The organism is Bacillus sp. FSL L8-0152, from assembly GCF_038006365.1.
Taxonomy (GTDB): Bacteria; Bacillota; Bacilli; order Bacillales; family Bacillaceae_G; genus Bacillus_A; species Bacillus_A cereus.
On the sequence record NZ_JBBOVB010000006.1, the window covers coordinates 1 to 46111 of the forward strand.

The following is a 46111-nucleotide window of genomic DNA, read 5'->3' on the forward strand; positions in this document are numbered from 1 at the left end:
AGAAGCAGCGAAAACACTCGCTGAAAAGGTACAAGAGAATATTAAAAACAATACTGTTGAAATTATAGAAGCTAAGAATCCACCAACAACAGGACTTAAACCTTATAAAACACTTTGGCGTGATATTAGTAATGGAAAGCCTGGTATTTTGAAAATATGGACAGGCGCAGCTTGGGAATCGGTTGTTCCTGATGTGGAATCAGTTAAGAAAGAAACATTGGATCAGGTGAATAAAGATATTGAGTCTACGAAAACGGAGTTAAATCAAAAGGTTAAAGAAGCACAGAATCAAGCTACAGGACAATTCAACGAAGTGCAGGAAGGTTTACAAGGTGTCAGCCGTACAATTACTAATATCGAAAATAAACAAGGTGAGATCAATAAGAAAGTAACTCAGTTTGAACAGGATTCTAATGGATTTAAAATTTCTATTGAATCGTTAACGAAAAAAGATACTGATATTAGTAATAAAGTGAATACGGTTGAATCAACTGTGGAAGGCACCAAAAAGACAATTTCCGAGGTGCAGCAAACAACAAACGATTTAACAAAAACAACAAATGAAATAAAGAATACGGCCACTTCAAATAAACAGACTATTGAACAATTACAAACTGATATGAGTAATCTTTCTGTAGGTTCAATCAATCTAGCAAGTGATTCAGAATCAGGATTAAACAAACAGAACATAGCTGGAACCTGGTCAGATAGTAAACAAATGACTCTTTCTAATAAGATTAATTACAGAAATAAGACGTTTACTATTTCTTTTTTATTCACTGGGAAAATGACTAAACTTAATACAAATCCTTGGTTCGGTGTAGAAACAGCGATAACGTATACGGATGGAGAGCAAGAGTATAGGTCTATAAGAACAGACTCGAAATTAAAGGTTAATGTGGATTATAAAGATGAACCATTATCATCTACATTCAAGACCAAAGACAAGGACGTAACCCAAATTAGATTTTACTATTCCGGGCGCAATATTGATGGGAATTTAAATTCTCACCATGCAAAATTTGAAGAAGGTAATATACGAACTACATGGCAACTAGCTAATGATGAAGTTACTTCTAAAGAAACATTCACGAAAAAAACAACTGAAATTGAGCAAAATGTGGAGGGTGTTAAAACCACAGTAAAAAGCGTTCAAAATAACCAGGCTGGATATGAACAACGTATGAGTGATGTGGAACAAACTGCAAGCGGACTATCTTCTAAAGTTAGTAATTTAAATAATGTAGTATCAGATCAAGGTAAGAAACTTACTGAAGCAAATTCAAAACTCGAACAACAGGCAACAGCAATCGGTGCGAAAGTCGAGCTTAAACAAGTAGAGGATTATGTTGCTGGATTTAAGATACCTGAGTTGAAGCAAACAGTTGATAAAAATAAACAAGATTTGTTGGGCGAACTAGCTAACAAACTTGCAACTGAGCAATTTAATCAGAAAATGACTTTGATTGATAACCGCTTTACTATCAATGAACAGGGTATCAATGCTTCAGCAAAAAAGACAGAGGTATATACAAAAGAGCAAGCAAATGGGCAATTTGCCACATCATCTTATGTAAGAGATATGGAAACCCGTCTTCAGTTAACTGAAAAAGGCGTTAGTATATCTGTAAAAGAAAATGATGTAATCGCAGCATTCAATATGAGTAAAGAAAACATTACTTTGAATGCGAACAGAATTAACTTAGTAGGTTTTATTACCGCAAATCATATCAAAGGAAAAGTTTTAGAAGGAGTAACACTTAAAACGAGTGGAAACAGATTTGTTGAAATAAATAAACAAGACATGAAGATTTTTGATTTAGATAAGCCACGTGGTTATATAGGATTTATGGAGACAAATGATGGAAGTATTCAACCTTCATTAGTCCTTGGTTCTGATAATAGAAAATACGCTGGTACAGGATCGTTTTATATTTATCAAGTCATGCCGCGAATTAATGGAGTCGATCAACCTTCTAAAGCGTATGCAAAATTTGGGGTTTCTAAAGGAGAAAATGCTGAAGGAACTAATATTTGGTCAAATTATATTCAAATGCAGAATGACGGCGGACATCTTAGCGTATATTCAGATGGACAATTTCGTTTTCAAAACTTGAATGATATTATTTTTGAATCTGAAGGATGGGCTCCAGGATATGGTTACTTCTCTGTAACTACAACTGAACCACATATTTTTACAAATAACGCGGGGCAGTTTACTTTCAAAAGAAAAGGCAGTGACTATAAAATACATTTCGTAAACGGCGCCACCGATCATGATTTAATTATGGGTAATGCAATGATAAGGTCCAGTTTTGTACAAGGTTATAACAATGGCTTGCAGATTAAAGATATGATGGGTCAGGGATGGAAAGATATAGAATTAAGAACACTACGAGCTAAAGAAAATATATCTGCTACAGGGCGTATGTGGGCGCAAGAATTTATCCCTAATTCTTCTCGTACGCTTAAAACGGACATAGAAGACCTTCCATTCTCTGCTTTAGATAAAATCAACTCTGTAAACATCAAACAGTATCACTTTATAAGAGATGTTGAACGCTTCGAGTCAGGGGAGTCTATTATACTTCCAATTAATTACGGTATGATTGCGGAGGAATCTGACGATGTATTCACCACACCACAGAAAGATGCTGTAACACTTTATAGCTCGGTTTCAATTTCTATTCAAGCAATACAAGAAGTTGACTTTAAAGTTAAAAATCTTCAATTTGACCACGGTATGTTGAAGCAGGAAGTTGACACTCTTAAAGAACAACTTGAAGCAGAAAAACTTGAGAAAGTTTCAATGAAAGCTGAAATTGATGAATTAAAGGTATTAGTGCAACAATTAATAAATGAGAAACCAGAGCAGCCATAAGCTGTTTTTTATTTTGCGCAAAGTACGGCTTTGAATAAATTCAAATCATAGATCAAGAGGGGCGATATCGCTTCTCTTTATTTTGAGGAGATGATTAGTGTGAAACGAATAGTAGACCAAGCAATTTACGAAAAGCATGTTAGCCAAGAAAACAAAAACCTAGTCAAAGATTTTCTAATCGAAAAGAAAGCACAAGGAAAAGCGGCAAGCACTTTAAAGCAATATGGTTGGGATTTACGAATTATTTTGTTTCTAATACATCAACACTTCGGAAATAAAAATCTTATTGATTTAACGCGTAAAGATATTCGAAATTTATCTATTATTTTTCAAGATATGGGGATGTCTAATGCTCGTGTGAACGGATTAATGAGTGCATTAAGATCCGCGTTAGAGTTTTGTGCGGATGATGATGACTATGATTATGAATTTAATGTAGGTTCTCGAGTACGTGGTTTACCTAAGAATCCAGTTAGAGAAATCACTTTTATAACAGAAGAACAAATTGAGTGGTTAATCGATGAGCTAATAGCACAAGAAAGATATATGTTAGCAACGTATTTAGCACTTTCTTATTACAGTGCAGCTAGAAAAAATGAAGTTTACCAGGTTCAAAAAGAAGGGCTGACAGAAAAATATTATACAAATGTGGTCCGAGGTAAACGCGGTAAAAAGTTTAGATTATATTACAATCACCGGGTGCAGAAATGCATTCGTTTATATATAAATCAGCGAGGCAAGGATACTATTCCAGATTTGTTTGTGCGTGTTTATAAGAATGGTGCGAGAAAAAGATTGAACAAGAGTGTATTTAATTATTGGTGCGACATATTTGCTAAGATGCTGAACGAAAAGGAAGGGAAGGAATTTAAAATGAATCCGCACTGTTTCCGTCACAGCAGATTAGACAATTTAAAAGTACAGGGAGTACCGCTAGAAAAATTAAAATCACTCGCTAATCATTCTGATATTTCTACAACTGAATCTTATTTGAAAGATAGAAGTGAGGAAGATATTGCAGAAATATTTGGAATGGACCCAAGTTATTTTGCAGCTTAAAAAGGAGAGGAAAAGATGGAACGCATTGATGTACTAATGAAAGCATTTATAGCTACGTTTGGTGGCTTCTGTGGGTATTTCTTGGGAGGATGGGATGCAACATTGAAAATCTTAGTGACGATGGCAGTTATTGATTATTTAACTGGCATGATTGCAGCAGGATATAACGGAGAATTAAAAAGTAAAGTTGGTTTCAAAGGCATCGCCAAAAAGGTGGTGCTTTTTCTTTTGGTCGGAGCGGCCGCTCAACTAGATTCAGCATTGGGAAGTAACAGCGCAATTCGTGAAGCGACTATTTTCTTCTTCATGGGCAATGAGTTACTTTCGCTTTTAGAAAACGCTGGTCGTATGGGAATTCCCTTACCTTCAGCGTTAACAAATGCAGTTGAAATTTTAGGTGGAAAACAAAAACAAGAAGAGAAAAAGGGAGATGTTCAATAATGGAAATCAGAAAAAAATTAGTTGACCCAAGTAAATATAGTACAAAGTGTCCGTATACAATGAATCCAGAATTCATTACAGTCCACAATACTTACAACGATGCTACAGCAGAAAATGAAGTATCTTATATGATTCGCAATGATAACCAAGTATCGTTTCATATTGCCGTAGATGATAAAGAAGCTGTACAAGGAATTCCTTTAGAGCGTAACGCTTGGCATTGTGGTGATGGTGGCGGTAACGGAAATCGGAAATCTATTGGAGTTGAAATCTGTTACTCTCTAAGTGGTGGAGATCGATATTATAAAGCGGAAGATAATGCAACTATTGTTGTAGCGCAATTAATGAAACAGTATGATATTCCAATTCATAAAGTTCGTACACATCAATCATGGAGTGGAAAGTATTGTCCTCATCGTATGTTAGCAGAAGGACGTTGGAATAGTTTTATTGAAAGAGTCCAAAATGCATATAACGGTGGAGGTAGTCCAGTAATGCCAACTCCTATTCCACCTTCAAACGATGGTACAAAAGTTGCTTACATTAATGGCGATAACGTGAATTTACGAAAAGGACCTGGAACTGGATATGCAGTTATTCGTAAGTTAGGTAAAGGAGAATGCTACCAAGTATGGGATGAGTCAAATGGGTGGCTAAACTTGGGTGGCGATCAGTGGGTATATAATGATTCATCATATATTCGCTATACAGGAGAAAATGCACCAGCACCTTCTAAACCTTCAATTGATGGCATTGGTGTAGTGACTATTACAGCTGATGTATTACGCGTTCGTACGGGTCCAGGAACTAACTATGGTGTCGTAAAAAATGTGTACCAAAGTGAAAGATATCAGTCTTGGGGATATAGAGACGGTTGGTATAATGTTGGCGGCGACCAATGGGTTTCTGGTGAATATGTGAAGTTTGAAAAATAAAACATACTATGTAACAGCAAATGAAGCCTATGTGTATGTAAAGTAAGTTAAAACAAATGGTGGCGTAAGCCCATTAGTAGTTCATGGAGCATTTATTTTATTCCAAGCTGGAATGGCAGCTAGTATCTATGAACAAGAAAAATATAGAAAAAATAAATAAGGGTACGTTAATCCAATAACGTATCCTTTTTATTATAAAATACGAGGTATGTATAGCAATGACCCAATACAATACTTAAATATGTTCCTTTTTTGTGAGTGACCCCCAAAAAAGGAAGCGTTGCCGTACTCCTTTAAAATATACCATTTCCGTCATAATCTCCTGTGATTTCCAATTCTGCTTCATGTACAGCTTGATCATCTTCAGGATTTTCTTCATCTACATACTTTCTACACTTTGCGTATAACCAAATATTCATAGGACGGTTATTTACAACCTCAAGTTCATCAAAATCAAAGTCCCCATGCCTATCTAAATAATCTTCAATGATTTTCTGTAAATCTTCTTCGTTAATCTCTATTTTTCGTTCTACAAATCCTTCTTTGCTATAATATTTAACCGGATATACATCACGCATCTTTTATCTCCTCCTAATTTATCTTTATACAAAGGCGGAGCACACCTTATGAGTAGTAAAGATGTGCGGTTTAGACAACTCTACTTGGCTTGTTGAACAAATAAGAACCGCAAATTCATCATAACATACAGTAGGAAAACGAACATTCCCTTTTTTTGGGGAGACTTTTGTTAGGCCATCCTAACAAAAATAAAGAGATGAATTATATTAATTATGATAGTAAAATATGTACGCTGAAGTTGGGGTCCAAACCCTTACTTTTTTGCTTATTTATAACCTGTATTTAAGGGGTTTTAATTTTTAAAAATTTGTTAGGACGGACTGACACTTTTACCCTAACATTTTTTTATAGTAAAAAAATGCCCAAAAACACAATAAGTACTCCTAATAATAAATAGCCCCGTTTTTAACGGAGCTACATCCAAAAGTCATCATAATGTACATCTTTGTTAGTTAATTTCTTCAATGCTTTTATAATCTTTTGTGCATTTTTCATGGTTGGCGAAAATTTATCTCCTTGGCATACACGACTAATAGTCGATTTACTTACTCCGCTTTTTTCCGCTAATTCCTGTTGAGTAATTTTGTTTTTCTCCAGAAAATTGGAGAGCTTCGACTTTCTCCCTTTACCAGAAATAAGCCATCCCATTTTATCACTCCTGTTTTAAATTCTTAGTACAAGAGTGGTCAAAGATTTCATTTTTTAAACATCCCGAAAATAGGAAATTTAAACACTATGAAAATCTTCGCTTCAACAAAGATAGTTTCTTCCCTGGTTCTTCAGCATAAAACCGCATGTAGTCACACATCAGAATATTGATTAATTTTTCAGCTGTAAAACCGTGCATAGGGAAACTATGAGCCATATCCGAAAAAAATACTTCAATTCGTCTTAATATCCGTCTATCAATTTTTACAGAAAGTGTACCGTACCGGTCGTCATTTTCATTAAACTCCAAATTAAAATCCGTATAGTGTTTTTTGCTCTCTAGGATTTGATACAGCTGCTCCATACTATTTTTAGAGCGTATATGTTCAAGAAAGTCCTCAACAAGTATCTCAGCTAGATCACTAGCATTACACTCGTAATCTTCCTCTTCCATATCTTCGATAATAATATTCATTCGAAATAAGTATATTTTGAGCATCTTCACTTCAAAACGGTACTTCTCTTTTAGCTTCCATTCAATTTTCGTTCGCTCCCACCAATTATTAGCACTCATAAGCTGTATTTCTTTCGTCATAACGTCGTATTTACTATACATGTGGTCACTCCTTACATGGTGCGTAATGCAAAGCATAAAATACGTGTTGCAGCTGCTCTTTGCGATACTCCCCATTCAATCGCTAATTGGACAAGCTTAGAGTGCGCTCCTTGTTCCAATTTCGCGTGAATGTACTTTTTGGTGTCTTTATATTCATACGCATGAACTTGGCTTATATAATCGATTTTGAGATGTTCTGTGAGTAATTTGGACATATATTGTGTAGTAGTTATTCCTTGTTGAAATGCCGAGGTTCTTATTAGTTGTCTTTGTATTTCATTTACGGGGATTTTTACGTGTTTCTTCTTGTCTGAACGAGTTTTACGAGGTTTTGAGTTTGTTATTGTAGTAGATTTTTTTATAGAGTTAAACATAGGATTAACATTGCTCATGCTGCTCCCCTCTTTCAAAAAATCTCCTCCTCTCTCTCGTTTATGTCAGTGACACTTTTCCATAATTCCAATATTCCATGAAAAAATGGTTAAAAGAGAGGAGGGAGGTTATATTTTTCTTAAATAACTATCGATTTATGTTATTCGTAATTAATCATACCTGCGAAATCATCGATATTAATTTCTTCTTTGACTTCTTTTACAGGTACATCTTCCGCACCTATCAAAGATTTAACGAATGCTTCAAGAGCTTTAACAGCCATTGGATTAAGTAATTGTTCTTTTTCCTCTGCTGTTAATGAAAAACTTAAAGGAATAGTGACTTCTTTATGGTTCTCTTTCTTAGCTTCCTTGTCTAATATCCAATAAACAAGTTTATTTCTTGAAATATCTCTGTGTTTATTCAAAAAATCTAAGGTTTTTTGATCTGCATCAACTGGAACTTTTACAGTAAAAGTTTTACCAGGCTGAACATCTTTAATTTTTTTCATGTATACCACCCACTAATTAAGGCTTAATTCCTTTTGTTTGGCGATAATCAGTAATAACTTATAGTAAGCTTTAGCAATACTCCAAATGCTTTCTTCTGTATCTAAGAAATGCATCTCGAATTGATTTTCATTTTTGTTGATATCTTCTAAAAATGATTTAACAATTGCTGCTGAACCGCCAACATTATGAATACTATGTAAATCCCCGACTTCTTTCCATTTATCTACTAGATCACCGTATTCTCTTACAGCAAATTCTTTTAAATGTCTCTCTGCTATTTCATAATAAGAAACAGGTTTACCATGTGGCCTAATAATATAAGCTTCATGTTTTGCAGTCATATTTTCAACGAGCTGTCTTCTTGATTTGAATACATCTACACGGTAAGTACTGAATACTTCTTTGCGTATTGCGTCTAAATACTCACCAATACCTAAAGGAGAACCACTTGAGTATTCGTTGTCAATTTGCCCCATACGAATTACTGCTTTATCAGTAGTATTACCACCCATATCATTAATTAAGATGTTCTTTTGTCTTAGCTCTGAATTTTGAGTTTTTAAATCTTCGCTGATTGTTAAATTAATCATTGCTGCGAATCCTTCAACGTTTACAAAAATATCTTTAAACGAGATACGTACTTTTTTACCTTCTAAATGAGGTGTTTTCTTAAACTCAACAACATGAGTGCCATCTAAAAGTTTTTTCTTAAATCCAGCGCGTTTATCCTCTTTAACTTCATCAACTGGAAGGCCAGTAGATAATAAGAATTCTGCATCAATTACTTCTTTGTCGCTATTAGAAGCTGCTTCATAAGCTAATGCAGTCAACATTAAGATAGTTGTTTGATCCGATTGGCTTTTTAAATCAGTAGCAGGAATTTGAGCACTTTGTTTTTCCTTAGCAGCAAGAGTACCTACTGCATATGTTGCTGATTTTTTTAATGCTGACGATGTGATATGTACATGTAATTCTTTTAGTGGATCGTCACCTAATTCAATTACTTGTCTATCTTCCATTTCTTTAACTACGTTAGGAATGTATAATTTGTTTTCAAAACCATTAAACAAAGCTTTTAAAGCATCGTTTCCGGCATCAATAGCGGCTGTTATTAACATTTTCATCTCTCCCTTTATTAATTAATACTCTTAAATAGTAACACTAGGGTGTTACCTTTTCAATACATGATATTACCAAGGTGACACCTTTATGATTAATAACTTGAAAAACAATCTATTTTATTGATTTTAAAATTATTTATACGAGCGATTCCCTGGTCTTCGCAAAGGCTTCGCTAAATCTATAAAAACGCGTGTAGAAATGTAGGGAAGACAAGGCTTGTCCTCCCTAAGATTCCTTAAAACCACCTATATACTGAGTTTTAAAAGATATAAAAATGGTACGGTGTGTGAAATTTTATTGTGTCACTACTTCTTGATAGCCTAAATTAAACGAATTGAATTTGTCTAATGCTTCTTTTGCTCCTGTGTATTGTAAAATAGCAGGGATATCTTTCTTTGATTGATAGTAAATAGTCTTTGCCCGTTGTACTTTCCCATCCGTTTGTAACTTCTTAGGCTTAATATTTAAATCTTGATGTAATACTCTACATATATTTTGCAACACATCTACAGAACCATGAAGCCTTAATCGTGGTCGTATTAGAATGCCATTTTCAGTTTTTTCTCTCATGACTCCAACATCATGGCGTAATAAGATATATGTCTTTACAAAAGTAGATTTGTTAAATTTTCCTGTTGGAAATAACCTTTCTTGCTGTAACCTTGGCGTCCATCCCATTTTTTGAGCTTCTATTAGAAAAGGATGGGAACAATCTATGTGACTTTCCCATTCAATAAAGCCTTTACCTTTTCTAAAATAAGATCGCGGCTCAGACGCTCCAAAAATCAATTCAGAAAACCTGGATACGACATGACTAGATCTATGAGATAATTCAAATCTATTATCTCCCATGTGTATATGGCCAAATCTCCAAATCATCCCCAAAGCTTCTGAAAACTCATCTGTTTTTATAAATTGACTAAACCATTCTTGTTCTCTAGTCATGTTATACCTCCTTTGATGTTTTGTATTAATCACGTTTATATTTTTTTAACACTTCCTCTAAACGTTTACGTTCATCTTCTAAATTATTTTCAGCTTGTCTATCATCTCCAGTAGACGTTGAAGAATCTTCTTTTAACCAATCCGGAGCAAGTTCCTTTCTAACGGTTTTTTTCTTATGTTTAGCCTTAGGTAATATATCTAATAAACTTTTTTCTCGATCTCTACGTATCTCTAAATCTTGTATTTTATTTTCAATTGCTGTAATCAAATAATTCTCAAAGTGGGGTACAGTCCCTTTTTGATAATTATTGATACATTTTTTAAGTACAGAATCAAATGAGCGTTTTTGTATTTTACCTTTATAAATATCACTTACCATATCAGCAATCCATAAAATATCATCCTTTGATAAAGTAGGAGTATGTAAGTCTTGTTTTTCTTCTAAGATGATATTTGAATTTGGATGAATGATTTCATCCGAAAGCGAAGCGTTCGGTATATCATCATCATCTTTTTTATTTGTTATTTGTATATTGTTATTTGTAGTAGGTTCATTTGGACCTGTCCCACCGGTGCATTCGGACCTGTCCGTAGAATTGGATAGGTTCATTTGGACCTGTCTATCGTTCCGGGATTTCCGAACCATTCTTTTTCCCTCTGAAATATCGTTTTTTTCTTCATTAACGCAGAATATTTCACGAATTTTTTGTAAGCAAGGCGATAGATCATACACGTTCTTTGTCTTTTGATTATAGTTATTGTAAGTATTGTAGATTACTAAACAACCTTTCTTCTCTAATCCATCTAAATACTTTCGAACGGCTCTATCTTTTACATTTAGGCATTCTGCTAAAGTAGCTTGGCTAGGGAAACATTTATCTTTATCTGCACCTGCATAGCTAAATAACATAGTTAGACATGCGTACTCTCCTGCAGATAAATCAAAAACTTTCATAGCGTTACGCATTACATAATTGTAGGCAACAAAGTATCCGCCTTTTTCAAGTGGTTCCCCCGTGGTCACTTCATTCATTAACAAGTCTTCGTTGTTATTTGTTGTTTTTGACATAATAAAAAATCCTCCAATTTCCACCCCGCCCAAAAATGGGTATAGGAAAATAGAGGATTGTAGTTCACATTTTTTAAAGTATATGCTATCATAGACGTAGCGATACAACTTTAAATATGTTAATACAAACCTCGCGTTCCAATTTCCATCGGTTTTGTAGGCGGCCAAACTTACGTGAACCTTTGAAAATTTTGTCGGGGTTTTTCTATTTATTTTTTATTTATATGAAAAATTTACATTTGCAATTTATATATCTACCACTTTATGATAGCAGAACTTTGTAGAAAAAAGAAGAGCAAAAGAGAAGACCGTCAGATAAATGACGGTCTTTTTTGTGGATAAGTGCAGTTATCCACAAGTTGATTTTATTATTTCACACCTAAAAGTATTGATTTGAGTCTTATATTGTAATGATGCATTATAATTTTCATAAAGAAAAGACACCCTAAGGTGCCTTCCTTCGACTTGATAACCACTTTAATTTTAATAACAAGAGAGTTAATAGAATACTACCCAACTCCTATTTTACCATATTTATCTATATTATTCATTGAGAAAAAATTAAAAGCACTCTTTCGAGTGCTCATGTTATGCAGATACAGTAGCTTTATCTTTACGGAAGATACCCATCAATCCGCCGATTAATAATAATACTCCTGGTAATAAGTAAATCAGAGAAATACAAATAAATCCGCCAATTGCAGCGACAGTCATCATGATGCCACCAGCTTTAGCTTTACTTCTCACCATAACAGAACCAACGATTCCTAATACAGATAGAGCTACAGCTCCCCATCCTAAGCCAATAACAGTGTTTGCTCCATCAGCTTCTAAAGCAGATCCTAGCCCACCGATAAATAATGCGATAAATGCACATAGAATTCCAAAAATCCCACCAATAAGTCCTAATACAAATTCAGCTGTTCTTTTCATTTTAATTTCTCCTTATTTAGCTACGTCAAATTCAAATTTCACAGATTTTTCATCGAATGTAAATGTTGGTTTGAATGTACCAACGAATTTATCGCCCTCTGGAACATCGAATAACATTTTGTTAGTGATTTGGTTTCCTGGCGCAATATTTTCGTTTATGAATGTATCTCCGCCACCAAAGTATTCTTTAAATTGATTACCGTTAGCATCAGCGATTTTTAGTTCAGAAGTTCCGAAATATACATCTTTCTTGCCGTTATTCTTAGCATTGAACGAAATTTCTAAAACTTTTCCTTTTTCGGGCTTACTGTATTCGCTAGGCTCAACGAATTTAGCTGAACTGAAAGTCAGTTGCAGACCGTTAACTTCAACTGTGTCTCCGACTTTATAAACTTTGTTTTCAGCAGTTTCTTTTTTGTCTTTCTTTTCTTCTTGTTTAGGTGCGTCGTTTTTACTTACTTCTTTAACTTCCGTTTCTGCACATGCAGATAAGCTAAAAGCAAGCGCTCCTGTTAAAGCGATTGTACCTAGTTTCTTATACATGTTTTTTCCTCCAATTATGTAAAATGTAAGATTTCCGAGCTTATCATAGCAAACAATCTATCATAATATTGTCACATTCTGTCGAAAGGAAATAAAAAAGCCCCTAACAAATTGTTAAGGGTTACGGAATAGTACCGCAATCTAGGGAGTCTGCCCTAGCTGTGGATGATTAACTGCAAACGTTAGCAATGGCATGGGCTTTCGTAGCAGTTAGTCAAAGCGGATTATAGCACTGATTAGTGCTGATTAATATAATCAAAACATGGATTATATTACAGTTAATGGATATGCAATATTGCATATTATATATGGACACCGTAAATACAGTATAAATAGTCTGTTTTTCACTAATTTCTAACTTTATAAGAATATTTTACCGCTATTATTGGAAAAAGACGGGATGTAAAATATAGTCAAACGGAGCTGGTAAGCGTTTTAGTTACAGGTTTTCTGTAAAAAAAGAGAGCTAAATTAGCTCCCTTGATTAGAACGTTTCGGGGTTATCTCTAATCATCTGAATTATTAATAACAACTGATTACAAAACCTTTCTTTTTGAGCATCATCTAGCGTCCCATACGTTGACCTAGCTTCAGAAATGACTTGTTGTATTGGTTCATCTTGAAAGTTGTTAGAGAAACCTACAAGAACGTCTAAAGAGACATTAAAAAAGGAGGCGATACTTGCTAAAGTTTCGATATCCGGTTGGAATCGACCAGTTTCCCAATTTTTAATTTGACTCTGACTTAAATTTAGAGCTTCAGCTAACTCAGTTTGTGTTAAATCATGTGAATTTCTTAAATGTTTTAAAGTTTTTCCAAAGAGTATCATAATAAGTAAAGTATAAATATTGTGCTATCACACTACTATAATAAGGTGTTTTATTAACTATTAATTATATTATAGTTGTTTTACAACTAATAAATAAAATAAAAACAGAACAAAAGTTCGTGTTTTTGTGGTAAAATATTCATATAGGTTGAAAAACGTTGAAATGTAAAATTGCATATTTTGTTCTGTGTATTGTCGTAAACACTGATACACAGGGGTTTTCCAACTTTCTCAATAGTTTTCAGACTATTATCCGACAGAATATTGGAAAATTTGTGGTATTATAAAAACAATAAAAAACGGACGCAAAAAAAGACCCACGGTGCAAGTAGTGCTAGGAACACTCTTACACTGCCCCCTACCACCTTAGGGAACATTGTCGCGGATCTCACATAATTATAACACATCTTAGATTAATAGTGGCGCGTTTTCCTTTATATGTAACTGGGGTTTACGTGTCTTTTTGTCCATAAGGAGGACAAATGAAATGAAAGATTTTCTGAATGTTTTAAAGAAAGAATTGTACTCTGCTGGAATTAATAACACGCAACTTGCCTTGTCATGGGGGATTTCTCCAAGTGGTGTTACAGCGATTTTTAAAGGTAAAAGAAAAATGCGTTTTTCTTACCTCACTAAATCGTTATCATTATTAAATCGAGGTACTAAAACAGAACAGAAATTTGTATGTGAGTATATGAGAGCTGCTGATCCTAAACCTAAAAGCAAACGTGAAATTATGGAGTATTTAACTTTAAAGGGTGATTTTGACACGTTAAAAATTCTAGTGGATGAAGAGAAAAATTCTAGTACATCCCTTAATAGAGAATTTTCAATGATCTATGAACTTATTCATCAAAGGTTTACTAAAGATATAAAATTATTAAAATTTTATAATCTAATGAGAGAGAAAAATAAAAAAACAACATGTACAGAAATGAAAACATTAGTAGATTTAATACTTTGTCAGACATTATATCAATCAGGAAATCATGAATTAATTGCTGAGAAAATGCATGAAATTGATTCGAGTATTTTTACAATTACCAATAACTTTTTCCAAATTACACTTGGTGTAAGATACAAAGAAGCTCAAGCTGTATTGAATCTTCGTAATAATAAAATTGAAAAAGCACGTAAGCTATGTTATGACATATTAGATGAATGTGAAAAAAATTTATTTTTTATTTTGCCTAAAGCTATTGCTTACTTTAAATTAGGAGAATCATATATATTGGATTCTAATAATTATGACATATCTAAACAGTATCTTCTTAAGGCTTATGAGACTCTAAAGGGTTTAGGTGATTTTCACGGTATTAAAGAGAAAAGAGAAATGATTCTTCAAAATTTAGCATTTTTGAAGATTTATAACATGAAAGAGTTATATTCCATTGTTGAAATAGATGAAGCTGAAATTGCTTTTTTAAAGATAAAACAAGGTTATAAACAAGAAGGTAAAGCAATGTTAATTAAGTTAAAAGAAAAAAACGGTTTTTTATCTGGAATACAAACTGTCTATTTAGCGTTAGCGCAAGATAATGAAGATGACAGAATTTCATTAATGAAAGAAGCATTAGATATCATGATTTCTAAAGGTGATAAATTTTATGCTCAAATCCCAAAAGATTACTTGGGTATTCTTTGAATAAATGGTATAATTATCTTATCTGGTGTGAGGCAGGTGATGATTTTATGAAAAAGATTTTATCTATTATTCCTGTATTGATGGTATTAGGTGGGTTTTTAGTAAGTCATTCTGACTTAGCTAAAGAACAGCCTAAACAAGAAGCGTCTGCCCATGTATATACATATATGTCTGATCCTGGTGGATGGTAAAGTAAGTAACTATATATAAATTAGTTGGTAATGCGATCGTCTAATATAAGACGGTCGCATTTGTACGTTTAAAGACCGTTCTGTTTTTAAACATTTTATTAAAAAGAGAAAAAAATCCATTTTATTACAAAAAAACAAAGGGATTTTAGGGGGAATAGTAATGAATGTAGCAGTAGTAAATAGCGAAAAAAGTGTAGTAACAACTAATTCAAAAGAAGGATTAGCGAATAGGTTGTGGGATTTATTAGTGCTGGGGGAAATAAATGAGGATGAAAATGTGAAAAAACAATTTGTTGCTGTAGAAGCTGCAATTAAGAAAAATAAAAAACACGATTGTTAGTGTCTACTAACAATCGTGTTTTTTATTTCTTCTCGATACCAAGAGCTGCTTCAAACATTCTTAAATACATTTCTTGTTCATGTTCGGGTTTGTCTTGAAGTTCTTGAAATAGTTCATCGAATTTCTTTCTTAATTGTGTATGTTGATTACTATCTAATCGAGGATCATCTGAGAAACCTAGAAGGTAGTCAGCTGTACATCCTAGAACTTCAGCAAATTTAGATATAGATTTTTCACCACGATTACGCTTGTTATTTTCAATTCCGGAAATGGTAGCTTTTTTTAATCCTACAGCTGCTCCAAGCTCATCTTGTGTCCAACCTTTCATTTTCCTTAATGCTTTTACCCTTTCTCCACGCATAATCAATTCACCCTTTTATATAAAATAAAATTAATATTTTTCATTAGAAAGTAAACAAGTTTATTCACCTCATTTTATTACAAAAGTTCAGTTTTAGCAAACTTTTGTAATATTTTACCTTTGTATAATTAAAAAAATGAAAAAAACACAAACAAAAAGTTCACATTTTACAAACTATATGTTAAGATTGGATTTGTAAGAGATAAGTGAGGTGAAGCATTTATGAAATTTGATAACGGTAAATTGTCATCTTTTCTTAGGGAAAAAAATATGAAACAAATAGAATTTGCACACGCTATAAATCGTGCTCCTTCTACAGTTTCTTCGTATATAAGTGGCAAAGGAGAGCCAGGAAGAAAGGCGTTGATTGCAATGTCCGAAGTTCTTGATCTGCCAATGCATGAATTACTAAAAGCAGAAGACTAATTATGGTAGTGTTAACATAAATCGAACTTTATCGATTTATTTTTTTAAAATGAAAGTTCGCATTTTACGAACTTTAGTATAAAGAGGAGGTTTAATACTATGAATCATTTGGTTTTTGTGGAAGGGAATAAAGTGGTTACTGATAGTTTAACAGTCGCAAATGTATTTGGTAAACGTCACGCCGATGTGATACGTAACATTGAAAATCTAGAATGTAGCGTGGAATTCACTCAACGAAATTTTGCGTTGAGTGAATATAAAGACAATAGCGGAAAGCGAAATAAGAAATATTTAATAAGACAAGATGGATTAGTGTTCTTAGTTACAGGGTTTACAGGTAGCAAAGCTGCTGAATTTAAGGAGGAATTTATAAACGAGTTTAACCGAATGGAGGAACAAATAAAAAAGCAACAAACAAATCTTCCTTCTTCGCGTGAACAGTACATAGCGACTATGAAGTTAGCGCTTGCTCATGAAGAAGACTTGTCTCAAATAAAAACAAAGATAGAAAAGATTGAATTAGATATCAATCAGCGAATGACTGTTGATTACAGCCAGCAAACAGCTATTAGAAACGCTGTTAATCGTAGGGTGTGCTGTCTCTGGGATGAAGGAACAATTAATGAAGCAGTGCACGATAGTAAGAAAAAACTATTCTCAGCAGCATGGAAAGATGTGAAAGCTGCATTTGCTGTAAATAGTTACTGCAATATTCGTCAGAAAGACTTTGATGAAGCTATTTCTTACATTAAAGCATGGCGACCAAGATTAGTTTAACAAGGGGGAAGAAAGATGATTGACTTAAATAGTTTTGCAGATGGGGCCTTATTTGAAAGAGTAAATATTGAATTAAAGAAGGTTTTGGAGAACATTGCAGACCCAAATACCGACCCTAAAAAGGTAAGGAAAATTAATATTACGATTGCAGTAGCAGGTGATCAGCAACGAGATGTACTGAATTGTAAGGTACAAGCTAAAACAACGTTAGTTCCTGCAACAGAAGTTGAATCTAAAATTGTTATGGATTATGACAATGAAGGTAATTTAGTAGGTCAAGAACTTGTTTCTGGTGTAATTGGACAAACCTTTTACGATCCAGGCGAGGAAGTTATAAAAAATGATGTAGGCGATAAAGTTGTAGATTTACGCCAACAATCAACTAACTAAAAAATGAAAAGGGGAAATGAAAAATGATTAAAGCAGCAATTGAATATGTAGTTGGATTGGGAAATACACGTATTGAGGAGATCAATGGACAAAAATTATCAACACAACCTATGCATGTTATTAAGAAACCAACAGCAAAAACACTCACTGTAAATAATCTTTCTGGTCTAGTAGCCTATATTAAATCGCAATTTGATGGTGATCATCCATTAATGGTTCATATTGAAAGTCCAACAAGTGTTTCTTGCTTCACACAAATTAATAATGACTATAACCGTAGTAATTTTATTCAAGTAGAAGCACTGTTACCGCGTTTTTCATTTGAAAGATACCATGATGTAGAGAATTTTAATATTAGTTTACAGTCCGCATTTGTACTGAATGCAGATCGCGATTTAATGCTCAAGGTTGTTGGAAATATCAAAGAAGAGGCTGTAAATACAGTTGGTGACGATGGCGTTTCTCAAAGTGTCGTAGCAAAAATGGGCGTTGCTACTGTAGGGAATGTAAAAGTACCTAATCCGGTTCTATTAAAACCATATAGAACATTTGTTGAAGTTGAACAACCAGAAAGTAATTTTATATTCCGAATGCGTAAAGGTCCAGAATGTGCATTGTTTGAGGCTGATGGTGGCGCATGGAAACTAGAAGCAATTGATAACATCAAAGAGTATTTAACTGCTGCATTAGCAGAGGAAATTCAATCTAAAAAGGTATTTATCATAGCGTAATGGATATTGTCTTAGTTGAGAGTACCAATGCCGTTTGTATCTTTGGTTTAGGACTTGGATTACTAGCATTAGCAGCATACAAAGGCGGTAGCTTCATCGAGCGAAAACTCGATGAAGATGACCGTAAACAAGAACGGGAAGTGAATGTAATTGGGAATAAGAGACAGAGTGCTTCCTGAGCATGTGCAAAGAGCTGAACTTTTAGAGGGAAAGCTTCGAGAATATATGATGAATCGTAAGTTATTACTCTCTCAATGCGAAAGAGCAATGAATTCTGGTGAGTTTACAGCTGCTCAAGAATTAAAAACACTATGTGACAAGCAATCTAGTGAAGCAGTTGCGATTGAATCGGAACTTATGGATCTGTACATGCAAAAGCAGAAGAGCGATCAACAAAATAAAAGTAAAGAAAGAAATGAAGTTTTGAAGGTTGCTAAGCATCTAGAAAAGGTTAGTGGAAGTTCGAAGATAGTAGAAAAAATCAAAAAAAGTATATAAAAAACTACCCATTTGCGAGATGGGTAGTTAAGAAAGAATTTACATTTGCAATTATAACACATTAGTACACATAAACGCACTAGCGGCCATGCAATAAGTGCGTTAAATATAAACGATAAAAAATTAAAGGTTGGGAGATGAAATTTATGTTCAGTGCGTTGTTTGACAATAGCGAATGGTGCGATATTTGCGGTGATGTAATACCAGAATCCGATGTAACAAATATGCATATTGAGGGATGCGAAAAAACGTTATGTAAATCTTGCCGTGGTGAGATGGAAACAAAATTAAAAGTGGTAGATGTCAATGTTTTAGTAGATATGTTAAAAGCGTTAATTACCAAATATGGACGTGATAAGGTTCGTCAGTTTGATCTAATTAAGGCGGAACAATATGTGAAAGAAAATAACATTATTTTAAACATAGAAAAGCGTGGTGGGCAATTTAACCAAGAAAAATTAGGCGAATTTGTCTCACTATCTACAAAAGAAATACTAACGATTATAACACTTTTGCAAAGGAAGATTGGAACGCATCTATGGATGAATGCAGTTATTGGATCAGTATTAGAACGCGGATTCACTGCAACACTGCAAATGCAGTTAGAAGGTGAGCACCATGACGGAACAACTGGCACTGATATTAAATGATTCTGCTAAACAACCAGATATAGTACAAAGTGCTCCTTTTGATATAAAGAAGGCGCATGTAAAACAAAGGCGAGGATTGTCGAGCTTTGTAGATGTCATGGCTATTATTCCATGCGATGTCTGGAGCGCGGACGAGCTACTGCCGCGCTCTACAAAACAGGATAATCACTTTGATATGTTCATGGATTATGTCACAGCTATATGGCGTTTTAAACGAAGTGAAGACAAAGGTTTTCATTGGGATTCAGCAGAGAGGATTTGCTGCGCGGCAAGGGAATCGCAAGAGCCACAGCAGCTAAGAATCTATTTAGATAGTGGATTTAGACCGCAATATGTAACTAAATATCTTAAATAACGAAAGGATGTTAATTACTATGGAAGCTGATTTTATTGGTGCGTTAGATGCAATGAGAGCTATTAAGAATGGATTGAAAACAATGCAAGATTGGGATGATATATACCTCGTAATTAATGAAGAAGATAGTATTTATGCAATTTGTGATGATCCAGCTAAGTTTGTCGAAGGTCGTTGGGACAGTTGGGGAGCAGGACATGATCCGGTTGTATATGCAAATGAATTTAAAATATATCAATATCAACATGCTAACAGAGCATCTGATGTTAGTAAAAACGGGTTCTATAAACCAGTCAAGTTTAAAAATGGAAAAACGACTTATGCAAGAAAAGAAATTCAAATGAACGGAGCATACATCGTTAATTTTTGGGTTTAGTACAAATTAAGGAGGAATTAAATATGAAAATGACTGTAGTGAATATTAATATGACGGAAATCATTGCACCGTTTATTGAAAAAGGGGAATGGGTAGCGTTTGAAGGCAAAGATTACACAATGTTTGCAGCGGTAGAAGATATTGCTTTTATCGATCAGAATGGAGGTATTGCATTCTATGGAACGTGGGGTAATGAATCGGTTATGAGTGTAGGAGATAAGGGATGGCAATTTGCTGATGAGTGTCGCAGAGCAACAGAGGATGAGCAGTATTGGGAAGAGCGTCGTAGAATATTTGCTGCTAGGGGTAGAAGAAACAACGAATTCCATCCTGGTGACTTCGTTAGTAACGATAAACGGGTTTTAACTGTACAACATCAAGATTCAGAAACGGGACTTGTGGCCGTACTAGTTAACAATTCAGACGAGAGGTTCCAAATAGATCCTAAAGAACTAGAAATCTACTTTTTCGCAGAAGATATGGCGGGTTAATCCATTATGGATAAGGATACATCAATTGTTTTTGTAATATTCAGTCTTATAATAGCTATAGCAATTAGGGTATTCGATAAGATTCAAAAGTAAACAGCAGGTGAACAAAGCAATTGGAGAAACAAAGGATAATAAATCGATTAATAGATTTGAAGTGTTATAGGCTGAGAGACCGTCAATTATGGGAATTGGACGAGCTAGAATTGACGGTCTTGCTAATAGTTACAACTATAAAACAATTAAAGGGGTTAAATACTATGAGATTTGAAATTAAATGCTTATGTGGAATGAATATACTGGCTAGTTTGGTTGAAAAGGAATTTGAAAATGAAGGTCCAGTTACATCGGTGTTGCCAATTATCGCGACTGAGGATAATGGGATTGGCGGAATCATGGTAAGCGCAGAAGAAAAAGCTATTCATGTGAAATGCACGAATTGCAACAAAACAGCGCGATTCTTGCTAGAAGTGCCTTTGGAGATGATTAATCAAGAAGAAACAGCAGAAATGGATTGGTCAAAAGTCTCTTTTGTTGGTCAGGAGGGAAACTAATGGCTGCTGCTCCTACATACAAGTATCATATTTCAACAGTTTTTCCGCAGTGGAGATGTGACCATATCATTACCAAAGAAAGTGAAGAGAAAGCAAAATATCACTATTATAAACAATTTAAAAAGCAGCACTTTATAGATATGCCATTCGAACAATTTGAAAGGTTCATTAGTTGCAAGTACCTGGGGGTAGTAGATATTGCTACGCTTTTTGGACAAGAAGCAGCATTCAAGAAAATGTGTAACTACAGAAGAATTCCATTTGCAAAACGTGGAATGCGTGTCGAAGTTCAGGGAAGAATGGGGACGATCGTGGGAAATTGTAAAAATGATTTGTACGTTATTTTAGATGGTAATCCGGATAAGTTTCGATTTAATCCGTATTGGGAAATTGCTTACTTTAATGAAAATGGTGGCATTATTAAAGATTATCGTAAAGGAGTGTATGCACAATGAGACATACTACAAACTTAAATACTATTACTCCAGAAGAAACGCAGCAAACATTTGATATTACAGAACTTTTCGAAATGCAAAGAGAGTTAGATAAACGAATTGGATATAAAGGTAACGATAAAGTAGATATGCTTTTCCGCGCGTTATTGGTTGAAATTGGGGAAGCGTGGAATGAGACAAGGGCCTTTAAAATGTGGAGCACAGGATATGGAACCCCAAAAGAAAATCTGCTAGAAGAGCTAGTGGATGGATTTCACTTTTTAATGAACATAGTAATTGAACTGGACAGTTATACGTTAAGACGGAAGCTTGTATCTAACTATTCAAAACAATACATCATGAAGAAAAATATAACGAATGTGAATATGTTGTTCGAGTGGTATATGCAGGACATTTTAACTGCAAAACGTGCATGGTGCCATTATAGGGATTTAAGTACAACATTAACCCATTTACATAAAGCGTTCGGTATTTTCTTCCGCCTTTGCTACTTGTATGGATATAAATTTGTAGACATTGTGTATGCCTACAAAGAAAAAAATAAAGAAAACTTTGAACGTCAATTGAGTGGTTATTAAGACAAAATTTGAATTTTGTAGAGAAATGAGGGGTAGAGATGGGTAACGGGTTAACAGGGTGGCTTTCTCCAGACGGCGTATTCCTTGTTTGTCAATACGGAGAGCATTATCAAACAGCATACGAACTTCTTAGTTCAGATGATCATCTAAAGAAAGAACGTGTTCGATTAAATTACGAAAGAGGAACAGTTGTACATCAAACGGAGGTATTGAAAGAATTACTATGGATACCTATGGGAGTTCCGAAATGGGGACCACAACCAAATATGGATTATATATTTATATCGTATTTAGGGAGAACTGATAAACAAGAAAAATGGTTATCAGAGCATTATGATGAATTGTCGGAAACACAACAAAAAATGGTGGATGAGTATAACGATGATTTAGCATTCAATAAGAAGCATGGTATAGGGTGAAACAAAACTTAACAAAAGCGTTATTTTAATCGAAAAGGGGAATGGATATGAATCTTTCAGAAGCCTTAAAGAAACGTGATGCACTCAAGAAAAGGGCTGAAGATATTGAAGCGTGGATTTTACATCAGAAGTGGACAGAAAAATCAGTTCCTTGGTATGAGGTAGATAGAGCAATACAAAATGTAACATGTGATATCTATGAAAAATATAACGAGTTAGATGAAAAAATTGAAGAAGCGATAAAAGACATAGAAATTTAAACAAAATAGTTATTTGAATAGAAAGGGAGAATGAAAGATGAAATATGTTGAAGAGTTGGAAACGAGCGGTTGGCATATTGCTGTAGGTGACGTTTTTAGTAATGGTATCGAGGAATTTCATTTAAAAGTTACCCAAATTGAAATTGAAGATGAAGAAAGCGATTCAGATAACGCGAAAATATATTGTTTATCAGTTGATCCAAACGACCACAACAAAGCTGTAGAAAGCTTGGATGATGAATGGCATAGAGCATGGTATATAAACGAATGCTGGTATAAGTAATTTAAACAAAATTCTTATTTGAATAGAAAGTGAGGTTAGGAGAATGGCACATTGGGTAGATACATATCCGCACGATGTACATGCAAGTGTATTGCTACTAAATGGAGAGATTTACAACTGGAAGATCGGACAGAGATGTTGGAAAAGTCCTTGGGATATGACTTGGAGATTCCCATTGCCAGATAACATGGCAAAATTCACCGTAGAAACAAATAAATGGACGGTTAATACTCCGGAAGAACACAGTGAAGTATTTCGAAATCATGCAAGAGAATGGTTCAAACAATGGAATGTGCGCAAGGATTATGTGGGAGGTGCACCTTATTAATCGTAATGAAATCCTTATTTTGAAAAAGGAGCTAAAAATCATGAAAGAACAAATTAAAAAGAATTTTACTTACCATCCGCCTAAAGAGGGACAAACAGAGAAGTTTGTAGATATTAGAAATGAAGCTTTACACTTCGCAAACTTGATTGATGGATCATGCCCGAATAGTCGTGAAAAGTCATTAGCTTTAACAAAACTTGAAGAAGCTGTTTTTTGGGCTAATGCAAGCATTGCAAGGAATTAATTAAAACAAAATCGTTATTTGCTAAGAAATGAGGGAGAAAGAATGAAAGAACTTAATTGGATAAACGCCATTGAATGGGGAAAAATTCACTGCCCGATGTTAGGTAAAGAAGTGATGACTTATTATCCAGAAGGAAGTAAGCCTTATGACACATATACAAACCCTTTTGTAAATGAAGATGGAGAGGTTTTATACTATCGTTTCGATCAAGATGAAGGGTATTGGCTTGAAGAACCATATTGGCTAGAAGACTTGAGTGAGAGATTTTAACCAAAACGCTATTTTATTAGAAAAGGAGAATGAAAAATGAATACAGTGACTATTAAGTTTGGACAAGGTATAGAAGCATGGAAGGATGCGCAAGAAGTATTAAAAATTCTACAAGAAAAAGGTTACAAAGTAGAACCCTACGAAGAAATCGGAACTGTTAATTTAACTAAGGAAATTAAAATGGAAGAAATACTAGTACAAGGAAACATAACTGAAGATTTAAAAAGATTAGGGGTTAATGCTACACGAACATACGGTGACGAAACAACATCTTATCAAGTATATGAAGTTTCGGAAGAGGATTTCAAGATACTGAGTGATGATGCAAGCAAAAGAGATATGGATGATGGTCATTGGAAAAACTGTGGTTGGCGTTGGTGCGAGGGAAGTAATCAAGGTAAAGCAAATGATGTCTTGCTGGTTAATAACAAAGACTTACATTGCTGGGCTGAACCAGTAGAAGATGATCAAGAGGAAGAACCTTATTTTAATGAATACATGCATTTACTAGAATACCTTGAAATGGAGAAAGGTTGTTCTTCTTTCAAAAATGTGTGTGCGCTAGCTAAAGATTTAGCAAAATACAACAATATGACAATGGCTGAATTATTCAGAAAGTATCAAGGGTGGGATGAAGAAAACTAAACAAAAACTTCATTTGATAATTAATTTTAAACATAAATAGAGCACATGAAAGCATGTGCTCTAAGAAAAAAGGCCCTAAAAAGGAGATCGTAAAGAATTTCAGCTGTACTCTATACAGTATGCTTGCTTTATAAATATGTGCCTTAGTAAAAAATATTTCATTTTACACAACAAAGCAGCTAGCCGAAATAGCTAACTGCTCCATTGTACAATTTTAGAAGTTTTAATCGATACGGATATATGTTGTAACAAAAAGTTACAACTATAGTATAAACAAATATCAAAATATTATGCAGGTAAGAAAACTAAACAAAAATTTCATTTTGTAGAAAAGGAGATTAATAAAATGGCATATAGCGGAGATCATGGAGCAGCATTTGAAAATCTAATTAATTGGTCAAATGATATGTATAGAAATAATGAAATTGCATTAATTGAAAAACGAGCAACACCGGTTGTTGTTACAAAAAAATCTAGAGATGGAAGAATAAAAGAAGGGTATTACGAGAAAAAGTCTACAGTGGATTATGATGGGATATATAAAGGACGATTTGTTGCATTTGAGGCCAAGGCTACTATAAATGAAAAACGGTTTGATTTAAAAAATATAAAACCTCATCAATATGAATGGTTATTACAAGCGGAGCAGATGGGTGCAATTTGTTTCATCTTACTGGAATTTAGTAAAGAACATTCTATATTCTTAGTACCATTTGCGTTAATTAAAGAGTATATGGAAGCAGCAGATAATGGTGGTCCAAAATCAATAAAAAGAGAAGTATTTGATGAGAGAGCATTTTTAGTAACACCAACTAATCGTGCGTTAGTCGATTACCTGCAATATGTTGAAAAATTAGAATGGCCAAGTATTAGTTAATTTAATAGAGGGTGAAGATATGAATGCGAAAGAGGCACGTATCAAAATTCTAAATATACAGGATATGCATTGTAAAAATTGTGAGTATCGGTATCGACAGTTGGATCATTGTAGCTCTAATTGCACCATAGGGAAAGAATTAATAAAACTAGGTGTGTATCTAGGTGGCAAAGATGAAGTACAAAGGCGAAAAAGGAAGACGAAAGAAGAATGGGATAGAATTTGTGTAAAAGCTGCAGCTATGAGAGAAGACGGAATGACGTATACAGCTATTGCTAGATACTTTGGTATGGCAGAGGGGAAAAGGGTAGCAGAGCAGTTAAGGAAAAGAGGCTTAGTATAAAATTTCACTTACCGTATTAAAAAGAATAATAAAAATAACGAAAGTAATAGTCCGCATTTAGAGGACGTTGTTTATATTTAGGATGAGAATTCTTCCTATATATAGCCAGCGTCCTCTTTTTTATATAAAAGGAGGAACCTGGCTTATGAAAGAGTTAATAAAGCAGTACAAGGAAACGCTAGAGCAATTAGAATCATCAAAGAAAGGTGCTACAGAAAAGGATGCAGAAATAATTAGTGAAATGATATCAGATATAGAATATGCATTAGAGTGGATGTGTACAGCAAAGAAGCCAGGTAATCGCCGAGGTATTGAACGTAGGGCAGCATATCAGCGCGAGAGACCGTGTGATCCGTTATTAATGCAAAGATATACACGTAGTACGGTAATGCCAGTGTATGAATGGGATACGGAAGCGAAAGAGAGTGTCATATCTGAATGGGATCGTATACAACTAGAAGATGCATTATCAACGCTTACAGAAAGGGAAAAGGAAATATATGTAATGTCTAGAGGGCATGGTTTTACTCAGGAAAAGATTTCTAAATATTTAGGTGTAAAGAGAACTACTGTTCAAGAATATTTAAAAAGAGCAGATAAAAAGATTGGTGAAAGATTGAATGGAAGTTTATTTTGTATATCTTAGAATTCTCTTTTGAAAAAAATGTCGAAATTTGTCGTCAAAAAGCCACCTATATATGAAAGGTTACCGAGACCTGTTCCGATGGTATCTGTTTTGGGTGACCCATGTTGCTGCAAATAGATTCTATAGGGACGTTTTTTTTCAATACACAATGTGCGATGGGATGTTGGGTTTCTTTGCCCATCCCCCGAAAAGGGGGATTAATACAAATTATTCCAAATTAGTGCTTGTGCCGTTTTGGATTACCTGGACCACTTGGTGCTGGTAAAACAACCATATATATGATAACAATGTGTTTTCTTAGTCTATCTGAAGGATTGCTAATTGATTCTGTAACATAAATGTTCGTTTTTGTTACAGTTTCTATTTGAAAATATGAAATGTCTTAACTGTTGAATTGGTCGTAACAAAATACTGTACCAAAAATAATTTGTCACAATATAAAAATGCTACCTTTTTGTTACGTTGATTGTTTATTAATTGGTAATTTATGTCTTATTCCCCTTTTTTGGGGGATGGGCAAAGAAACCCATGTTGCGAATCTCATTGTTACAAATCATTTAATTATGGAGGTGATTCTCATGTAGTAAGGATTAAAAATCCTACCACCTATTTAAAAAGGCGTCGGAAAAAGTGCAAACGTCTTGATATATATCCTTTATAATTCGATATCGGTCAGCGAAGGCCATGCGACAGCCGAAGTATTGACCATTCCTATTCAGAGGGAGGACTTTTAGTCTTCTCTCAGTCACTGAACGTAAAGCGCGTAGCTAAGAATACGGGAATGCAGTGGCTGAGAGAATGTTAAGAGTGATCTTGACATTCGATTCACGTAGACATATCCCCTTATGTTCGAACGTGAATTTCTCCCATCCCCTTTAATATTTTTATAAGCCGTAAAAGAACCGTCATTTTAATAGTGGCGGTTTCTTTTTTAAAGAAAGGATGAGGATATGAGTAATAAAGCAAATTTAGAAATAACAATTATAGCGAACAACGAATTGTTAGAGAAACAGTTAAGAAATAGCAATTTAAGTGATGAAGCAGCTGTTAAGGAATTAAGAGCTGTCACCATACCATTAAGCCACAATAAAATCATTAGTATTCCTTATCTAAAGAGTGAACTATAGCATCCATAATGGGTGCTTTTCTTTGTTATATAAAAATTACACATTAATGAACAAAAATAGAAACATAAAAAGAAAGGATGATTTATATTGCCTAAGTATAAAAAGAAACCAGTTGTTGTTGAAGCTATTCAATGGTTCAAGGGAATGGATATCGAGGGTGTTATTTGTATGAAAAGGCTATCAGATGATTCTGAAGATGGCGGAGTATATAAAGACATTGAAGGTAACTATTGGCACGTTCCTTTTGAGCTTCCTTTGAGATATGAAGATGATAACGGTAGATTGATTGTTCAACATCCTTGTTGGGGATGGATTGAAACATTGGGTAATAATAGTGGTCACGTTGTACATGAAGGAGATTATATCATTACTGGAGTTGATGGTGAAAATTATCCTATTTATCCTATAAAAGAAGAAGTATTCCTTAAAACATATGAACCAGTGGATGATGTTACAAGCATGGTGAGTAAGGAAATGGTTCAATTAGCAAGAGTTAGATCATATTGAAATGATTAAACCAATAGCAATTATCGTAGGCGCTGCCGTGATCTGGGGGCGTCTTGTTTGTTGTTAAGGAAAGATAAGCGCAAACGTGTTGCATTTTAGAAAACAAATGGACACAATGAACGGAAATAGAGGAGGAAATAATAATGAATTTCGGTCAAGCTCTAGAAGCGTTGAAACAAGGTAAAAAAGTAAAAAGGTCTATTTGGGGTGGATATTGGTTTCTCTCCAAGAATCCAGAGGTAAAAGAAGAACTAGACGCTGGATATGTAAGAGGTTTTCAAACTCACGATATGATATTCGCTGTATTAAAAGATAATGGTGGGGTTGCTCCTGCTCAAGCATACCAAGCTGATATGTTAGCGGAAGATTGGGAAATCGTTAACTAAAACTGAACAAAAACAGAGGAGGAAATAACAATGAAAGAAAAAGACTTAAATATTTCAGAAGTACGTGGAGCTAAAAAGAATATCTCAGACTTACAAGTTTATGGTGATGGTGATACATTCGCTCTACTTTGCAAGGCTAGTTCTCAAGAACAAGGATGGATGAAGTCTACAAAGGTTTGTAATGTAATCGGCGGATGTGTAATGCAAGTGACTACACAACAAAAGAATCCAGATGGAAGTTATTCTGTTGCAGAAGCATTAACTTATGTGCCTGGTGTTCATATCGATACAAAAAGTGAACCGAGAAAATTAGTTACTTGTTTCGATGAAATATCTCCTGCTACCGAGTAAAAATACAGGTAGTTAACAAGGTGAATTTTATGCAAGGAAAAGCAGATGTTTGAGGCTGAAAACAGCGAAAAATCAACGATGTATAAAAGAATTTATAATGATAATTTTCAAAAGTGATACAAACGTTGATATGACGGCGTATTTCCCAAAAACCTAGTTTACATAAGTATTCTTATCGGCAGTCATTTTGAATATCTATTCATTTCCCATGCATACAACAAATTTCCTGCCACTATTTTAAAAATAAGATTCTTTTTGGAGTGGTTTTTATGAAAAAGAAGCGATATATGAAGAAAAGAAAGAAAATGAATCTTTATTATGTGACGAATGGATATACAGGCTCTAGCCAAATACATGTGTATGTCATTGCAGAAAACCACGAGAGAGCAGAAGAGTTAGCTTCCAGAAGATTTAGAGAAGACGCTAGAAATAAAGATTATGATGAAGTTCTTGCTAGACATAAAAAATGCGGATGGCCCACAGCTCACTTAAAGGAATATCGTTATGATGACAGTTATTGGACTGACCTAGATGTTTATTGTGAAGCAGAAGATGTATCGCAAGAATTTGTTTCGGATGTAAATGATTAAATGCTGCTTTTTATTTTGGAGGAGGATGAAGGATGGAATCTATAACAAAAATAATTGCTAATTTAGAAAAAAGCGTTAACGATTTACAAAGGGATAATGATGGTTTAAAACAAACATTACTTCATGTTTCAACGACGGTAGAAGCGTTAGGTGAAAAGGTTAGTATGTTAGAAAAGGAATTAGCAACGAAAGCGGATATAACTCATGTTCAATTAATAAATAAACAATCTGAAATAATTAAGAAGATTAACGATAGTAAATCTATTCCTATGGATTGTAAAGTTGGAGTTTCATTAGATGGAAGAGTTGTAGCGGAATCTATTGTCGAGCATACAGCTGATTCAATCAAATGTGGTGTAATTAAAGGGAGTGAGATAAATGAAACTAGATAAACAAGAACAAGCTGTTGTAATTGGTACATTCATTTCAATGTTAGGACAGGATGTTGTGAACGAACGTATTGATAAACATAAATTAGAAAAGGTACTTCCTATCTTTAATGAAATGCAAGATAATACAACACCAAAGCAAAAGAGAGAAGCGATGATTAGTTTGCTTGGTAAAACGTTGGATGAATTCTTAGAAAAGTAGCCATAAAAAAGGAAAAGTAACTCGTATTGGGGACGAATTACTTTTCCGGATGACAATGTTAACTCTATTATAGCAACTTGGACATATTTGTAAAAGAGTAATTTGAATCTTCCGTAAAATAATTTAGGGATTACCGTGAGGTGGTGGTTATGGCTAGACAACGTAGCCCAGACAGAGATAAAGCATTCGAAATATATAAAGCAAGTAAAGGTGAGAAGCCATTAGTTGATATTGCAGCAGAGTTAAATCTCAAACCTTCGCAAATCAGAAAGTGGAAATCACAAGATAAATGGGATGAACAAATGAATGGTAACGTTACTATTGCGAAAAGGAGCGTTACTAATGTTAAAAATCCCAAAACGAAAGAAAAATTAAAAGAGATTTTAGAGGATGAAGAGCTGACCGAAAAGGAACGGCTCTTTTGTTTGTATTATGTGAAATACTTCAATGGTACACAAGCTGCGTTAAAGGCTGGTTACTCCAAAGATGGTGCTCACGTACAAGCTAGCCGATTATTAAGGCGTGAACGCGTTTCCTCTTATATAAAAGAACTTAAAGGTGAGTTAGTCGAGAATGTATTTGTAGAAGCAATGGATGTACTAAAAGAGTACATTAAGATTGCTTTTGCTGATATTACTAACTATGTGACTTTTGGACAAAGGGAAGTTGAACTAGAACCAGAAGAAAGAACAACAGTTGATGAAGAAGGAAAAGAAGTAACGGAATTTATTACGGAAACACGTATGATGAACTTTATTGATTTAGCTGAGTCTGATATGGTAGACGGTTCAATTATCACTGAAGTGAAGCAGGGGCGTGATGGCATCTCCATTAAACTTGCTGACAAAATGAAAGCTCTGGATAAACTGTCATTATACTTTGATTTATTCCCTGATAACTTTAAACGAAAAGTTGATGAAGAAAGATTACACATGCAGCAAGAAGCTCAGAAAGTACAGATCGAGAAGACAAAAGCTGAAATCAAACGTATTGATGATGGTGACGATGATTCGACTATCGAAATTACTGTTGATTACGGTGATGAAGATGAGTAAAACGAAAGTACAGTTCAATCGTATTTTCAAACCAGTTAATGAATGTAGAAAGCGATACAGGGCCTTAAAAGGTTCTGCTGGTAGTGGAAAGTCAACTAATATCGCACAAGATTACATTCTTAAATTATCTGATCCAAAATACCAAGGTGCTAATTTACTCGTTGTACGAAAAATAGACGTTACCAATCGTCACTCTACTTATGCAGAATTAAGAAAGGCGATTAACATCATATTTGGGAAGAAGGCTAGTAAGTATTGGACCATTAGACAAAGTCCTTTAGAAATGGTTTGCAAAACAACAGGCAACATGATTATTTTCCGTGGCATGAAGGATGACAACGAGCGTGAAAAGGTTAAATCGATTACGTTCGAACACGGTAAATTAACATGGATATGGATAGAAGAATCAACAGAGTTGAAAGAAAATGATATTGATATTCTTGATGACCGTTTGCGCGGTATACTACCAAATGAAAATCTGTACTATCAAATTACATTTACGTTTAACCCTGTATCATCTACTCACTGGATCAAGAAAAAATACTTTGATATCGAACATCCTGACATTTTTACTCACCATTCTACTTATTTAACAAACAGGTTTATTGACGATGCGTATCATCGACGTATGATGCTGCGTAAAGAGCAGGACCCAGAAGGATACCAAGTATATGGAGAAGGTGACTGGGGTGAAATTGGCGGTGTAATTCTTAAAAATTATAGAGTTCATGATTTTGACACTTCATTTGAACGATTCGATTCTATGAATCATAGCCAAGACTTTGGTTTTAACCATGCTAATGCCATTCTTACAGGCGGTTGGAAAGATGGAGAGTTATATATTTGCAATGAGATATATGTCCATGAGAAAGACACAAATGAGATTATTGAGATTGCAGATAAACAAGGTTTAAACAAACGTTTGTTTATGTATTGTGACTCTGCTGAACCAGACCGTATTAAGATGTGGAAGAAAGCAGGATACAAAGCTACTGCTGTTGTTAAAAATCCAAACAGTGTAAAAGCTCAAATAGACTATTTGAAAACATTAAAAATACACATCCACCCTTCTTGTGTGAATTTTATTGCAGAAATACAACAATGGAAATGGAAGAAAGATTCAAAAACAGGATTATATTTAGATGAACCTGTTGAAGTATTTGACGATGCTATGGCTGCGTTACGCTATATTATCGAAAGTAAAAGACGTAGCAGAAAAGCAAGAGCTGTTAAGTCAATCTATTAAGGGGGCACGGCAACGATTCGTTCTTTTTCGGGCCACTTGCAAAAAACTTTCAAAATTATGATAAAACAATGACTTTAAGGTAATTAATTTTGAAAGTTTTAAGAATACTTGCTTAAAATGTGTTCTGTAAACATATTTTCCAGCAATATTTACAGGCGTTCTGTAAACTAATCTTGTTAAATTCATCTCAAAAAGTTAACGGAACTCTAATTCTGTTAACTAAAGTACTGAGTGGCCCCAAAAGGAAGTAATCGTTGCCGTCCCCCTTAAGGAGGTGAGACGATGTTTGAACACTATATTCCATTACTGGATGAACAAAATGGTGAACCCACACCTAAGCTACTCAAAAAGATTATTGATGAGTTTGAACCACTAAAACAACGCATGATAAATAGGTATGAACGTTACAAAGCAAGTGAGAAAGGTGTACCTATATTCACACGTGAGTTTAAAGGTGATGGGAATAAGGACAAGGTTAACAACAAGCTAAACAATGATTTCTTTTCTGAAATTATTGATACAAAAATAGGATATATGTTCGGATTGCCTATTTCATACAGTCTAGATCATGAAGACGAGGAAGTATTGAAGCGTATCCAAGACTTTTTAAAATCGAATCATACCGAAGATGCTGACGCGGAAACAGGAAAGTTTGCTTCTATTTGCGGTTATGGAGCGAGACTGCTTTACCATGACAAAGAAGGAATTGAAAAGGTTATGAATATCAAACCTTATGAAGCAATATTTCTTACTAATTCAAGCATTGCAGAGCCTAAATACGCTATCCGCTGCTATCCAATCAAAGTAATCGATGGTGATGATTTCAAAGACGGATACAAAGTGGAATTTTACAATGATACGCAAATCATTGAGTATACTGGTGAAGATTTAGATAAGTTGAAAGAAACGAATCGAATCACTAATTTATACAAAGGTGTACCACTCATTGGATTCCCTAATAATGAGGAATTACAAGGTGATGTAGATAAAGCTATTTCTCTTATCGAGGGATATGATAGAGCTATCTCTGATGTAAATAGTGAGATTGAGCAGTTCCGTTTGGCTTATATGATTTTCAAAGGTGTGGATATAGATGATGATACCATTGAGAAATTAAAACAAACTGGAGCCCTAGATGTAGGCGAGAATGGCGAGGCTTCATTTTTAACTAAGGACCTTAATGACAACATATTAGAACATCATCTCGACAGATTAGAAAAGAATATATGCCGCTTCACAAAGCATGTCAATCTTTCTGATGAATCATTCGGAGGTAACCTCACTGGTGTTGCTATTCGTTACAAATTACTAGCATTAGAAACGAAATCTGGCACATTAGAAGTGAAGTTTACTAAGTCATTGCGTCAACAATTTAAGTTACTATTTGATGCGTGGAACTTACGTTCGAATAAAGAAGAATTAGATTATCTTTGCATGACATTCCAGTTCACACGAAATATTCCTGTTAATTTAGCAGATGAAGCAGAAGTGCAGGCGAAACTACAAGGTTTAATCAGCGAAGAAACTCGTTTATCTTTATTCTCTGCTATTCATGATCCAAAAGCAGAATTACAAAAGATGAAGGAAGAAGAATCGGATTCTATCGATCTTGACGCTGTAAATGAAGGCGGTGAAGATATTGGAATGGGACAAGAAGCAGAAACACCTCCAAAAGATAGAGGACGAGCTGGAAAAGGCGATTCTCTACCTGTATAAAGATGCTTTAGAAGAAGTCAGAGGAATACTGGCTTTTTATTATGCGAAATATGCAGTGAATGAACAGTTGAGCATGCAGGAAATGCGTCGATTCAATCGATATAAGAACCTGCAAAGTGAACTGCAACAAGTTATTAATGAAATAACATATGAGAAAAAGAAAACTCTCAACGAAAAGCTCTCCGCACAATATGGGGAGTCTTTTTATTATACAAGTTACCTTATAGAGCAAGAAGTTGGTGTAGCTCTTTCGTATGGTCTTCTGGACCCGAACGTTATTAAACGTGCGGTACAAATGCCAATCGATAAAATGACACTCAATCAAAGGTTAAGTGCGCATCGAGTGCAGATAATTAGCCGAATACGTAAAGAATTATCCATTGGCCTTAGAAAAGGTGAAGGATATGCGGTAATGGCTAATCGTATTAAGCCTATTCTAGATGGTGATGCGAAGAAAGCACAAATGGTTGCATGGACAGAAAGTGCTAGGGTGCAAAACTTAGGTACTTATGACAGTGCATCTCAAGCTTTCGACGAAGGTGTGTCAATGGAGAAAATTTGGATTTCTACATTAGATAAACGTACACGTCCTACTCATCAAGCAGCAGATCATCAGAAAGTACCGTTTAAAGGATTATTTAAAGTTGGTGGTTATAGCTGTGAATATCCACATGACAGTAATTTACCTGCTAAAGAAGTTGTGCGCTGCCGCTGTACATTCATTACTGAAGTAGCGGATGTTAGTCCATTCGTTGAGAGAAGGGCTAGAAATCCAACAACAGGCAGGAATGAAGTGATTACCGCAGTTAGTTATGAAGAATGGAAGGATGGTTTATGATGAGCAAAAATACAGTAACAAAAGAACAGGTAGAAAAGATTATCAATGAAGCAGAAATTGAAATTAAAACTTTTTTTGGTAAATGTACAGTTGTAACTGCGAAATTATCGAATGGGTTTGTAATAGTTGAAAGCTCTGCTTGTGTAGATCCAGCTAATTATGATGAAAATCTAGGTGCTCAAATTTGCTTAGAAAGAATCACTAATAAAATTTGGGAACTAGAAGGATATAAGTTGCAAAGTAAATTATCAGAACAAAAATAAAACACTTGAGGGCTTATGGATTACGAACTAAATAGGGCGTAGTCATAGGAACTCAAAGGAGGAAAAATGATGAATATTTTACAAAGACATAAGCAGTTACAGTTTTTTGAAGAAAAGGAAGTAACGAAATTACCTTTACGTTTATCAAATCTGCAATTCTTTTCTGATCCTACGCCACCTGCAGATGATACGCCACCAGATGAGCAAATGCCACCTGTTGATGATACGAAAGAACCACAGTTAGATGAAGCGACGAAAGCATTTATCGAGAAAATGGTTCAATCAGCAGAAGACAAAGTACGTACCAGATATACGAAAGAATTGAACGCTACTAAAAAAGAGTTAGAAAGCTTCCGTACTGCTTCTATGACCGCTCAAGAAAAAGCGGAATATGAAATGAAGCAACTCCAGGAGCAAAACGATGAACGAGAAAAAGTATTACACCAAAAAGAAATGCAATGGGCTGCAACTGAGGCGCTGTCCGAAGTAGGACTAGACCTCAAATTTGTGGACTTTGTTATTGGTGCTGATGCAGATGATACAAAAGGGCGTGTAGCGAAGCTTAATGAGTTATTCAATACTTCATTAGAAGCTAAAGTAGCTGAGAAATTTAAAGCAGCAGGACGCGAAATTCATGCTAGTGGTGGTACTGGTGCTGTATTCACACGCCAACAAGTAGCATCAATGAGTCAATCTGAAATTAATGAAAACTGGGATCAAATCCAAAAAGATATGCGCACTTGGGGTAAGTAGATAAATGGTATTTATGGTATAATTAAGGCGGAGATAGGTTTGGATTAGCTACCCAAACTGAAACGGGTTGTCCGTCAATCCTTTCTCTATTTTAATTGACGGAAATATCATTTTGACGGAGATGATAACATGTCTATCGGCATTTATACCATTACTAATGTAGAAAATAAAAAAGTGTATATTGGGCAAAGTACAAATTTAGAGGCAAGAGAAAATAGGCATTTTTGGTTTTTAAAACAGAATAGACATCCTAATGATCACTTACAGAAAGCGTTCAATAAATATGGTCAAGATAACTTCGTATTTGAAATTATCGAGGAGACTACCGATACTGATCTTGACAAAAAAGAGATGTATTATATATCTCTTTTAAAATCTAATAATCGTAAATATGGTTATAACAAAGAAACTGGTGGATCGTTAGGGAAAAGACATTCTGAAGAAACTCGTAAATTAATGAGCGAGAAGAAGAAAGAATTTGCTAATCTTCCCGAACAAAAGAAACGTGTTTCTGAATGGGCGAAAAATAGGAAAAGAAGTGAAAAAGAGAGAAAACTTCACAGAGATCGTTTGCAAGGAGAAAGAAGCTCACTGGCAAAACTTTCTGAAGAAAATGTGAGAGAGATTAAAACAGCTCTTTTTCTAGGGATTGCACCAAAAGAGTTATCTGATATATTTAATGTTACTTTTCAAACAATATACGATATTAGAAATGTGAAAACTTGGTCGCATGTCCTTCCTAGATTGAACGCTTCTTTGTTAAACAACCCATTCTTGCAAGAAAGAGACGCAAAAATATTGTCTTTATATAAATACGGATTATCCTTTCGTGCTATCGGAAGAGAATTGAATATCTCGCATCAAACAGTTAGTAAAATTATAAAACAAACAAAAGAGGTCGCTATTTAAGTGGCCTCTTTTGTTATGGACAAACTAAGGAGGAACTAATATATGTCAGTAGCAACTTTTATTCCAACAATTTGGGAAGCGCGCTTAATGGCGAACTTCCACAAGCGTTCTATCGCTGATTTAATCACAACAAAACCAACAAAGATCGAAGGTAACAAAATTATCTTTAACCGTGTTGGTGCTGTAAATGTAAAAGACTATTCCGGTTCAGTTGAATGGGATGATACAAACCCTTCTAAAGTAGAAATTAACATGGACCAAAAGAAATACTTTGCTTTCAAGGTAGATGATGTAGATGCTGCACAAGCCGCTGGGGATTTAATTGACCCGCATACACAAGAAGCTGGTTCAGTACTTCAAGAAACAGTAGATACATTTGTTTTAGGTCTTTATACAGGTGCTCATAAAGACAACATAATCGGAACTGACTCTGCTCCAATTGAATTATCACCTAAGAATGCATACGACTACATTGTTGACCTTAATACAAAGTTAAACATGAAAAAAGTGCCTAAAACTGAGCGTTTTACAATTATCAATTCTCAAGTACTTGGATTACTATCTAAAGACGACCGTTTCACTAAACAACCTGTCATCTTAGAGAATGGTGTTGTTGAAGGACAAGTTATCAATGGGTCTCAAATAGTCGTGTCAGAAGAAACGCCAAATACATCTGGTAAATACAAAATTCTTGGACTTCACAAATCAGCAATTGGTCACGGCAAACAATTAAATGAAACGGAAGCACAACGTCTTCAAAATTCATTTGCAGATGGGGTTCGTGGCCTTATGGTTTATGGTGCTGGTGTACTACGTCAAGAGTCATTAGCAGTACTTACAGCAACAATCGCACCAACTACACCACCAGCAGGAGGAGAGGCTTAAGCCTTTCCTCTTTTCTTTTGAAAGGAGAGATAGTATGCCTTGGTTTTTAAATACAAATACAGGGGTTACTTGGGAAGTGACGGATGCAGATCATGTAAAACGCTGCAAGAATGATCCTATATATGAAGAAGTAGACGAACCAAAACAAGAAGTGGTTAAAAAGAAAAGACAAACCCCTGCAAAGTCGAGTGAGTAAATGGATATGAAAGCAGAAATTCTAAAACGTGTACAAACTAAACTGCCTAATATAACCCCTGAGATTTTATTAGTAGACATTGAAGATACAATGTTGATGGTTGCTGAGTACACCAATAGAACTATTCCTGAATTCCCTCTTGCTTATCCTGGTATCATCGCTAAAATGGTGGTTCATCAGTATAAGGAGCAGGAAAGAGAAGGGAAGAAAAGTGAGTCATTAGGTAACTACTCGGTTACTTATGATGATGTGGGAGATTATCCAGCAAGCATCACGAAAGGACTGAAAGTGAGGCTGCGTGTCTTATGATTCAATCGATGATTCGTAAGTTTGGCAAAGATGCTTCAGTACTTCGTAATTCTGGTTCTGATGATGGACCATATCCAAAAGAAGAATGGGAACAAATTAACACTGTTAAAGGTGTACTAGATGCTATTCAAGGGACAAAGGATGCTCGCAACAAGAAAGTAGAAGAGAAAAGTACACACTTTTTTTACTGCTTACCACTTGATATAACGATTCAAGACAGATTAGTCATTGATAAGAAGGTATACAGTGTTACTTATCCTGGTGAGCCAATGAATGCAGGAAGATTCCTTCAAATAGAATTGGAGATGTTGCCATATGAGCATGCAGTTTAGGTCTAATAGAGCCCAAGTGATGGCAAAACACTTAACAGCTAAGAAAGCGGCTCATACTGCTATTGGCCAATTTGTATCATCTAAGGCTAAATTACTTGCTGCTGTAGACACTGGCAATCTAAGAAGAAGCATTAGTTCCAAAGCAGAGCAAGAAAAGGTTGTTATTGGTACATCTTCTGATTACGGCATTTATATCGAGAAAGGTACAGGTATTTATGCGGAAGATGGAGATGGTCGTAAAACCCCTTGGATGTACCGCGATCCTAAAACCGGGAAGATGGTTAAAACGAAAGGACAACACGCACAACCTTATCTTAGACCAGCGGCAGAGAACAACAAGCCACAAATTACACAAGTAGGAACAAGAACTTATTCGTCATTAATGAGGTAGATACCATGAATGACTTTATTAACATATTACACGGTGAATTGAAACGAATTCACAAAGAATCGTATTATGAGATCGCTAAAACAACGGCTGATATGCCTTATCTGGTGTATACAGTGAACGATGATAAAGAACCATGGGGACGGAAGAATATCATGCTTACAATTGATATTTACGGTATTTCTGCTCATATAGCGAAGATTGACCAATTGATTACTGATTTAGAAAAGAATCTTCATAGGAAAAGATTAAGCAGTGCTGAATTTGGTGCTGCTATTTCTTATCTTTCGAGTCAGAAAGTACCTGATCCAGATCCAAATATAAGACGCAAAGAAGTGCGGTTCATTTTACGAACTTATTTTAAACAATAGAAAGGGTTGATTGTATGGCAGCTCCACAACCAAAACCAGAGAATGTCCTCTTCGGAGATTGGGGTGCATTCTTCTTTAACTACGGAGAAACAGATGAACTACCAGTAGGCGCTACACAAGGTGGCGGCTCTTTTAAGTATGAACCAGAGTTTAAAGAAATTGAATATGATGGTTCTCCTGGTGACACTATGGGGATGAAACGTATTACAAAATCAAAAACTCAAATCAGTTTTAAAACGCTTGAATTCCTTGATAAAGATAAAATTAAAAACTTTATTGCTGGATTGAAAGTATCTGAAGAGACTGTTACGAAAGATGGAAAAACTATCAAATACGATGTAATTGAAGCGACAGAACGTCTTACGAAAGAAAGTTATCTTAAAAATGTGGCATGGGTAGGCGAAACATTAGGTGGCGATATCGTTGAAATTATCGTATATAACGCATTATCTGACGGTTCATTAGAACTAGGATTCGAAAACGAAAGTGAAGTTGTTCCAGAAGTAACATTCACAGGACATCGTGATCCAGAAAATATTCGAAAAGTACCATGGAAAAAACGTATTTTAACAGCGACAGAAGCAGCAAAATTAATACCAGAAGGTTAAGGAGTAGGGGCAATCCCTGCTCTTTTTATTTTAAGGAGGAATCGATATGACTATTGATATTCAAGAAAAAGAATACAAAGTGAGACAAATTCATGGCGGAGATTTATTTTCTGTAGTTCGTATTTTGAAGAAATCGAAATTTAAGGTTGATGTTAACTTACTAAAAGATTTAATGATGGGCGTACGAAATAAAGAAGGGGCAACACAAGCTGATGTATTAGCTGCACAAGAGACGTTTGGTTACGACATCATTATGAAGTTTATCTTTGGATTAGAAGAAGCGGAACAGGAATTCTTTGAGTTTGTAGCTGGACTTTTAATTCATGAGGATGAAAACGGTAAAAAAACATCTCCAGAATGGGAAGCAATACGAACTTTAAATCTAGAAGCGTTAATTAAGTTATTTACTGCAATCAAAGATTCAGAAGTTGGATTGGTTAAACTTTTTTCCAATGCGGTGAACTTGATGAAATAGACTTCATCGATACATTAGCTTCTCGTTATCCAAATATGGAGTATATACGTGGTTTGGATGCCGAGATAGTTATTAATCTGTATCTCACCGCAAAGAAAAAAGAAATGGATCGCATGTTATGGGAAGAATGGTGCGCTTTACAGCCATATTGTGAAGAAACATTTCCTCAATTTAAACATAAACGCGAAAACCCAACGCAAAAACAGGTACAACAATACAACGATTCAATCGAACAAACATCGAAACGGAAACTTACAAAAGAAGAAGTGTTTGCTCGAGTTGCGAAAATCCGCGGAAAGGCGGGTGAATAAATGGAATTATTTCGTATGTTCGGTTCAATATTCTTACGTGATGATGAATTACGAAGGGGATTGAACCAAGCAGAACAGCAAGGTCAGCGTACGACTGGCGTTTTAAATAGAGGTTTTAGCCGAATGGGACAAGCAGCTGGAGTTATGGGAGCTGCTGTTGGTTCTTCTGCTTTAGCTATTGGCGGTATGGCGGGAATAGCGGTAGGAGCTGGTGCTGCTTTAGCGGGGATTGTATCGGCTGGTGCAGGTTTTGAAAAGACAATGTCGGCTGTACAAGCTGTAACAGGTGCATCTGGTCAGGACATGAAAAAAATGTCTGAACTAGCTAAGAAGATGGGTTCGGAAACGAAATTCAGTGCATCTCAAGCGGCTGAAGGCATGCAATACCTTGGTATGGCAGGCTTTAAAACGAACGAAATCATGGAAGCTATGCCGGGTATGCTGTCGTTAGCTGCAGCTGGTCAATTAGATTTAGGATTAGCTGCTGATATTACATCAAATATCATGTCGGGATTTGGATTGAAAGCCGATCAGGCGACTCATTCTGCCGATGTGTTAGCAAAAGCTGCTTCTAGTTCTAATACAAATGTAGAACAAATGGGTGAAGCAATGAAGTACGCTGCCGGCTCAGCATCAACTGTTGGTTTTACGATGGAAGAAACATCTGCCGCTATGATGGCAATGGCGAATGCTGGATTACAAGGTTCTGTTGCGGGGCAAGCATGGGGGACATCGTTAAACCGATTAGCTAAACCGACAAAAGAAATGAAGAAAGTTATGGGTGAATTGAATTTAGAATTCTTTGATTCACAAGGAAAAATTAAACCATTACCACAACTTGTTAGTGAGTTAGAACAGAAAACAGCTGGCATGACAAATCAACAAAAAGCGGCGACATTATCAACATTATTTGGTGCAGAAGCATTTAAAAACTGGGCTGCATTAATGAAAGTTGGAGGGGAAGAGCTAGGAAGGATGACAGATGGGCTTGTTCATGCCGATGGTGCAGCTAAGAAAATGGCAGATACAATGTCAAACAACCTTTCTGGTAAATGGGATGAATTTAAATCTAAATTAGAAGGTTTAGGTATTACTATATTCACCATTATTGCCCCTGCCTTATACGCAATTCTTCAAGGTGCTATAGATGCTGTAAATGGTATAGATATGTTCATTCAATCTATCATTCCTTTAGATTCTTATATTGAAAATGTAGGAAGAATATCTGAAGCATTAAAAGCTATGTGGCAAGCGGCAGCCGGAGACAGGAATGCCATGGTGGAAGGTTACGATATTCTTACTAAATTAGGTTTCTCTGCTAATGCAATTCAAACAATACAGAGTATCACTGAAGCTGTACGATTTGGTGTAGAAACCATAAAAGGTCTTGTTGCTGGTGATTGGGGTTCGGCTTATAATCTTCTAGAAAAATTAGGATTCTCACCTGAGAAAATAGCTGATATACAAATGTTTGTTCAAGATGTTCAGTTACAAATTAGTAGTTTCATAGCGAATATACAATCCTTAATTTCCGCAGCAGCTCCTGTAATTATGGGCATAATCGGAGCTACTTGGGATTTTATTAAAGGTGTATTCAATACAATCGCTCCTTATTTAATGCCTTTACTGACAGACGTAATGTCGTTTGTAAACGGGATTATATCTCAAATCACTTCGTTTTGGAAAGAAAATGGAGATCAAATTGTTCAAGCTGTAAAAAATGCATTTTCGATTATTCAATCTATTATTTCTGTTGTAATGCCAGTTGTAATGATGATTGTAAAAAGTGCATGGGATGCTATTAAAGATATTATCCAAGGCGGAGTAAATATCATCATGGGTATTATTAAATTTTTTGCTGCACTACTGACAGGTGATTTTCGAGGTATGTGGGATGCAGCGAAACAAATTTTCAGTGGAGCTATCCAATTAATTTGGGGGCTTATTAATTTATCGTTTGTAACGAAGATTTTAGGAGCAGCGAAAGGATTGGCGATGTCCTTCGGATCAGCAATTAAGGGAATGTGGTCTACTGTCGTTGGATATTTCAAGACATTTATCAAGGAACCGATCGCCTCTGTAGTTCGTATGGCAATTGATATAGGCGAAGCTGCTATGAAAATCAAAGACAAACTTATTAATCCTATTAAAGAAGCTTGGAATGGAATTATGGGATGGATTGATAAAATTAAAAACGGCGTAGCAAATATGTTTAGTGGCATTCACATTCCTGTTCCGAAAATTAGTGTAAACGGATCACTGAATCCTGTTAATTGGGCAAGTGAAGGTTTACCATCTTTTAGTGTTAAGTGGGCTGCAAACGGCGCTTTAATTAAACCTGGTAACCCTACATTAATTGGGGTTGGGGATGCACGAGGATATGACGAAACGGTTTTACCGCTGCGAAAACAAACCTTCGATGCAATTGCTAATGGAATAATGGGGTCGCTACCATTAACTCAACAAGCTGGAGCGCAACAATATGCATCACAAGGCCCTACTATTTTGCAAGTTAATTTAAACGGCAGAGAAATAGCAAAGGAAATCTACTCAGATGTTAGCAAGTTTCAAGAAAGCGAGAAAGAAAGATTGAAAGTATTTTAGGTAGGTGATGATATGACTGGAATCAGTTTCTTTAGTTTTAACGGGAAAAGAAATCCAAATGTAATCCCATTGCAGGGGAAAAAACGCCCTGCATGGGCTCCTTTGGAACGTACATTTTTGGAAGTTCCTCACTATCCAGGTGGGCGTTTGATAAGAACACAAACAAAAATGAGAAAAATAATTGTACCAGTTGCATTATTTTATGAATCTATGGAAGAGGCCGAAAAGTTAAAGGAAGAAATAGCTAATTGGCTTATTACAGACCAACCCCAAGAACTGATCTTTGATGATGAAAAAGATCGCACGTATTTGGCTCTTATTGATGAATCGTTTGACCCACAGCAATTAGTGAATTTAGGAGAAGGAGTCCTTACTTTTGTTTGTGAAATGCCATATAAGTTAGGACCTACTAAAACGGTAGAATTTGAAATGGATGGACGTGGGTTAATAGCAAATGTTCAAAATAAAGGAACGGTTCATTCAGAGCCAATTATTGAAATTGAAGTTGCGAATCCATCTACATTTTTAGATGTCTGGAATAAAGATGAATACCTCAGAATTGGTTATCCCCTTCAAGCTGATCAGTTACCTGTAGAAAGAAAACAAAGAGTAATGTGGGATCAAATGTCTACTACAGTAGGATGGACAAGTGTATCGCAGTTTGAAAACACTAAAGGTGGAGGTACATTAAAATCTAACGGACATCAATTCTATGTAGAAGATTATGGCGATACGAACTACAAAGGGAATCATGGGGCGGTTGTTAAAAAGAGCATTCCTGGAGGACCATTACAAGATTTTATAATGGATGCTTATGTAAGATTCAATTGTAGTAGTTATGTACAAATGGGACAAGTAGAAGTAGCCCTACTTGATGAGAATAGTAAACCTGTAGTCCGACTGTCACTAAGCGATGTATATTGGGAGGCTGAAGAAACATTTGGCGTTGCCAAGATTGCTTATCCAGGGCATCAAGCAGAACAAGTAATGCTCTATACACGCGGTATGCATCCTTGGACGTGGAATAATTTTTATGGAAAGTTATGTGTACATCGCATTGGGAATGAATGGGAGTTTTATATTGCAAAATTTGCTGATGGAACTGAGATTGATGATGCTGGAGCAAAAGCTAATTGGGTAGACAAAGATGGGATTTTGATGAATAAAGTTGCGCAGGTGCAACTTTCTATCTGTCAATGGTGGAACAATAATCCGGCTGTACTCATGACAGTTGATGATATTAAGATTTGGAAAGTTAACCAAAATACAAGTAATAATCCTCCTTATATTGTTGAGAAAGGAGATAAAGTGCAAATCGATACAGCTAAAAGTCTAATTAGTATTAATGGTACAAGTGCAATTAATCTGAAGGACTTATTTAGTGATTATCCTAAAATAACTAAGGACCAGAATAAACTTGAAATTATGCCATCTAACATAGGGATAGCAAAGGTTACATATAGGGAGCGTTTTAGATGAGAACACCCAGCGGATTACTTCATGTTGTTGATTTTAAAACAGACCAAATTATAGCAGCTATTCAACCAAAGGACTACTGGGCTGATAACCGTCATTGGGAAATCAAAAATAACATTGATACGTTAGAATTCAAAACTTTTGACGGCACTCCACATGCAGTTACATTACAGCAACAGAACTTGGTTTTAAAGGAAGTACGAGATGGTCGAATTGTTCCGTATGTTATTAACAATGAAGTAGAAAAAGATTCAAATGATAGATCATTAACTGTACACTCGTCTGGTGCCTGGGTTCAAATAGCGAAAGATGGGATTATTAAACCTCAACGTATAGAGAGCGAAACAGTTAATACGTTTATTGATATCGCTCTTGCCGATTCAATATGGCAACGTGGAATAACGGATTATTCTTCATTCCACAGTATGACTATCGACGAATTTATCGATCCTCTCACTTTTTTAAAAAAAATTGCTTCTTTGTTTGAGTTAGAAATCCAATATCGCGTCGAAGTAATGGGTTCCAAGATTACTGGCTGGTACGTAGATATGATAAAGAAGCGAGGTCGAGAAACTGGTAAGGAAGTAACTCTAGGAAAAGATTTAGTTGAGGTTAGAAGAATTGAGCATTCTAGAGATATTTGCACAGCACTTGTCGGATTTGTACGAGGTGAAGGTGACAAACTTATCACGGTGGAGAGCATAAATAAAGGACTACCTTACATCGTCGATAATGACGCATTTCAGCGATGGAATGCGCATGGTAAACATAAATTTGGTTTCTACACTCCAGAAACAGAAGACCAAAATATGACACCACAACGATTAATGACTTTGATGAAGACTGAATTAAAGAAGCGTGTCAATTCTTCAGTTTCTTACGAAGTAGAAGCGCAATCGATTGGACGTATTTTCGGACTAGCACATGAACTAATTAACGAAGGCGATACGATTCGAATCAAAGATACGGGCTTCACACCTAAGTTGTACCTTGAAGCACGTGTAATTGCGGGTGATGAATCTTTTACGGATCCTACACAAGATAAATATGTGTTTGGTGATTATAGAGAGATAGTAGACCCAGACGAGGAATTACGAAAGATTTACAATCGAATCCTTAGTAAATTCGGTGAGAAACAAGAAATGCTGGATCAGTTAGATAAATTAGTGAAAGATGCAAATGAAACAGCTAGTAATGCTAAGAAAGAATC

At 35.2% G+C, this 46111-nt stretch carries 68 protein-coding genes; 56 read left to right on the plus strand and 12 right to left on the minus strand.

Annotated features, from left to right (window positions below):
* From MHH27_RS31370 to MHH27_RS31385, 4 genes are all read left to right on the plus strand, one after another.
* A partial coding sequence (locus tag MHH27_RS31370) for a tail fiber domain-containing protein (RefSeq protein WP_340945922.1) occupies positions 1-2881 on the plus strand: 2881 nt, incomplete at its 5' end.
* 90 nt (positions 2882-2971) lie between these two features.
* Positions 2972-3940 carry a tyrosine-type recombinase/integrase gene (locus MHH27_RS31375; RefSeq protein WP_340945926.1) on the plus strand — a complete coding sequence of 323 codons (969 nt, stop codon included), beginning with the start codon at positions 2972-2974 and terminating at the stop codon, positions 3938-3940.
* A 15-nt stretch (positions 3941-3955) separates the two neighbouring features.
* Complete coding sequence (locus MHH27_RS31380) at positions 3956-4381, plus strand: phage holin family protein (protein ID WP_263039253.1); 426 nt, start codon at positions 3956-3958, stop codon at positions 4379-4381.
* Positions 4381-5316, plus strand: a complete 936-nt coding sequence (locus MHH27_RS31385; RefSeq protein WP_340945933.1) for an N-acetylmuramoyl-L-alanine amidase — start codon at positions 4381-4383, stop codon at positions 5314-5316. Before MHH27_RS31380 ends, MHH27_RS31385 begins: the two co-directional genes overlap by 1 nt.
* A 293-nt stretch (positions 5317-5609) precedes the next feature.
* Here MHH27_RS31385 and MHH27_RS31390 read toward each other — a convergent pair whose 3' ends face one another.
* From MHH27_RS31390 to MHH27_RS31440, 11 genes are all read right to left on the minus strand, one after another.
* Positions 5610-5894, minus strand: coding sequence for a hypothetical protein (locus tag MHH27_RS31390; RefSeq protein WP_340945937.1), 285 nt, complete (start codon positions 5892-5894; stop codon positions 5610-5612).
* Between the two features lie 415 nt (positions 5895-6309).
* Positions 6310-6543, minus strand: coding sequence for a helix-turn-helix transcriptional regulator (locus MHH27_RS31395; protein ID WP_340945940.1), 234 nt, complete (start codon positions 6541-6543; stop codon positions 6310-6312).
* Positions 6544-6628: 85 nt separating this feature from the next.
* Positions 6629-7159 (minus strand): hypothetical protein, encoded by a 531-nt coding sequence (locus tag MHH27_RS31400; RefSeq protein ID WP_340945942.1) that lies wholly within the window; start codon positions 7157-7159, stop codon positions 6629-6631.
* An 11-nt stretch (positions 7160-7170) separates the two neighbouring features.
* Entirely contained in the window at positions 7171-7551 is a 381-nt protein-coding gene (locus tag MHH27_RS31405; RefSeq protein ID WP_340946074.1) for a hypothetical protein, read from the minus strand.
* A 140-nt stretch (positions 7552-7691) separates the two neighbouring features.
* A complete protein-coding gene (locus MHH27_RS31410; RefSeq protein ID WP_340945945.1) occupies positions 7692-8042 on the minus strand; it encodes a hypothetical protein in 351 nt (116 codons plus the stop codon).
* A 12-nt stretch (positions 8043-8054) separates the two neighbouring features.
* On the minus strand, positions 8055-9161 hold the full coding sequence (locus MHH27_RS31415; RefSeq protein ID WP_340945947.1) for a ParM/StbA family protein: 1107 nt from the start codon (positions 9159-9161) through the stop codon (positions 8055-8057).
* 298 nt (positions 9162-9459) lie between these two features.
* On the minus strand, positions 9460-10110 hold the full coding sequence (locus MHH27_RS31420; RefSeq protein ID WP_340945950.1) for a hypothetical protein: 651 nt from the start codon (positions 10108-10110) through the stop codon (positions 9460-9462).
* 25 nt (positions 10111-10135) lie between these two features.
* Positions 10136-11179, minus strand: coding sequence for a helix-turn-helix domain-containing protein (locus MHH27_RS31425; protein WP_340945953.1), 1044 nt, complete (start codon positions 11177-11179; stop codon positions 10136-10138).
* A 588-nt stretch (positions 11180-11767) separates the two neighbouring features.
* Positions 11768-12112 (minus strand): DUF4064 domain-containing protein, encoded by a 345-nt coding sequence (locus MHH27_RS31430; protein ID WP_340945963.1) that lies wholly within the window; start codon positions 12110-12112, stop codon positions 11768-11770.
* Positions 12113-12124: 12 nt separating this feature from the next.
* The gene (locus tag MHH27_RS31435; protein ID WP_340945965.1) at positions 12125-12655 is read right to left on the minus strand and encodes a DUF4352 domain-containing protein; all 531 of its coding nucleotides are present in this window, start codon (positions 12653-12655) and stop codon (positions 12125-12127) included.
* A 484-nt stretch (positions 12656-13139) separates the two neighbouring features.
* The gene (locus MHH27_RS31440; RefSeq protein WP_340945968.1) at positions 13140-13484 is read right to left on the minus strand and encodes a helix-turn-helix domain-containing protein; all 345 of its coding nucleotides are present in this window, start codon (positions 13482-13484) and stop codon (positions 13140-13142) included.
* A gap of 487 nt (positions 13485-13971) precedes the next feature.
* Here MHH27_RS31440 and MHH27_RS31445 point away from each other — a divergent pair, with 487 nt between their 5' ends.
* The 3 genes from MHH27_RS31445 to MHH27_RS31455 all read left to right on the plus strand — a co-directional run bounded on the left by MHH27_RS31445 (position 13972) and on the right by MHH27_RS31455 (position 15660).
* The gene (locus MHH27_RS31445) at positions 13972-15129 is read left to right on the plus strand and encodes an AimR family lysis-lysogeny pheromone receptor (RefSeq protein WP_340945971.1); all 1158 of its coding nucleotides are present in this window, start codon (positions 13972-13974) and stop codon (positions 15127-15129) included.
* A 47-nt stretch (positions 15130-15176) separates the two neighbouring features.
* The gene (locus tag MHH27_RS31450) at positions 15177-15320 is read left to right on the plus strand and encodes a hypothetical protein (RefSeq protein ID WP_165365593.1); all 144 of its coding nucleotides are present in this window, start codon (positions 15177-15179) and stop codon (positions 15318-15320) included.
* A 160-nt stretch (positions 15321-15480) separates the two neighbouring features.
* A complete protein-coding gene (locus MHH27_RS31455) occupies positions 15481-15660 on the plus strand; it encodes a hypothetical protein (RefSeq protein WP_340945974.1) in 180 nt (59 codons plus the stop codon).
* A 22-nt stretch (positions 15661-15682) separates the two neighbouring features.
* Here the strand turns inward: MHH27_RS31455 and MHH27_RS31460 are convergent, their stop codons facing one another.
* Positions 15683-16021 carry a helix-turn-helix domain-containing protein gene (locus MHH27_RS31460; RefSeq protein ID WP_340945977.1) on the minus strand — a complete coding sequence of 113 codons (339 nt, stop codon included), beginning with the start codon at positions 16019-16021 and terminating at the stop codon, positions 15683-15685.
* A 222-nt stretch (positions 16022-16243) separates the two neighbouring features.
* Here MHH27_RS31460 and MHH27_RS31465 point away from each other — a divergent pair, with 222 nt between their 5' ends.
* The 49 genes from MHH27_RS31465 to MHH27_RS31705 form a co-directional block, all read left to right on the plus strand.
* The gene (locus MHH27_RS31465; RefSeq protein WP_340945980.1) at positions 16244-16447 is read left to right on the plus strand and encodes a helix-turn-helix domain-containing protein; all 204 of its coding nucleotides are present in this window, start codon (positions 16244-16246) and stop codon (positions 16445-16447) included.
* 99 nt (positions 16448-16546) lie between these two features.
* Complete coding sequence (locus tag MHH27_RS31470) at positions 16547-17224, plus strand: Rha family transcriptional regulator (RefSeq protein WP_340945982.1); 678 nt, start codon at positions 16547-16549, stop codon at positions 17222-17224.
* 15 nt (positions 17225-17239) lie between these two features.
* Complete coding sequence (locus MHH27_RS31475; protein WP_016090390.1) at positions 17240-17614, plus strand: hypothetical protein; 375 nt, start codon at positions 17240-17242, stop codon at positions 17612-17614.
* A 23-nt stretch (positions 17615-17637) separates the two neighbouring features.
* Positions 17638-18345: a hypothetical protein gene (locus MHH27_RS31480; RefSeq protein ID WP_340945985.1), complete on the plus strand. Its 708-nt coding sequence runs from the start codon at positions 17638-17640 to the stop codon at positions 18343-18345.
* Entirely contained in the window at positions 18345-18524 is a 180-nt protein-coding gene (locus MHH27_RS31485; RefSeq protein ID WP_016090388.1) for a hypothetical protein, read from the plus strand. The genes MHH27_RS31480 and MHH27_RS31485 overlap by 1 nt, the downstream gene beginning before the upstream one ends.
* The gene (locus tag MHH27_RS31490) at positions 18514-18843 is read left to right on the plus strand and encodes a hypothetical protein (RefSeq protein ID WP_445688909.1); all 330 of its coding nucleotides are present in this window, start codon (positions 18514-18516) and stop codon (positions 18841-18843) included. The genes MHH27_RS31485 and MHH27_RS31490 overlap by 11 nt, the downstream gene beginning before the upstream one ends.
* Positions 18844-18989: 146 nt before the next feature.
* Complete coding sequence (locus MHH27_RS31495; RefSeq protein ID WP_340945990.1) at positions 18990-19493, plus strand: hypothetical protein; 504 nt, start codon at positions 18990-18992, stop codon at positions 19491-19493.
* Complete coding sequence (locus MHH27_RS31500) at positions 19462-19848, plus strand: cell division protein SepF (RefSeq protein WP_340945994.1); 387 nt, start codon at positions 19462-19464, stop codon at positions 19846-19848. Before MHH27_RS31495 ends, MHH27_RS31500 begins: the two co-directional genes overlap by 32 nt.
* Positions 19849-19867: 19 nt before the next feature.
* Positions 19868-20224: a hypothetical protein gene (locus MHH27_RS31505; RefSeq protein ID WP_016090384.1), complete on the plus strand. Its 357-nt coding sequence runs from the start codon at positions 19868-19870 to the stop codon at positions 20222-20224.
* Positions 20225-20247: 23 nt separating this feature from the next.
* On the plus strand, positions 20248-20715 hold the full coding sequence (locus tag MHH27_RS31510) for a hypothetical protein (protein WP_340945997.1): 468 nt from the start codon (positions 20248-20250) through the stop codon (positions 20713-20715).
* 257 nt (positions 20716-20972) lie between these two features.
* Complete coding sequence (locus MHH27_RS31515; protein WP_023901545.1) at positions 20973-21266, plus strand: hypothetical protein; 294 nt, start codon at positions 20973-20975, stop codon at positions 21264-21266.
* The gene (locus MHH27_RS31520; RefSeq protein WP_340946002.1) at positions 21266-21721 is read left to right on the plus strand and encodes a hypothetical protein; all 456 of its coding nucleotides are present in this window, start codon (positions 21266-21268) and stop codon (positions 21719-21721) included. Before MHH27_RS31515 ends, MHH27_RS31520 begins: the two co-directional genes overlap by 1 nt.
* Positions 21718-22299: a dUTP diphosphatase gene (locus MHH27_RS31525; protein WP_340946004.1), complete on the plus strand. Its 582-nt coding sequence runs from the start codon at positions 21718-21720 to the stop codon at positions 22297-22299. The genes MHH27_RS31520 and MHH27_RS31525 overlap by 4 nt, the downstream gene beginning before the upstream one ends.
* A gap of 38 nt (positions 22300-22337) precedes the next feature.
* Positions 22338-22718: a hypothetical protein gene (locus MHH27_RS31530; RefSeq protein WP_340943860.1), complete on the plus strand. Its 381-nt coding sequence runs from the start codon at positions 22338-22340 to the stop codon at positions 22716-22718.
* Between the two features lie 47 nt (positions 22719-22765).
* The gene (locus MHH27_RS31535) at positions 22766-22978 is read left to right on the plus strand and encodes a hypothetical protein (RefSeq protein WP_340943858.1); all 213 of its coding nucleotides are present in this window, start codon (positions 22766-22768) and stop codon (positions 22976-22978) included.
* Positions 22979-23015: 37 nt separating this feature from the next.
* Positions 23016-23261: a hypothetical protein gene (locus tag MHH27_RS31540; RefSeq protein ID WP_340946008.1), complete on the plus strand. Its 246-nt coding sequence runs from the start codon at positions 23016-23018 to the stop codon at positions 23259-23261.
* A gap of 43 nt (positions 23262-23304) precedes the next feature.
* On the plus strand, positions 23305-23589 hold the full coding sequence (locus tag MHH27_RS31545) for a hypothetical protein (RefSeq protein WP_340946011.1): 285 nt from the start codon (positions 23305-23307) through the stop codon (positions 23587-23589).
* Positions 23590-23629: 40 nt separating this feature from the next.
* Positions 23630-23833, plus strand: coding sequence for an Acb2/Tad1 domain-containing protein (locus tag MHH27_RS31550; protein ID WP_000662953.1), 204 nt, complete (start codon positions 23630-23632; stop codon positions 23831-23833).
* Between the two features lie 42 nt (positions 23834-23875).
* A complete protein-coding gene (locus tag MHH27_RS31555) occupies positions 23876-24103 on the plus strand; it encodes a hypothetical protein (RefSeq protein ID WP_000661412.1) in 228 nt (75 codons plus the stop codon).
* A 180-nt stretch (positions 24104-24283) separates the two neighbouring features.
* Complete coding sequence (locus tag MHH27_RS31560) at positions 24284-24748, plus strand: hypothetical protein (protein ID WP_340946077.1); 465 nt, start codon at positions 24284-24286, stop codon at positions 24746-24748.
* 346 nt (positions 24749-25094) lie between these two features.
* On the plus strand, positions 25095-25625 hold the full coding sequence (locus tag MHH27_RS31565; protein ID WP_340946016.1) for a Holliday junction resolvase RecU: 531 nt from the start codon (positions 25095-25097) through the stop codon (positions 25623-25625).
* A 19-nt stretch (positions 25626-25644) separates the two neighbouring features.
* Positions 25645-25968 (plus strand): hypothetical protein, encoded by a 324-nt coding sequence (locus MHH27_RS31570; RefSeq protein WP_340946019.1) that lies wholly within the window; start codon positions 25645-25647, stop codon positions 25966-25968.
* 145 nt (positions 25969-26113) lie between these two features.
* Positions 26114-26614, plus strand: coding sequence for a sigma-70 family RNA polymerase sigma factor (locus MHH27_RS31575; protein WP_340946022.1), 501 nt, complete (start codon positions 26114-26116; stop codon positions 26612-26614).
* 950 nt (positions 26615-27564) lie between these two features.
* Positions 27565-27741 carry a hypothetical protein gene (locus MHH27_RS31580; RefSeq protein ID WP_340946024.1) on the plus strand — a complete coding sequence of 59 codons (177 nt, stop codon included), beginning with the start codon at positions 27565-27567 and terminating at the stop codon, positions 27739-27741.
* An 87-nt stretch (positions 27742-27828) separates the two neighbouring features.
* A complete protein-coding gene (locus tag MHH27_RS31585; RefSeq protein WP_340946026.1) occupies positions 27829-28248 on the plus strand; it encodes a hypothetical protein in 420 nt (139 codons plus the stop codon).
* A gap of 143 nt (positions 28249-28391) precedes the next feature.
* A complete protein-coding gene (locus MHH27_RS31590; RefSeq protein WP_340946028.1) occupies positions 28392-28634 on the plus strand; it encodes a DUF2829 domain-containing protein in 243 nt (80 codons plus the stop codon).
* A gap of 30 nt (positions 28635-28664) precedes the next feature.
* Positions 28665-28985, plus strand: coding sequence for a hypothetical protein (locus tag MHH27_RS31595; protein WP_340946030.1), 321 nt, complete (start codon positions 28665-28667; stop codon positions 28983-28985).
* Positions 28986-29254: 269 nt separating this feature from the next.
* Positions 29255-29575: a hypothetical protein gene (locus MHH27_RS31600; RefSeq protein ID WP_340946031.1), complete on the plus strand. Its 321-nt coding sequence runs from the start codon at positions 29255-29257 to the stop codon at positions 29573-29575.
* Positions 29576-29607: 32 nt separating this feature from the next.
* Positions 29608-29967 carry a hypothetical protein gene (locus MHH27_RS31605; RefSeq protein WP_088065277.1) on the plus strand — a complete coding sequence of 120 codons (360 nt, stop codon included), beginning with the start codon at positions 29608-29610 and terminating at the stop codon, positions 29965-29967.
* Positions 29954-30166 carry a hypothetical protein gene (locus MHH27_RS31610; RefSeq protein ID WP_340946034.1) on the plus strand — a complete coding sequence of 71 codons (213 nt, stop codon included), beginning with the start codon at positions 29954-29956 and terminating at the stop codon, positions 30164-30166. Before MHH27_RS31605 ends, MHH27_RS31610 begins: the two co-directional genes overlap by 14 nt.
* 149 nt (positions 30167-30315) lie before the next feature.
* Positions 30316-31221, plus strand: a complete 906-nt coding sequence (locus MHH27_RS31615; protein WP_106103724.1) for a terminase small subunit — start codon at positions 30316-30318, stop codon at positions 31219-31221.
* Positions 31172-32467: a PBSX family phage terminase large subunit gene (locus tag MHH27_RS31620; protein ID WP_340946079.1), complete on the plus strand. Its 1296-nt coding sequence runs from the start codon at positions 31172-31174 to the stop codon at positions 32465-32467. The genes MHH27_RS31615 and MHH27_RS31620 overlap by 50 nt, the downstream gene beginning before the upstream one ends.
* Before the next feature lie 282 nt (positions 32468-32749).
* Positions 32750-34183, plus strand: a complete 1434-nt coding sequence (locus tag MHH27_RS31625) for a phage portal protein (protein ID WP_340946037.1) — start codon at positions 32750-32752, stop codon at positions 34181-34183.
* A gap of 73 nt (positions 34184-34256) precedes the next feature.
* On the plus strand, positions 34257-35021 hold the full coding sequence (locus MHH27_RS31630) for a phage minor head protein (RefSeq protein WP_340946081.1): 765 nt from the start codon (positions 34257-34259) through the stop codon (positions 35019-35021).
* Positions 35021-35284 carry a Gp49 family protein gene (locus MHH27_RS31635; RefSeq protein WP_242298638.1) on the plus strand — a complete coding sequence of 88 codons (264 nt, stop codon included), beginning with the start codon at positions 35021-35023 and terminating at the stop codon, positions 35282-35284. Before MHH27_RS31630 ends, MHH27_RS31635 begins: the two co-directional genes overlap by 1 nt.
* Positions 35285-35353: 69 nt before the next feature.
* The gene (locus MHH27_RS31640; protein ID WP_340946041.1) at positions 35354-36037 is read left to right on the plus strand and encodes a DUF4355 domain-containing protein; all 684 of its coding nucleotides are present in this window, start codon (positions 35354-35356) and stop codon (positions 36035-36037) included.
* 129 nt (positions 36038-36166) lie between these two features.
* The gene (locus MHH27_RS31645; protein WP_303467674.1) at positions 36167-36946 is read left to right on the plus strand and encodes a GIY-YIG nuclease family protein; all 780 of its coding nucleotides are present in this window, start codon (positions 36167-36169) and stop codon (positions 36944-36946) included.
* A gap of 42 nt (positions 36947-36988) precedes the next feature.
* Positions 36989-37831 carry a phage major capsid protein gene (locus MHH27_RS31650; RefSeq protein WP_000109623.1) on the plus strand — a complete coding sequence of 281 codons (843 nt, stop codon included), beginning with the start codon at positions 36989-36991 and terminating at the stop codon, positions 37829-37831.
* Between the two features lie 34 nt (positions 37832-37865).
* Positions 37866-38027, plus strand: coding sequence for a hypothetical protein (locus tag MHH27_RS31655; protein WP_001145765.1), 162 nt, complete (start codon positions 37866-37868; stop codon positions 38025-38027).
* A complete protein-coding gene (locus MHH27_RS31660) occupies positions 38028-38336 on the plus strand; it encodes a hypothetical protein (protein WP_340946051.1) in 309 nt (102 codons plus the stop codon).
* Complete coding sequence (locus MHH27_RS31665; RefSeq protein ID WP_256423828.1) at positions 38333-38668, plus strand: head-tail adaptor protein; 336 nt, start codon at positions 38333-38335, stop codon at positions 38666-38668. Before MHH27_RS31660 ends, MHH27_RS31665 begins: the two co-directional genes overlap by 4 nt.
* Positions 38652-39059: an HK97-gp10 family putative phage morphogenesis protein gene (locus tag MHH27_RS31670; RefSeq protein ID WP_340946057.1), complete on the plus strand. Its 408-nt coding sequence runs from the start codon at positions 38652-38654 to the stop codon at positions 39057-39059. Before MHH27_RS31665 ends, MHH27_RS31670 begins: the two co-directional genes overlap by 17 nt.
* A gap of 5 nt (positions 39060-39064) precedes the next feature.
* Positions 39065-39427 (plus strand): hypothetical protein, encoded by a 363-nt coding sequence (locus MHH27_RS31675; RefSeq protein WP_340946060.1) that lies wholly within the window; start codon positions 39065-39067, stop codon positions 39425-39427.
* A gap of 14 nt (positions 39428-39441) precedes the next feature.
* A complete protein-coding gene (locus MHH27_RS31680; RefSeq protein ID WP_256423825.1) occupies positions 39442-40035 on the plus strand; it encodes a hypothetical protein in 594 nt (197 codons plus the stop codon).
* Positions 40036-40081: 46 nt separating this feature from the next.
* Positions 40082-40510 carry a hypothetical protein gene (locus MHH27_RS31685; protein WP_256423824.1) on the plus strand — a complete coding sequence of 143 codons (429 nt, stop codon included), beginning with the start codon at positions 40082-40084 and terminating at the stop codon, positions 40508-40510.
* A gap of 104 nt (positions 40511-40614) precedes the next feature.
* A complete protein-coding gene (locus tag MHH27_RS31690) occupies positions 40615-40821 on the plus strand; it encodes a hypothetical protein (protein ID WP_340946064.1) in 207 nt (68 codons plus the stop codon).
* On the plus strand, positions 40822-43425 hold the full coding sequence (locus MHH27_RS31695; protein ID WP_340946068.1) for a phage tail tape measure protein: 2604 nt from the start codon (positions 40822-40824) through the stop codon (positions 43423-43425).
* Positions 43426-43437: 12 nt separating this feature from the next.
* Positions 43438-44904 (plus strand): distal tail protein Dit, encoded by a 1467-nt coding sequence (locus tag MHH27_RS31700; RefSeq protein ID WP_340946071.1) that lies wholly within the window; start codon positions 43438-43440, stop codon positions 44902-44904.
* Positions 44901-46111, plus strand: a 1211-nt coding sequence (locus MHH27_RS31705) for a phage tail spike protein (RefSeq protein WP_340946073.1), incomplete at its 3' end; no start/stop codon positions are given. The genes MHH27_RS31700 and MHH27_RS31705, both read left to right, overlap by 4 nt.

What these genes read in the sequence shown, in the direction of transcription:
- MHH27_RS31375 (WP_340945926.1), top strand. Translation starts at nt 2,972, where the DNA reads ATGATTAGTGTGAAACGAATAGTAGACCAAGCAATTTACGAAAAGCAT.
- MHH27_RS31380 (WP_263039253.1), top strand. Translation starts at nt 3,956, where the DNA reads ATGGAACGCATTGATGTACTAATGAAAGCATTTATAGCTACGTTTGGT.
- MHH27_RS31385 (WP_340945933.1), top strand. Translation starts at nt 4,381, where the DNA reads ATGGAAATCAGAAAAAAATTAGTTGACCCAAGTAAATATAGTACAAAG.
- MHH27_RS31390 (WP_340945937.1), bottom strand. Translation starts at nt 5,894, where the DNA reads ATGCGTGATGTATATCCGGTTAAATATTATAGCAAAGAAGGATTTGTA.
- MHH27_RS31395 (WP_340945940.1), bottom strand. Translation starts at nt 6,543, where the DNA reads ATGGGATGGCTTATTTCTGGTAAAGGGAGAAAGTCGAAGCTCTCCAAT.
- MHH27_RS31400 (WP_340945942.1), bottom strand. Translation starts at nt 7,159, where the DNA reads ATGTATAGTAAATACGACGTTATGACGAAAGAAATACAGCTTATGAGT.
- MHH27_RS31405 (WP_340946074.1), bottom strand. Translation starts at nt 7,551, where the DNA reads ATGAGCAATGTTAATCCTATGTTTAACTCTATAAAAAAATCTACTACA.
- MHH27_RS31410 (WP_340945945.1), bottom strand. Translation starts at nt 8,042, where the DNA reads ATGAAAAAAATTAAAGATGTTCAGCCTGGTAAAACTTTTACTGTAAAA.
- MHH27_RS31415 (WP_340945947.1), bottom strand. Translation starts at nt 9,161, where the DNA reads ATGTTAATAACAGCCGCTATTGATGCCGGAAACGATGCTTTAAAAGCT.
- MHH27_RS31420 (WP_340945950.1), bottom strand. Translation starts at nt 10,110, where the DNA reads ATGACTAGAGAACAAGAATGGTTTAGTCAATTTATAAAAACAGATGAG.
- MHH27_RS31425 (WP_340945953.1), bottom strand. Translation starts at nt 11,179, where the DNA reads ATGTCAAAAACAACAAATAACAACGAAGACTTGTTAATGAATGAAGTG.
- MHH27_RS31430 (WP_340945963.1), bottom strand. Translation starts at nt 12,112, where the DNA reads ATGAAAAGAACAGCTGAATTTGTATTAGGACTTATTGGTGGGATTTTT.
- MHH27_RS31435 (WP_340945965.1), bottom strand. Translation starts at nt 12,655, where the DNA reads ATGTATAAGAAACTAGGTACAATCGCTTTAACAGGAGCGCTTGCTTTT.
- MHH27_RS31440 (WP_340945968.1), bottom strand. Translation starts at nt 13,484, where the DNA reads ATGATACTCTTTGGAAAAACTTTAAAACATTTAAGAAATTCACATGAT.
- MHH27_RS31445 (WP_340945971.1), top strand. Translation starts at nt 13,972, where the DNA reads ATGAAAGATTTTCTGAATGTTTTAAAGAAAGAATTGTACTCTGCTGGA.
- MHH27_RS31450 (WP_165365593.1), top strand. Translation starts at nt 15,177, where the DNA reads ATGAAAAAGATTTTATCTATTATTCCTGTATTGATGGTATTAGGTGGG.
- MHH27_RS31455 (WP_340945974.1), top strand. Translation starts at nt 15,481, where the DNA reads ATGAATGTAGCAGTAGTAAATAGCGAAAAAAGTGTAGTAACAACTAAT.
- MHH27_RS31460 (WP_340945977.1), bottom strand. Translation starts at nt 16,021, where the DNA reads ATGCGTGGAGAAAGGGTAAAAGCATTAAGGAAAATGAAAGGTTGGACA.
- MHH27_RS31465 (WP_340945980.1), top strand. Translation starts at nt 16,244, where the DNA reads ATGAAATTTGATAACGGTAAATTGTCATCTTTTCTTAGGGAAAAAAAT.
- MHH27_RS31470 (WP_340945982.1), top strand. Translation starts at nt 16,547, where the DNA reads ATGAATCATTTGGTTTTTGTGGAAGGGAATAAAGTGGTTACTGATAGT.
- MHH27_RS31475 (WP_016090390.1), top strand. Translation starts at nt 17,240, where the DNA reads ATGATTGACTTAAATAGTTTTGCAGATGGGGCCTTATTTGAAAGAGTA.
- MHH27_RS31480 (WP_340945985.1), top strand. Translation starts at nt 17,638, where the DNA reads ATGATTAAAGCAGCAATTGAATATGTAGTTGGATTGGGAAATACACGT.
- MHH27_RS31485 (WP_016090388.1), top strand. Translation starts at nt 18,345, where the DNA reads ATGGATATTGTCTTAGTTGAGAGTACCAATGCCGTTTGTATCTTTGGT.
- MHH27_RS31495 (WP_340945990.1), top strand. Translation starts at nt 18,990, where the DNA reads ATGTTCAGTGCGTTGTTTGACAATAGCGAATGGTGCGATATTTGCGGT.
- MHH27_RS31500 (WP_340945994.1), top strand. Translation starts at nt 19,462, where the DNA reads ATGACGGAACAACTGGCACTGATATTAAATGATTCTGCTAAACAACCA.
- MHH27_RS31505 (WP_016090384.1), top strand. Translation starts at nt 19,868, where the DNA reads ATGGAAGCTGATTTTATTGGTGCGTTAGATGCAATGAGAGCTATTAAG.
- MHH27_RS31510 (WP_340945997.1), top strand. Translation starts at nt 20,248, where the DNA reads ATGAAAATGACTGTAGTGAATATTAATATGACGGAAATCATTGCACCG.
- MHH27_RS31515 (WP_023901545.1), top strand. Translation starts at nt 20,973, where the DNA reads ATGAGATTTGAAATTAAATGCTTATGTGGAATGAATATACTGGCTAGT.
- MHH27_RS31520 (WP_340946002.1), top strand. Translation starts at nt 21,266, where the DNA reads ATGGCTGCTGCTCCTACATACAAGTATCATATTTCAACAGTTTTTCCG.
- MHH27_RS31525 (WP_340946004.1), top strand. Translation starts at nt 21,718, where the DNA reads ATGAGACATACTACAAACTTAAATACTATTACTCCAGAAGAAACGCAG.
- MHH27_RS31530 (WP_340943860.1), top strand. Translation starts at nt 22,338, where the DNA reads ATGGGTAACGGGTTAACAGGGTGGCTTTCTCCAGACGGCGTATTCCTT.
- MHH27_RS31535 (WP_340943858.1), top strand. Translation starts at nt 22,766, where the DNA reads ATGAATCTTTCAGAAGCCTTAAAGAAACGTGATGCACTCAAGAAAAGG.
- MHH27_RS31540 (WP_340946008.1), top strand. Translation starts at nt 23,016, where the DNA reads ATGAAATATGTTGAAGAGTTGGAAACGAGCGGTTGGCATATTGCTGTA.
- MHH27_RS31545 (WP_340946011.1), top strand. Translation starts at nt 23,305, where the DNA reads ATGGCACATTGGGTAGATACATATCCGCACGATGTACATGCAAGTGTA.
- MHH27_RS31550 (WP_000662953.1), top strand. Translation starts at nt 23,630, where the DNA reads ATGAAAGAACAAATTAAAAAGAATTTTACTTACCATCCGCCTAAAGAG.
- MHH27_RS31555 (WP_000661412.1), top strand. Translation starts at nt 23,876, where the DNA reads ATGAAAGAACTTAATTGGATAAACGCCATTGAATGGGGAAAAATTCAC.
- MHH27_RS31560 (WP_340946077.1), top strand. Translation starts at nt 24,284, where the DNA reads ATGGAAGAAATACTAGTACAAGGAAACATAACTGAAGATTTAAAAAGA.
- MHH27_RS31565 (WP_340946016.1), top strand. Translation starts at nt 25,095, where the DNA reads ATGGCATATAGCGGAGATCATGGAGCAGCATTTGAAAATCTAATTAAT.
- MHH27_RS31570 (WP_340946019.1), top strand. Translation starts at nt 25,645, where the DNA reads ATGAATGCGAAAGAGGCACGTATCAAAATTCTAAATATACAGGATATG.
- MHH27_RS31575 (WP_340946022.1), top strand. Translation starts at nt 26,114, where the DNA reads ATGAAAGAGTTAATAAAGCAGTACAAGGAAACGCTAGAGCAATTAGAA.
- MHH27_RS31580 (WP_340946024.1), top strand. Translation starts at nt 27,565, where the DNA reads ATGAGTAATAAAGCAAATTTAGAAATAACAATTATAGCGAACAACGAA.
- MHH27_RS31590 (WP_340946028.1), top strand. Translation starts at nt 28,392, where the DNA reads ATGAATTTCGGTCAAGCTCTAGAAGCGTTGAAACAAGGTAAAAAAGTA.
- MHH27_RS31595 (WP_340946030.1), top strand. Translation starts at nt 28,665, where the DNA reads ATGAAAGAAAAAGACTTAAATATTTCAGAAGTACGTGGAGCTAAAAAG.
- MHH27_RS31600 (WP_340946031.1), top strand. Translation starts at nt 29,255, where the DNA reads ATGAAAAAGAAGCGATATATGAAGAAAAGAAAGAAAATGAATCTTTAT.
- MHH27_RS31605 (WP_088065277.1), top strand. Translation starts at nt 29,608, where the DNA reads ATGGAATCTATAACAAAAATAATTGCTAATTTAGAAAAAAGCGTTAAC.
- MHH27_RS31610 (WP_340946034.1), top strand. Translation starts at nt 29,954, where the DNA reads ATGAAACTAGATAAACAAGAACAAGCTGTTGTAATTGGTACATTCATT.
- MHH27_RS31615 (WP_106103724.1), top strand. Translation starts at nt 30,316, where the DNA reads ATGGCTAGACAACGTAGCCCAGACAGAGATAAAGCATTCGAAATATAT.
- MHH27_RS31620 (WP_340946079.1), top strand. Translation starts at nt 31,172, where the DNA reads ATGATTCGACTATCGAAATTACTGTTGATTACGGTGATGAAGATGAGT.
- MHH27_RS31625 (WP_340946037.1), top strand. Translation starts at nt 32,750, where the DNA reads ATGTTTGAACACTATATTCCATTACTGGATGAACAAAATGGTGAACCC.
- MHH27_RS31630 (WP_340946081.1), top strand. Translation starts at nt 34,257, where the DNA reads ATGCAGGAAATGCGTCGATTCAATCGATATAAGAACCTGCAAAGTGAA.
- MHH27_RS31635 (WP_242298638.1), top strand. Translation starts at nt 35,021, where the DNA reads ATGAGCAAAAATACAGTAACAAAAGAACAGGTAGAAAAGATTATCAAT.
- MHH27_RS31640 (WP_340946041.1), top strand. Translation starts at nt 35,354, where the DNA reads ATGAATATTTTACAAAGACATAAGCAGTTACAGTTTTTTGAAGAAAAG.
- MHH27_RS31645 (WP_303467674.1), top strand. Translation starts at nt 36,167, where the DNA reads ATGTCTATCGGCATTTATACCATTACTAATGTAGAAAATAAAAAAGTG.
- MHH27_RS31650 (WP_000109623.1), top strand. Translation starts at nt 36,989, where the DNA reads ATGTCAGTAGCAACTTTTATTCCAACAATTTGGGAAGCGCGCTTAATG.
- MHH27_RS31655 (WP_001145765.1), top strand. Translation starts at nt 37,866, where the DNA reads ATGCCTTGGTTTTTAAATACAAATACAGGGGTTACTTGGGAAGTGACG.
- MHH27_RS31660 (WP_340946051.1), top strand. Translation starts at nt 38,028, where the DNA reads ATGGATATGAAAGCAGAAATTCTAAAACGTGTACAAACTAAACTGCCT.
- MHH27_RS31665 (WP_256423828.1), top strand. Translation starts at nt 38,333, where the DNA reads ATGATTCAATCGATGATTCGTAAGTTTGGCAAAGATGCTTCAGTACTT.
- MHH27_RS31670 (WP_340946057.1), top strand. Translation starts at nt 38,652, where the DNA reads ATGAGCATGCAGTTTAGGTCTAATAGAGCCCAAGTGATGGCAAAACAC.
- MHH27_RS31675 (WP_340946060.1), top strand. Translation starts at nt 39,065, where the DNA reads ATGAATGACTTTATTAACATATTACACGGTGAATTGAAACGAATTCAC.
- MHH27_RS31680 (WP_256423825.1), top strand. Translation starts at nt 39,442, where the DNA reads ATGGCAGCTCCACAACCAAAACCAGAGAATGTCCTCTTCGGAGATTGG.
- MHH27_RS31685 (WP_256423824.1), top strand. Translation starts at nt 40,082, where the DNA reads ATGACTATTGATATTCAAGAAAAAGAATACAAAGTGAGACAAATTCAT.
- MHH27_RS31690 (WP_340946064.1), top strand. Translation starts at nt 40,615, where the DNA reads ATGGATCGCATGTTATGGGAAGAATGGTGCGCTTTACAGCCATATTGT.
- MHH27_RS31695 (WP_340946068.1), top strand. Translation starts at nt 40,822, where the DNA reads ATGGAATTATTTCGTATGTTCGGTTCAATATTCTTACGTGATGATGAA.
- MHH27_RS31700 (WP_340946071.1), top strand. Translation starts at nt 43,438, where the DNA reads ATGACTGGAATCAGTTTCTTTAGTTTTAACGGGAAAAGAAATCCAAAT.